Origin of the sequence: Kitasatospora sp. NPDC088264 (assembly GCF_040685715.1) — a bacterium.
Classification (GTDB): domain Bacteria; phylum Actinomycetota; class Actinomycetes; order Streptomycetales; family Streptomycetaceae; genus Kitasatospora.
In genome coordinates, this window is sequence record NZ_JBFBIR010000043.1 from 1 (window position 1) to 56,476 (window position 56,476).

Genomic DNA, 56,476 nt, shown 5'->3' on the forward strand with positions numbered 1-56,476 from the left:
CGATGGTACTGCAGGGGGGACCCTGTGGGAGAGTAGGACGCCGCCGAACAATCATTCACAGAGAACCCCCATCCGGGAAACCGGATGGGGGTTCTCTGCATTTCCGGTGACGTATCGTCGGGGCATGGACGATCAGACAGCGGTCATTGCGAACAGTGTGCTCCGCCCCGAGCAGCGCGACGGCGCCCTGCGCGTTCTGGCGGACGCCCAGGCGGTGGACGGCCGGGCTGCCGTGTCCGAGCAGGGCCGGCTTCGGCTGCGTTCCTCGGACACTCCGCGCCCCGGCGTGAGCCACTTCATCGAGAGCGAGCACGGCGCCGCCGTCGGTTACGGACAGCTCGAAGTCCCGGAGGGCCCCGGGGCCAACCCCGCCGCCGAGCTGGTGGTCGACCCGGCCGCCCGCGGCCGCGGCCTGGCCCGGCCGCTGGTGGACGCGGTGCTGGCACAGGCCCACCGGGCCGGCCGTGACGCGGTGGACTTCTGGGTGCACGGTGGTCACCCGGCGGCCCGGCACCTGGCCGGCCGGTACGGGGCCGAGCTGGTGCGCGAGCTGCGGCAGATGCGCCGCAGCGGGCCGCAGACCGAGGCCGTCGCCATCCCCGAGGGCGTCGAGCTCCGGACCTTCCGCCCCGGCGAGGACGACGCCGAGTGGCTGCGGTTGAACGCGCTGGCCTTCGCCCACCACCCGGAGCAGGGCTCCTGGACGGAGCGGGACCTGGCCGAGCGGCTGGCCGAGCCCTGGTTCGATCCGGCCGGCTTCTTCCTCGCCACCCGGGGCGGCAAGGTGGTCGGCTTCCACTGGACCAAGGTGCACCCGGCCACCGCCACCGAGCCTGCGCTCGGCGAGGTCTACGTGGTCGGGGTGGACCCGGCGGAGCAGGGCAGCGGTCTCGGCCGTGCCCTGACCGCTGCCGGTCTGCGTCACCTGACCGGTTCGGACGCCGGCGAGCGCGGACTGGAGACGGTCCTGCTCTACGTCGACGCCGACAATCCGGCCGCGGTGCGGGTATATGAACGACTGGGGTTCACCATCCACGAGGTGGACCTCATGTACCGCGTCCAGTACCGCGAGGACCAGGCGGCCTAGGACCCGGACAGGACCTACGGGACCGGGCAGGACCTAGCGGCTCCGGGCGGTCCGGGGCAAGGGGCCGGACGTCACCGGCCCTTGCCCCGACCGACTCAGCTTTCCTCCTGGCCATGCGGTGTTTACCGTGGATTCAATTGCTGCCGCGAAGATCACAGGATGAAGTCCGTAGTGTCTCGCTCGTGCAGAGTCGACCGCCACGCGCCGGCCGGCCCTGTACGGACCGCGCCCGGCGGGTGGGCGTTGGCCCTGGGCGAGGACGACGGCCCGCAGAGCCATTCGCGTCCGGACGACGTCCTGCTGCTGGAGGAGCTGGAGCCCATGAGCATCCCCCGCCCCGTCTCTGCCTCGCTGTCCCCGCCGGCCAGGATGTCCGGTGCGCTGGGGATACCGCCCGAGCTGCCGGCCGAGGACGAGCAGGAGTTCGACGCACTGCCGCAGGGCCGCTTCCTGGACCGCGAGCGCAGTTGGCTCGCGTTCAACGAGCGCGTCCTGGAGCTGGCCGAGGATCCTGGGATCCCGCTGCTGGAGCGGGCCAAGTTCCTCGCCATCTTCGCGAGCAACCTGGACGAGTTCTTCATGGTCAGGGTGGCCGGGCTGAAGCGCCGGATCGCGACGGGCGTCGCCCAGCGCAGCGCGTCCGGCCTCCAGCCGCGCGAGGTGCTGGACCTGATCTGGACCCGCTCGCGCGAGCTGATGGCGCGGCACGCCGCCGCCTTCCAGCAGGAGGTGCTGCCGGACCTCGCCACCGAGGGCATCGAGGTGGTCCGCTGGCCGGAGCTGGCCGAGAAGGAGCAGGCCCGGCTGCACACCCTGTTCCGGCAGAAAATCTTCCCGGTCCTCACCCCGCTGGCGGTCGACCCGGCGCACCCCTTCCCGTACATATCGGGGCTCTCGCTCAACCTGGCCGTGGTGGTGCGCAATCCGGTCTCGGGGCACAAGCACTTCGCCCGGGTGAAGGTGCCGCAGTCGCTGGCCCGCTTCCTGGAGGCCTCGCCGCAGCGTTACGTCCCGCTGGAGGACGTGATGGGCGCGCACCTGGAGGAGCTGTTCCCGGGCATGGAGGTGCTCGCCCACCACGCCTTCCGGGTGACCCGCAACGAGGACCTGGAGGTGGAGGAGGACGACACCGAGAACATCCTCAAGGCCCTGGAGAAGGAGCTGATGCGGCGGCGCTTCGGCCCGCCGGTGCGGCTGGAGGTCGAGGAGTCGATCGACCCCTACATCCTGGACCTGCTGGTGCGGGAGCTGAACATCACCGAGGCGGAGGTCTTCCCGCTGCCCGGTCCGCTCGACCTGACCGGTCTGTTCGGGATCGCCGAACTGGACCGCCCGGAGCTGAAGTACCCGAAGTTCGTGGCGGGCACCGCCCGCGGGCTGACGGACGTCGAGTCGGCGTCCCAGCCGGACATCTTCGCCGCGATGCGCGAGCGGGACGTCCTGCTGCACCACCCGTACGACAGCTTCTCCACCTCGGTGCAGGCCTTCCTGGAGCAGGCCGCCGCCGACCCGGACGTCCTGGCGATCAAGCAGACGCTGTACCGCACCTCCGGCGACTCGCCGATCGTGGACGCGCTGATAGACGCGGCGGAGTCGGGCAAGCAGGTGCTGGTCCTGGTCGAGATCAAGGCGCGCTTCGACGAGCAGGCCAACATCAAGTGGGCCCGCAAGCTGGAGGAGGCCGGCTGCCACGTCGTCTACGGCCTGGTCGGGCTGAAGACGCACTGCAAGCTGTCGCTGGTGGTCCGGCAGGAGGGTGACACCCTGCGCCGCTACTCGCACGTCGGCACCGGCAACTACCACCCGAAGACCGCCCGGCTGTACGAGGACCTGGGGCTGCTGACCTCGGACCCGCAGGTCGGCGCCGACCTCTCGGACCTCTTCAACCGGCTGTCCGGCTACTCGCGCCGGGAGTCCTACCGCCGCCTGCTGACCGCCCCGCGCGGCCTGCGCGACGGGCTGGTCTCCCGGATCCACAACGAGATCGCCCACCACCGGGCCGGCCGGCCGGCGTACGTGAAGATCAAGGTCAACTCGATCGTCGACGAGGCCGTGATCGACGCGCTGTACCGGGCCTCGCAGGCCGGCGTGCCGGTCGACGTCTGGGTACGCGGGATCTGCGCGATCCGGCCGGGCGTGCCGGGGCTGAGCGAGAACGTCCGGGTCCGCAGCATCCTGGGCCGCTTCCTGGAGCACTCCCGGGTCTTCGTGTTCGGCAACAACGGCGATCCGGAGGTCTGGATCGGCAGCGCCGACATGATGCACCGCAACCTGGACCGCCGGATCGAGGCACTGATGCGGATCACCGACCCGGCCCACCGGGCCGAGCTGTCCGGCCTGATCGACCTCGGGATGTCGGACGAGACCGAGTCCTGGCACCTGGGGCAGGACGGCGCGTGGACCCGCCACTCGCAGGACGCCGAGAGCCGGCCGCTGCGGCACGTCCAGGATCTGCTGATCGACTCGCGCCTGCGCCGCCGGGCCGCCGCCTCGCGCTGACGCGACCACTGATGCGAGCCGCTGGAACCGCAGGGGACCGGTTCCAGCGGTCGGCCACCAGCCCCGGGGGGACGAACCCGGGGGAACGGGGATCTACCACGCCATGACCGATGCGCCGATGACGGCCCAGGCGGCCGCCACCACGACCGCCGGGGACATCCTCTCCAGCCACCTCACCGCCCAGGCCGGCGCGTTCCTGCGCGCCCTGCCGCTGACGGTGGGCGAGGTCGGCGCCAGACCGGGGACGGCCGCGGTCGTCCCGGCGGCCGGCACCGCCGACCTGCTGCGGGCGGTCCGGCGGATCGGCGGGCTGCTGCACACCTTCGGCTCCGTCTTCGAGCAGGCCTGGGCCCAGGAATCGCGCACCGAGCTGCGCTGGCTGCTCAACCTGCTGGCGCTGGAGCCCGGTTACGTCCGCCGCTCGGCCCGGCTGCTGGGCGCGCTGGACTCGCTGAGCGGCAGCGATCCGGACGGGACGGGCATGCTGGCCGGGCACGTCGGGGCGCCCAAGGCGCGGGCGCTGCTGGACCGGCAGCTGACCCTGGCCCGGACCAGGGCGCACTCCTCGGTGCTCCAGGAGCTCCGGTCGGCCCGGCTGCACGCGCTGGCGGACCGGATGACGCTGCTGGTCGGCGACGCCCCGCTGCTGGAGTCGGCGGGCGGCCGGGCGCCCGCGGTGCTGCTGCCGCAGGCGGCCGCCGCGTTCACGGCGCTGTCGGCGAGCGCCCAGCAGCTGCCGCTGCACCGGGCGGCCACGCCGTACGGAGGTGACGGGCTGCGCCGGCTGGGCGCCGTCCCGGCGGCGCGCGGCGCGGTGGACGCGGACACGGCGCTGGCGGCCGACGACGCGCCGTGGGCACGGACGCGCATCCTGGTGAAGCGGGCCCGGTACGCGCTGGAGGTGTGCGGTCGCGGGTCCGCCGAACTGGACGAGTTGGACGGGGTGTTGGGCCGGCACCAGGAGGCGGCGGACGCCGCGGTCACCGCGGCCACCGCCGCGCGGACCCCGCGGATCACCCCGGCGACCGCCTACGTGCTGGGCGTGGTGCATGCTGATCAGCGACTGGAGGTGGAGGCGGCGCGGTACGCCTTCGGCCGCCGGTGGTCCGACCTCCCGCCCGGCCTGGACGGCTGGCCGGACCTCCCCCCTGCCGAGGGCTGGGGGCATTCCCCCGCACCACGGACGGCCTGAATTGCGCGATCGCCTGAGCACCGGGCCGGCAGCGGACGCACCCGCGACCGGGGCGGGGCACGCCCGGGTGATCCTGGCGGCGGGTGCGGTGCTGTGGCTGCCGGGACGGCCGAAGAAGAGCGGCCGGCTGGGGCGGCCGCGGATCGCGGTGATCCACCGGCCCAAGTACGACGACTGGAGTCTGCCGAAGGGCAAGCTCGACCCGGGGGAGGGAGTGGTCGCGGCGGCGCTGCGCGAGGTGCGCGAGGAGACCGGGTTCGCCTGCCTGCTCGGTCCGGAGCTGCCGGCCCAGCACTACCTGGCGCAGGGCCGGCCGAAGGAGGTGCGCTACTGGGCGGCGGTGCCGTCGAGCGGGGCGTTCCGGCCGAACCGCGAGGTGGACCGGCTGGAGTGGCTGCCCGCCGGAAAGGCCCGCGCCCGGTTGACGCACGACCGCGACCGGTTGCTGGTCGACGCCCTGCTGGCGATCCTGGGTGCGAAGCCCGTACGGGCGAGTGATCACCCTCGGTGACGGGACGGTGGAAGTGATCTCGTCGCGCCCTCGCCGTGACGCAACCGTGACTACCTGGCGTAGTTTCCTGTCATCCTTTCGAGGTTCACTCTCCGTTCACTTGTGACCGGCTGTCGTGTCACCTACCCGGCCTAACTTCGGGTTTACCGGAGGGCCGAACGGGCCCCGGACCACAGCAGAACCCGCGCCCGCCGTCCTCGCACGGCCCGCGCGACGGGCAATGCCACAGAAAGGGACACCCCTGTGAAGCTCCAGCGGAACGGCCGCTCCAAGGCCCTCGCCATCGGTGCCATGGCGCTCGTCAGCTCGCTGTCGCTCGCTGCCTGCGGCTCGGACGACAACGGTGCCAAGGCCGCCGGTGGCTCCAGCGGCTCCGCTTCGGCCGCCGCGGTCAACTGTGGCAAGGGCGGGACGCTGCTCGCTGCGGGCTCGACGGCTCAGGCCAACGCGATCGACGTGTGGAAGACCACCTACGGCGCGTCCTGCTCCGGCACCACCGTCAACTACAGCGGTGGCGGTTCCGGCGCCGGTGTGCAGCAGTTCAACCAGGGCAAGGTCGCCTTCGCCGGCACCGACTTCGCGCTCAAGCCCGCCGACGTCGACACCTCCAAGACGGTCTGCACCGGCGGCAAGGCGATCGACCTGCCGCTGGTCGCGGGTCTCGTCTCGCTGGTCTACAACGTCGACAACGTCGACAACCTGGTCCTGGACGGCCCGACCTCCGCCAAGATCTTCGACTCGCAGATCACCAAGTGGAACGACCCCGCGATCGCCGCCCTGAACCCGGGCGTGCAGCTGCCGGACGCCGAGATCCAGACCGTCCACCGCTCGGACGACTCCGGGACCTCGTACAACCTCACCTCCTACTTCGCCAAGACCTCCGGTGGCGCCTGGAGCGCCGCGCCGGACAAGGCGTGGAAGGGCAAGGGCGGCCAGTCCGCCCAGGGCAGCGCCGGCGTCTCCGCGCAGATCAAGCAGGTCAAGAACTCCATCGGCTACGCCGAGCTGTCCTACGCGCAGAGCAACAACCTCAAGAGCGCCAAGATCGCCACCGGTGCGGCCAAGCCCGTCGAGGCGACCGCGGCCAACGCCGCCCTCACCTTCGCCTCCTCCACCGTCGTGGGCACCGACGGCGACCTCGCCCTCTCCCTGGACTACGGGACCAAGGCCGACAACGCCTACCCGATCATCCTGGTGACCTACGAGATCGCCTGCGACAAGGGCAACAAGCCGGAGAACCTCGAGAACCTGAAGTCCTTCCTGACCTACGCCATCAGCGACGCCGCGCAGAAGGCGATCGGCGACAAGGGCTACGTCCCGCTCCCCGCCGCCATCAGCGACAAGGTCAAGGCCGCCGTCTCCTCCCTGGCCTGACCCGACAGGAGCACCGGTGGGACGGCCCCGTGAGCGAGGGGGGCCGGGGTCGTCCCACCGGAACGCACCGACCCAGCACCAACGTCCGGGGCACCGCCGCCATGGTGCCGTCCCCCTTCCGGGGCGGCACCACCAGACCGGAGTAGACAATGACTTCATCCTCCCCTGCCGCCCCGCGAGGCAGGGAACGCCGACCGCGCGACAGCCGCTTCGGCGACAAGATCTTCATGAACCTCGCCCGCGGTTCGGGCATCCTGCTGCTGGTCATCATGGCCGCGATCGCCGGCTTCCTGGCCTGGCGCGCGGGCCTGGCCCTCAGCACCAACGAGGGCAACTTCCTCACCACCTTCGAGTGGACGCCGGACGCCACGAAGCCGGTCTTCGGCATCGCCGTCCTGGCCTTCGGCACCCTCGTCAGCGCCGTCATCGCGATGACGATCGCCGTCCCGGTGGCCATCGGGATCGCGCTGTTCATCTCGCACTACGCGCCGCGGAAGATCGCCCAGCCGTTCGCCTACCTGGTCGACCTGCTCGCCGCCGTCCCCAGCATCGTCTACGGCCTGTGGGGCGCGCTCTTCCTGGTCCCGCACATGGACGGCCTGACCAGCTGGCTCAACCAGTACCTCGGCTGGACGTACCTCTTCGACCAGACCAAGACCGGCACCCCGCGCAACCTGTTCACCGTCGGCATCCTGCTGGCGATCATGGTCCTGCCGATCATCACGGCGGTCTCCCGCGAGGTGTTCCGCCAGGTGCCGCGGATGCAGGAGGAGGCGGCGCTCGCGCTCGGCGCGACCCGCTGGGAGATGATCCGCACCGCGGTGCTGCCGTTCGGCCGCCCCGGCATCATCTCGGCCTCGATGCTCGGCCTCGGGCGCGCGCTCGGCGAGACCATCGCCGTCGCTGTGGTGCTGTCCGCGAGCAACGTGCTCTCGCTGCACATCCTCGACGCGGGCGGCGGCACCTTCGCGCAGAACATCGCGCTGAAGTTCGCCGAGGCCGGCAACAACGGGCGCGACGCCCTGATGGCCTCCGGCCTCGTCCTGTTCGTCATCACCCTGCTGGTGAACGGTGCCGCGCGACTGATCATCGCCCGCCGCAAGGAGTACTCGGGGGCCAACGCATGACCGCGGCAACGACTTCCGTCACGGCCGACGCCCGGCCGCTCAGCCGGTCCCTGACCGCCAACCGGCTGCCCAAGTGGGCCCCGGCCGCCGTCGCGGTCGGCTCGATCGCGGTCGGCTGCGGGACCGGCGCCGCCGCGGGGCTGGAGAGCCACCTGCAGTGGGGCCTGATCTCGGCCCTGCTGTTCCTGCTGGTCAGCTACGGCGTCTCGGCCCAGGTCGAGGGCCGCCGCCAGGCCAAGGACCGGTTCGCCACCTCGGTGGTCTGGGTCGCCTTCATCCTGGCCGTCGTCCCGCTGATCTCCCTGACGGTCTACACGGTCCAGCAGGGCATCGGCGTGGTGAACGGGAACTTCCTGAGCCACTCGATGAAGGGCGTGATCGCCTCCGGCCCCGGCGGCGGCATCTACCACGCGCTGCTCGGCACCATGCAGCAGGTCGCCCTGGCCACCGCAATGGCCGCCCCGGTGGGTCTGCTGACCGCCGTCTACCTGGTCGAGTACGGCCGCGGCACGCTCGCCAAGACCGTCACCTTCTTCGTCGACGTCATGACGGGCATCCCGTCGATCGTCGCCGGTCTGTTCGTCCTCTCGCTCTGGAACATCGCCCTGGGCTTCAGCTACTCGGGCTTCTCGGGCAGCCTCGCACTGGCGATCCTGATGATGCCGGTCGTGGTCCGGTCCACCGAGGAGATGCTCAAGCTCGTCCCGAACGAGCTGCGCGAGGCCTCGTACGCGCTCGGCGTGCCGAAGTGGAAGACCATCCTGCGGATCGTCCTCCCCACCGCGATCGGCGGCATCACCACCGGCGTGATGCTGGCGGTCGCCCGCATCACGGGCGAGACCGCCCCGGTGCTGATGCTGGTCTTCGGCGCCGACGCCATCAACAGCAACCCGTTCGACGGACCGCAGCAGTCCCTGCCGATGTACATCTGGCAGCAGTACTCGGTGGTCAACAACGACTTCGGCTACGCCCGCGCCTGGGGCGCCGCGCTGGTGCTGATCGCCTTCGTGATGGGGCTCAACCTCATCGCCCGGGGCATCGCACGCTGGCGCTCGCCCAAGGGCGGACACTGAGCGACCGACTGACGTACGAAGACAGACGAGAGAAGCAACGATCATGGCCAAGCGCATCGACGTCAGCGGACTGTCCGCCTACTACGGCACCACCAAGGCCATCGAGGACATCTCGATGAGCATCGAACCCCGCTCGGTGACCGCCTTCATCGGCCCCTCCGGCTGCGGCAAGTCCACCTTCCTGCGCACCCTCAACCGGATGCACGAGGTGATCCCCGGCGCCCGGGTCGAGGGCAAGGTCCTCCTGGACGACGAGAACCTCTACGCCTCGAACGTCGACCCGGTCGCCGTCCGCCGTTCGGTCGGGATGGTCTTCCAGCGCCCGAACCCGTTCCCGACCATGTCGATCTACGACAACGTGATCGCCGGGCTCAAGCTCGCGGGCGTGCGCAAGAAGTCCGTCCTGGACGAGGTGGTCGAGCGCTCGCTGAAGGGCGCCAACCTCTGGAACGAGGTTCACACCCGGCTGAACAAGCCGGGGGCCGGCCTCTCCGGCGGCCAGCAGCAGCGGCTGTGCATCGCCCGCGCCATCGCGGTCGAGCCGCAGGTCCTGCTGATGGACGAGCCCTGCTCCGCGCTCGACCCGATCTCCACCCTCGCGATCGAGGACCTGATCGGCGAGCTCAAGTCGCAGTTCACCATCGTCATCGTGACCCACAACATGCAGCAGGCGGCCCGCGTCAGCGACCGCACCGCCTTCTTCAACCTGGCCGGCGTCGGCCAGCCGGGCAAGCTGGTCGAGCTGGACGACACCCAGCGGATCTTCTCCAACCCGTCGGTCCAGGCGACCGAGGACTACATCTCCGGCCGCTTCGGCTAGGCCGTACCCCCGCCACGAGCCGACGGACCGCGGTGTCCGGAGGCGAACGGCGAGCACACAGGCTGCTCCGCGGTGCTGCATGGCGGTGCCGCCGTGGAGCATGAAGAAGGGCCCGCCCCCGAGATGTGGGGGCGGGCCCTGTCACGTGCGGGGCCGGTCAGCCCCAGAACAGGTGGGCGAACCAGTACACCAGCGCTGCGACGATGGCGGCCGCCGGCATCGTGATGAACCAGCCGAGCACGATGTTCTTGGCGACGCCCCAGCGCACCGCGCGGATCCGCTTGGTGGCTCCCGCGCCCATGATCGCCGCGGTGATCACGTGGGTGGTGGAGATCGGAGCCTTGAAGACGAACGAGGTGACGTACATGACCGTCGCGGCGGTGGCCTCGGCGGCGAAGCCCTGCGGCGGATCCAGCTCGATGATCTTGCGGCCGAGCGTCCGCATGATCCGCCAGCCGCCCGCGTAGGTGCCCAGCGAGAGCATCGTGGCGCAGGAGATCTTCACCCACACCGGGATGCCCTCGCCGGAGTGGTGGCCGGAGATGGTGAGCGCCATCACCACGATGCCCATGGTCTTCTGCGCGTCCTGCAGACCGTGCGCCAGCGCCATCGCGGCGGCCGAGGCGGTCTGGGCGACCCGGAAGTTACGCTTGGCCTTGTGCGGGTTGGCCCGGCGGAAGATCCACAGGATCGCCAGCATCACCAGGAAGCCGCCGACCAGGCCGACCACCGGCGAGACGATCATCGGGATGACGATCTTGTCGAGGACGCCGCCCCAGATCACGTCGATGCCGCCGGCCATGGCCGCGCCCACCATGCCGCCGAACAGCGCGTGCGAGGAGGAGGACGGCAGGCCGAAGTACCAGGTGACCAGGTTCCAGGCGATCGCCCCGACCAGTGCGGCGAACAGGATCACCATGCCCCGGTCGCCGGTGGGGGTCTCGATGATCCCCTGGGAGACGGTGTGCGCCACGCCGCTGCCGAGGAAGGCGCCGGCCAGGTTCATCACCGCGGCCATCGCCAGCGCGGCCCTGGGGGTCAGCGCCCGGGTGGAGACCGAGGTGGCGATCGCGTTCGCGGAGTCGTGGAAGCCGTTGGTGTAGGTGAAGAAGAACGCAACGCCGACGACGGCGATGAGTGCTGCCATGTCCACGAGGGTCAGGACTCCTTGACGGCGATGGTCTCCACCGTGTTGGCGACGTGCTCGAACGCGTCCGCCGCCTCCTCAAGAACGTCCACGACCTGCTTGAGCTTGAGCACCTCGATGGCGTCGTACTGGCCGGAGAACAGGTGGGCGAGCAGCTTGCGGTGGATCTGGTCGGCCTGGTTCTCCAGCCGGTTGACCTCGATCCAGTACTCGGTGAGGTTCGACATGCTGCGCAGGTTCGGCATCGCCTCGGCGGTGAGCTCGGCGGCCCGGGCCAGCACCTCGATCTGCTGCTCGATCCCCTTCGGCAGCGTCTGGATGTCGTAGAGGACGACCAGGTCGACGGCCTCCTCCATGAAGTCCATGATGTCGTCCAGCGACGAGGCGAGGTTGTAGATGTCCTCGCGGTCGAAGGGCGTGATGAAGGACGAGTTCAGCTGGTGGAACACGGCATGGGTGGTGTCGTCCCCGGCGTGCTCGGCGGCGCGCATGCGCTCGACGATCTCCGCGCGGGCCGACACGTCTGATCCCAGCAGTTCCAGCAGGAGCTTCGAACCGACGACGAGGTTCTCCGCGGCGGCAGAGAACATGTCGTAGAAGCTCGTCTCCTTCGGGGTCAGGCTAAAACGCACGGAAATCTCCGATGTGCGGGGTAGGGACTGAACGATGCTAGGTGCAACCAAGCGCAATCGCGCAAACGGGGTGGTGATGGTGGAGGCGGAACCTCCTCTTCCGTTCGGCTGCCGCACCAGCTGACCCGGACCGCACACCCAGGTGCGGACGTGAGCCCCCAGTCTGACGGAACCTCGCCCGGATTGTCCCCGTGGTACGTACGGAAGACGGGGGCGCCGCTCAGACGGGTGAACCGCGCGGCGGCCCGCCCGCAGCCCGTTCGCAGACCATCCGGAACCCGTTCGCAAACCGTCCGGAACCCGTCCGGAACCCTTCGGCACATGCCGCGTCGGCCGTCGGAACACCACGGACGGCCCCGGTGTTGGACACTGGTGGCCGACGCAGCCACCAGGCATCCAGACGAAGGCGGGCCGATGACCACGACGCAAGCGCGCACCGAGCCGGACCACGGGCACGGCACCGACGCGCAGGCCGACGCACCCGCCGCCCCCGCGGCCGCCGCAGGACATCAGGGCGGGCACGGTCCGCACGGCTACAGCGCGCAGAAGGACGCCCACCTCAAGCGGCTGCGCCGGATCGAGGGCCAGATCCGGGGCCTCCAGCGCATGGTCGACGAGGACGTCTACTGCATCGACGTGCTCACCCAGGTCTCGGCCGGCACCAAAGCGCTGCAGTCCTTCGCGCTGTCCCTGCTGGAGGAGCACCTGCGGCACTGCGTCGCGGCCGCCGCCGAGGAGGGCGGTGCCGAACTCGACGCCAAGGTCGCGGAGGCCACGGCCGCGATCGGCCGGCTGCTGCGCAGCTGAGGCCGGGCCGGGCGAGCGGGTCCGGGCCGCGCACGCCCCCGGTCGCCGACACCCCCGAGCCGCGAACGCCCTACCCGTCGGCCTGCCGCCAGGCCTCGCCGTCGGTCCGCCCCGGCTCGGTCCGGTCGAGCAGCACCTCGTCGATCCGCTCGGTCGGCAGCCGGTCGCCGGTGCTGGCCGTCGCGGCGATCATCAGCTCGCCGGCCAGATCGATCTCGTCGAGGGCCGCGTCGTCGTGGCCGCCGCTGCGGCCGCCCGTGGACGACACCACCTGCACCACCCCTTCAGTGCCTCGCCAGCCCGGGCGGCAGCCACCCGACGTCCAGCCTAGGCACTTCGGAGCCCGTCCACATGGCACGGACGGGCCATCTCGACGCCGCCGAAACGGGTGACCGCCGCTCCCCGGGCGGCCACCCGCTCCGGCGGCGCCCCGGTTCGCCCCGGCGCCGGAGCCCTGCCCCGGCGGCCTACTTCGGACTTTCCGAGGGCTTCATCGCGTAGATGTCCGAGGCCGGCGGCTCGGCCGCCTCCACCGGCTTGCCGAAGTCCGTCACCGAGGTGGTCGACGTCACCTTCACCTGGTCCTTGGCCTCCTTCGAACCGGCCACCCCGGCGAAGGTGAACACCTCGACCACCTTGTGCAGCCGGCCCTGGTCGTCCAGCCAGGCGTCGTACGGGACCTCCTTCACGGTGAAGGTCTGGGCCCCCATCCGCAGGCCGTCCCCGCCGCGGCCGCCGGTCGCGTCGGCCGCCTTGGCCAGGTCCAGGGTGCCGCGGTAGTGGTGCAGCGCCACCCCGTCGACGGTCTCGGTGCCGACCGCGTCCGCCTTCTGCGCCCCGCGCAGGGCGCCCGCCGCCGAGGCCGGGTCGGTGGCGCCGCTGCTGACCAGGTTGCCGTCCGGCAGCTGGCGCACGTCCAGCTTGACCCACTTGCCCTCGGGCACCTTGGCGCCGCTGTTCTGCAGGTAGACGGTGCCCGGCAGGACCACCTCGACGATCTTCCCGGTGGTCGCCGCGCCCGGCGGCACCTGGACCTCCAGTCGGCCGATCCGCTTCACGTAGTCGTAGCCGCCCGTCCCGGTGAAGACGGCCTTCTTCTCGGACGACTCGGTGACCAACTCGGTGGCGGTGTGCGCGGAGCCGGTGCGGCCGGTGATGTCGGCGGTGTTGCGCACCGCCGTCAGCGGGTCCGCGGCGAGCTGGTCGGGGGCACCCGACTGCTGGTCGGAGGAGCCGCCACCGGAGCCGGCCGCGCAGCCGGCGGACAGGCCGGCCAGGGCGGCGGCGAGCAGGGCGGCCCTGGCCGCCGAACGCAGATGCGGCCGCGGACGGCGCCCCGGCCGTCCGCCACGCTGCTGGTCGGTCATCTTCATCCTCGCGACAACCCCCTCGGGCCCGACTGCCCTGCCGACACCACCAGGTGAACAGAGCTCTTTCCGGGCAAACGAGTTGAGCCGCGAAGGGTTACGCGGAAGAGGTCTTGTGGACGGCATCGCGCGCCCGGCGCCCGGCGCGTTACGGTGAACCACGTGCACAGTGAGCTGCCGGCCTCCCCCGGCACCGCCCGGATGCCCGAACACCGCGTCGCGGTCAGCGAGCGCGGTTCCTTCGCCTTCGCGACCTGCAGCTGCGGCTGGTTCTCACCGGCCCGCCGCTCGCGCGACCTGGTCCGGCGCGAGGGGGACGACCACCTCGCGCTCGCGGAGAGCGGCGGCGGACCGGGGTAGCCGGACCGGGCGGCTCACGCGGCCAGATCGGACTCCGGCGGCTGCTCCTCGGAGCGCACCGCCCCGCGCTCGCGCCCGCGCCGCCGGCCGCGCGGGCCGCCGCCGGCGCGCTCCGGCGCCCGGATCAGTGGGGCGAGGGCGGTCCGGCCCAGCGCGTGGCAGAGCGGGACGAGCACCGCCATCGCGATCGGCGCCAGCAGCAGCACCACCGCGGCGGCGAGCGCGAAGCCGCCGATCACGTCGGTCGGGTAGTGCACGCCCATGAACATCCGGCAGAAGCCCTGCAACAGGGCCAGGCCCCCGGCGATCCAGCCGAGCCGCCGGTTCACCAGGAACAGCGCCACCGCCACGCCCATCGTCATGGTCGAGTGGTCGCTGACGAAGGAGTGGGTGCCTGCCTTGCCGTCCACCAGCACCAGCAGCCCGCTGTGGTCGACGAACGGGCGCGGACGGTTCACGATCGCGGCGATCGGCAGGTTGGCCAGCTCGGCGATGGCGACGGAGAGCGGCACCCAGAGCAGCCCGGCGACGGCCACCGGCGCGTCCGGGCGGCGTCTCGCCTGCAGCCAGGCCACCAGGCCCAGCATCGCCAGGCCGATCAGGATGCCGTACTCACCGATCCACGAGACCAGGTGGTCCAGCCACTGCGGGGAGCGCTTGGCCAGTCCGTTGACGGCGTAGAGCAGGCCGAGGTCGGGGTTGGTCGTGTCGGCAAGCGGCGTCGACACGCCGCACCTCCTTCTGGTCCGCTGCAGCTGTTCGATCCGGTCGGGGCCCTTCCCGGCGCGGGAAGCTGACGGTGGGCCATCGGGACCAACGTCATCGCCGGGGCACAGCGTTCCACGGAAACGCGCGGTTATGGAAACTTGACTCAGCGTCCACAGGGCACTCACACCTCGGGGCCACGGGCGGCTCAGTTCTTCGCCGCCGGCGGCCCCGCCCCGGCGGGGTCCGGGCCGGTCGGGGCGGGCGGCGCGGCGGCCACGGGCGGTCCGGCGGCGGGCCGGGTGGCGGCGCTGCCGGGGCTCACCAGGGCTGCCGGGGCCACCGGGGCCACCGGGGCCGAAGGGGTGGTCGCCGCGGTCGGGCCGGTCGGGCCGGTCGGCGCCGTCGAGCCCGGGCGGCTCGGGGCGCTCACGGAGCCGTCCGCGTTGCGGGCCGGCAGCGCCTGGGCGCCGTCCGAGGTGACCCGGGTCGCGCCGATGTACTCCCTGGTGTCGATCTTGTCGTAGCGGATCACCGCGCCGGTGTGCGGCGCGTTGATCATGTAACCGCCGCCGACGTAGATCCCGACGTGGTGGATGCTCCGCGGATCGTTCAGGTCCGTCGCCCAGAACACCAGGTCGCCCGGCCGCAGCTGGTCGCGCGACGGGTGCGGCCCGGCGTACCACTGGTCGTTCGCCACCCGGGGCAGCGTGATGCCCACGCTGGCGTACGCCGCCTGGGTCAGGCCCGAGCAGTCGAACCGCCCGTTCTGCGAGGGCAGCCCCTCCCCGCCCCACAGGTACGGCGTCCCGAGCTTGCTCTGCGCGAAGTAGATCGCCCCGGCCGACTGCCCGGACACCTCCACCGGCGCCGTGGGCACCGAGAAGCTGCGGGCCATCGCCTGAATGTTCCTCACATAGCCCTGGGTCTCCTTGTACGGCGGCACCCCGTTGTACTTGGTCACCGCGTACGGGCCGGCGTTGTAGGCGGCCAGCAGGTTGGCCTGCCGGTCGCCCGGGACCTTGGCGACGTCCTTCGCGAGCGCGCAGTCGAAGGTGGCCGCCGAGGCGATCGCGTCCAGCGGGTCCCAGACGTCCTTCTTGCCGTCCCCATTGGCGTCCGTGCCGTACGCCGCCCAGGTATCGGGCATGAACTGCGCCATTCCCTGTGCCCCGACGCCCGATTGGGCCTTCGGATCGAAACCGCTTTCCTGGTAGAGCTGTGCCGCGAGCATCGGCGGCGAGATCTCCGGGCAGAGCGCGCCCCACTGCTGGATCGGCGCCTGGAACGCCGCCGGGACCGTCCCCGGCGAGAGTGCGGCGCGATTCGCCGACTGCTGCGGCGTCCCACTCGCCGCGAACGTCCCCACCGTCACCAAACCGAGCAACCCGAACGTCACAACTCCCGCAGCGGCGGCGGCCGTACCGGCCTTCCGGAGTACCATCAGCACCATCCCGACGAATCGTCAGTCGAAGTGTTCCGGAAGGCGTTGCTCACCGCAATCATCAGAGATACAAAGAGTGAGCGCTATCCTTCGTACGGTGGACATCCTCGCGTACGTGCCCGGTGCCTCACGACCAATCCGCGAGAAGTAGCCAAGTCGACATCAGATCTGGCCAAGAATAGGTACCGACCCTTCGCGCGGGCGGGGTCAGGGCCCTTGAATTTGCCTGATCGGGCGGTGAGATGGAAATGAACCTGAGCAGCGTGCACACGAACGCGATCGGCCACCTGGCCGAGGACCCTCCAAAGAAGCCGAATATCGACACCATCATCGGCGGGATCGCCCCGGACTGGGGCCCGTTCGCGACCCTCGGGTCGGAGGCCAGGGTGATGGTCGAGGTCATCATGGCCGTCGCCATCCTCATCTGCCTCGGCATCGCCGTCTGGGGGGCGGCCAAACAGCGGATCGGTGCGACCGCGATGCGCGACAGCTTCGGCGCCGAACAGGGCAAGGGGCTGATCGTCGCCGGTCTGACCGGCGTGTTCATCATTGGATCACTCGGCACTCTGTTCACCATTGTCTACGGCATGGCGATCTGACGATCGGACAGCAGTAGCCAGGCCCGCCCGCCCCGGGGCCAGGTCCCCGTCCGGACCGCCCCGAGCCCACCTGCCAGCAGTCCACCCCCCGTTCCCACCCTCCGTCCGCGCCCGCCCCCGGCGGAGGGCCCCCGGAGCCCCCCGGCTCCCCGCACCAGGAGGGCCGCCGTGCCGTTGTCCGACGACCAGCCGCACACCCGTACGCGGCTGCCGGTCGGCGAACAGCCCTCCTCCCAGCCGACCCCGCGTCAGGCCCGACCGCTCCGCACCCTGCTGACCGTCCTCGTCGTCGTCACCCTGCTCGTCGTGGCCATCGCCATCGCCAACCGCGACAAACCCGACCCCGGCAGCACCGGCCGCTCCGCCGACCACGCCGCCCCCACCGCGCCCGCCGGCGCCGGCCCCGCCCCCAGCGGCGACCAGCCCGTCGGCACCACCACCAACGGCATCGGATCCGGCTACCCGCACACCGACCAGGGCGCCCAGTCCGCCGCCGCCAACTACGCGGTGGCGATCGGCTCCGCCGACATGTTCCGCGCCGACAGCCGCCACGCCATCGTCGCCACCATCGCCGACCCGGGCGCGGTCTCCGGCCTGCAGAGCCGCCTGGACCAGGGGTTCTCTCCCGAGACGGCGGCCAGGTTCGGGGTCGATGCCCAGGGACAGCCGCCCAAGGGGATGGCGTTCGTCAGCCGGACCGTCCCGGTCGGGACCAAGAGCAGCAGTTACACCGCGGAGAGCGTCAAGGTCGACGTCTGGTGCACCGGGTTGTTCGGACTGGCCGGCGAGCGTTCCACCAGGCCGGTGTCCGAGGAGTGGTTCACCCTGACACTCAGCCTGCGGTGGACCGGGACGGACTGGAAACTCACCGACTTCAGCCGAGCAGCCGGTCCGGCGCCGGTTCCGCCGGACCAGCAGGCCGCAACCGCCGAGGAGATCACTGGTGCCGTCGAGCAGTTCGGAGGCTTCCGTTATGCCCGCTGACGGTTGTTCCGGTTTCGTACGGCGGGGCATGAGTCGCCTGGCCGGCGGGGCGCTGTTCGGCGTCCTCACGGTGGTCCTGACGGCCCACCGCGCCATGGCTGAGCCGTCGCCGACCCCGACCTCAGGGGCGACCAATACGAGTTGCCCGGGTGTTCCCCTGCCCGGTAACGACGTCTACTGCGCTCCGGGCGGATCCGGCTCGCTCCCGGGCAGTGGGACCGTCGGGAGTGTGACCGATCCGTTGGGGTCGTTGGCCAAGGGGTGTGCCCAGGCGGCGGCTTGGGTGGTGCGGAAGCTGTCGAGCGCGATCGACGGGACGACGCAGGTGGACTTCACCAATGCGTCGTTCCTGCAGCAGTACGCGGTGGTGTTCGCCGTGTCGACGGTGATCACGCTGGTGCTGTGGCTGCTGGCGGTGACGAAGCGGGCGGTGCGGGGGGCGCCGTTGGCGACGGCGTTCACGGAGGCGATCGGCTTCCTGTGGCTGACCGTCGTGGCGTCCGCGTTCACGCCGCTGATCCTCTACACCGTGGTGAGCGTGACGGACGGGCTGACCAAGGCGATCGCGGTGGGGACGAAGTCGGACACCGGGTCGTACCTGGGCGCGTTCGCCGACACCCTGGAGAAGGGTGACATGGGCGGTGGCCCGCTGATCCTGATCATCGTGTCGCTGGTGGCGGTGCTGGCGGCGGCGGTGCTCTGGATCGAGCTGCTGATCCGGGCGGCGATGCTGTACGTGGGCGCGCTGCTGGGTACGGCGGTGTACGCGGGGTTGGTGGACAAGCAGCTGTGGAAGCACGTGCGCCGGTGGGCGGGGGTGATGGTGGCGGTGGACCTGGCGAAGCCGATCATCGTGGTCATCCTGGGCCTGGCGGGTGCGGTGGCGACGGGTGCCGGGGCCAGCGACGACTTCGCGCGGGTGCTGTCGGGGCTGGCGATCCTGTTCCTGTCGATCTTCGCGAGTGCCGCGGTGTACCGCTTCGTGCCGGGCTTCGGCGACGAGATCATGAACATGCGCCATGCCCGGGCGAGCGCGGTGTCGGCCGGATCGGCGATGATCAACGGCACCGCGAACCTGATGAAGCAGGGCATCACCACCCACGGTGACCGCGGGCCGGTCGGCGCGGGTGGCGGCGGCGGGGGTGCGGGCGGCGGTTCCGTCGCGCCGGGCATCGCCGCGCACGCCGGGCGGACGCCGGCGCCACCACCGCAGGCCGGGCCGCCGCAGACCTCGGTTCCGATCCGCGACAGCAACTCAGCGAAGGGAGGGTGACGGGTAAGTGAGCAGTGAACCGCTCGGCCAGTACGGAGCCCAGTACGCCCAGCCGTACGTGCACCAGCGCCGCACCTACCTGATCGGCAAGGCCCGCCCGAACGCGCCGATCGGCCGCAACCGGGAGTCCGGCGAGATCGTCCTGATCATCTTCGGGGCGTTCCTCGGCATGCTCTGGGGCCTGCTGATGCCGATCCTGCCGCTGCGGATCGGCGGCCTGATCGGCCTGCCGATGGTGGCCATCGCGGCGGTGTACGTGCCGTACCGCAGGCGGACGTTCTACAAGTGGGCGGAGATCAACCGCACCTACCGCCGGACGGTGCGGAGCGGCCGGTCGGTGTGGCGCTCGGACGTGATGGACGCCGGGACCCGGATGGACGGCCGCGAGGTGGAGGTCGGCCCGCCGCCCGGGGTGGGGCGGCTGCGCTGGCTGACCGCGCCGTTCGGGCCGGACGAGGTCGGGGTGCTGATGCACCTGGAGCGGCGGACGGTGACGGCCGCGATCGAGATCGAGGGCCCGGGTGTAGGCCTGCGCGACTCGGAGGACCAGGAGGCGCTGGTCGACCGGTTCGGCACGCTGCTGAAGCACGTCGCCAACGGGGACGGCTTCGTGACCCGGTTGCAGATCCTGGCCCGGACGCTGCCGGCCGACCCGGACGCGCACGCCAAGGACGTCGAGCGGCGCGGGGACCACGACGCGCCGCGCTGGCTGCAGGACTCGTACGACCAGTTGCAGTCGATGGTGTCGACCTCCTCGGAGCAGCACCGGGCGTACCTGGTCGCGTGCATGCACTACACCCGCGACCTGGCGGCCGAGGCGCACGCGATGGGCCGTACGGCGACCGGCCGGCGGGCCCGGGACGACGAGGGGCTGGCGGCCGTGATGGCGCGCGAGCTCACCGACATCTGCGCCCGGCTGGCGGAGGCGGACATCCGGGTGCGCCAGCCGCTGGGGCAGGCCCGGCTCTCCTCGCTGCTGCACTCGATGTACGACCCGGACCACCCGATCGACCACATCCAGGCGATGTCCCGGCGCAACGCCTGGCCGGCCGAACTGGACGCGACCAACCCGCAGTACCTGGAGGCGAAGACCCGCGAGTCGGCGACCCGGGAGCCGTGGTGCCACGCCACCGCGTGGATCAAGGAGTGGCCGCTGACTCCGGTGGGGGTCAACTTCCTGGCGCCGCTGCTGGTGCACACCCCGGACGTGATCCGGACGGTCGCGGTGACGATGGACCTGGAGCCCACCGACGTCGCGATCGAGCGGATGCTGACCGAGAAGACCAACGACGAGGCGGAGGCCAGCCGCGCGGCCAAGATGAACCGGACGGTCGACCCGCGCGACCTGGCCCACACCGGCCGGGTGGACCAGCGCGGCGACGACCTGGCCTCCGGCGCGGCCGGCGTGAACCTGGTCGGCTACATCACGGTGTCCTCGCGCAACCCCGACGCGCTGGCCCGGGACAAGCGCACCATCCGGGCCTCGGCCGGCAAGAGCTACCTCAAGCTGGAGTGGTGCGACCGCGAGCACCACCGGGCCTTCGTCAACACCCTGCCGTTCGCGACCGGCATCCGCCGCTGACACCCGGTCCGCACCGCTCCACCACCGCCCGTCGACCAGACCAGGAGGCCGTACATGGCGCTCGGCAACCTCTCCGAGGCGTTCACCAGCCTGATGTTCGGCAAGGTGGAGACCACCCGGCTGCCGGTGCGCACCTCCACCGGCCAGGCGCAGGCGGTCTACCTGCCCACCGCCGCGCCGGGGCTGGGCGACTCGGGCGTGATCATCGGCCGTGAGGTGTACAGCGGCAAGGGGTACGTCTACGACCCCTTCCAGCTGTACGGGCAGCAGCTGCCGGCCCCGCACTGGCTGGTGCTCGGCGAGTCCGGCAACGGCAAGTCGGCGCTGGAGAAGACGTACGTGCTGCGGCAGTTGAGGTTCCGCGACCGGCAGGTCGTGGTGCTCGACGCGCAGGGCGAGGACGGCGTCGGCGAGTGGAACCTGATCGCCAACGCGCTGGGCATAAAGTCGATCCGGCTCGACCCGATGGCCGCCCGGGACGGCGGGGTGAAGCTCAACCCGCTGGACCCGGCGATCACCCAGACCGGCCAGCTGTCGCTGCTGCGCACCATCGTCGAGGTGGCGATGGGGCGGGGCCTGGAGGAGCGGGCCGGGTTCGCGCTGAAGGCCGCGCACGCCCATGTGGTGGCGACGGTGACGGACCGCCAGCCGGTGCTCGACGACATCATCGACACCCTGCGCAGCCCCGAGCTGTCCTCGGTGGAGTCGCTGGGCGTGGCGGTGGACGAGGTGCAGTCCTGGGGCCTGGACGTGGCGCTGGTGCTGGACCGGCTGGTCGACGGCGACCTGCGCGGCATGTTCGACGGGTCGACCACCGACGGCATCGACCTGGACGCGCCGCTGATCGTCTTCGACCTCTCGCACATCGACCGGAACTCGATCGCGATGCCGATCCTGATGGCGATCGTCGGCGTGTGGCTGGAGCACACCTGGATCCGGCCGGACCGGAAGAAGCGCATCTTCCTGGTCGAGGAGGCCTGGCACATCATCAACAGCCCCTTCGTGGCGCAGCTGTTCCAGCGGCTGCTGAAGTTCGGCCGCCGGCTCGGGCTCTCCTTCGTCGCGGTGGTGCACCACCTGTCGGACGTGGTGGACGGCGCGGCGGCCAAGGAGGCGTCGGCGATCCTGAAGATGGCCTCCACCCGGACGATCTACATGCAGAAGGCGGAGGAGGCGCGGGCCACCGGCCGGGTGCTGGGCCTGCCGCGCTGGGCGGTGGAGATCATCCCCACCCTGTCGCCGGGCATCGCGGTCTGGGACGTCAACGGCAACGTCCAGGTGGTCAAGCACATCATCACCGAGGCCGAGCGGCCGCTGGTGTACACCGACCGTGCGATGACCGAGGACGCGGTGGCCGAACGGGACCGGGCCGAGCGGCAGTTGGCGGCCGAGCCGGGAGTCTGAGCGGCCGGCGGGGGTCCGGGCGGCTCTGCAGGGCGGCGCCGGGAGGCTCGGACAGGCGGCGCCGGGAGGCTCGGACGGGGGCAGCGGCCCTGGTCGGACGGCGACGGTTCGTCAGGAGGTAATCCTCTCGTTACGTTCGACATCCTGACAGCTACGCGCGTTGACTCTAGGCTTCACAGGCGCAACACATCGCTCAGACGCCCGGTCCAGTCCACAGCGGGCGCTCCTCCAAGGTGCAGGGGACCCTCATGCTCACCGTCAGATCCCGACGCGCGGCGCTCGCCGTCGTCGCCGCCGCAGGTCTGTTCGGCACGGTGGCCGTGCCGACGGCCGCGCAGGCCGCCGACGCCAACGCCAAGCGTCACAAGACCGTCAACCTCCAACTGCTGGCGATCAACGACTTCCACGGCAACCTGGAGCCCCCGGCCGGCTCGTCCGGCACCATCCGGGAGATCGACCCGGCCACCGGCAAGGAGGTCTCGACCCCGGCCGGTGGCATCGAGTACCTGGCCACCGAGCTGCGCAAGGCGCGGATCCCGGCCGACGACTCGATCACCGTCGCGGCCGGCGACATCATCGGCGCCAGCCCGCTCACCTCGGCGCTCTTCCACGACGAGCCGACCATCGAGGCGATGGACAAGCTCGGCCTGGACGTCACCTCGGTCGGCAACCACGAGTTCGACGAGGGCGCGCAGGAACTGCGGCGCATGCAGGACGGCGGCTGCCACCCGGTCGACGGCTGCTACGAGCCCGGCCGCACGTTCAAGGGCGCCAACTTCAACTACCTGTCGGCCAACGTCACCGACGAGAAGACCGGCAAGCCGCTGCTGGCCCCCTACTGGGTGACCAAGTCCCAGGGCGTGAAGGTCGGCTTCATCGGCGTCACCCTGGAGGGCACGCCGAACATCGTGACCGCCGAGGGCGTCAAGGGCCTGAAGTTCGCCAACGAGGTCACCACGATCAACAAGTACGCCGCCGAGCTCAAGGCCAAGGGCGTCAACTCGATCGTCGCGCTGATCCACGAGGGCGGCTACCCGGCCAGCAGCGTCTACAACTACGACTGCGGCCCGGCCGGCCAGGGCATCTCCGGTCCGATCGTCGACATCTCCAAGAAGCTCGACCCGTCGATCGGCGCCATCGTCACCGGCCACACCCACAACGCGTACGCCTGCACCATCCCCGACCCCAACGGCGTCCCGCGCTCGGTCACCAGCGCCGCCTCCTTCGGCCGGCTGTACACCGAGATCGACATGAAGCTGGACAAGACCACCGGCGAGATCGTGCGCCCGACGGTCAAGGCCGAGAACCACGTGGTGCACCGCACCGTCGAGAAGGCGCCCGACATGACGGCGCTGGTCGACCACTACTCCAAGCTGGCCGCCCCGATCGCCAACCGGCCGATCGGCTACATCGCCTCGGACATCAACGGCCGCGGCAACAGCGACCTGGAGAAGCCGCTCGGCGACCTGATCGCCGACGCGCAGGTGGAGGGGCTCGCCCCGGCCGCCAAGGGCGGGGCGCAGATCGCCTTCATGAACCCCGGCGGCATCCGCGCCGACCTGGTCTACAAGGCCTCCGGCGCCGAGGGCGACGGCGTGGTGACCTACGGCGAGGCGTTCACCGTCCAGCCGTTCACCAACATGATGCAGGTCAAGACACTGACCGGCGCCCAGCTGGTGCAGCTGCTCCAGCAGCAGGTCAGCGGCTCCAACGAGGCCGCGCCGAAGATCCTCCAGGCGTCCTCGGGCCTGCGCTACACCCTGGACATGCGCAAGACCGGCGCGGACCGGGTGGTCGTCGACTCGATCCGGCTGAACGGCGCTCCGATCGACCCGGCCGCCAAGTACCGGGTCGCGGCCAACGAGTTCCTGGCCGGCGGCGGCGACGGCTTCCCGGCCTTCGCGGCCGGCACCGACAAGCTCGTCGGCGCCTCCGACCTGGACGTCTTCGCGGCCTACCTGGGCGCCCACAGCTCGGCGGCCTCGCCGCTGAAGGCCCCGGCGCAGGACCGGATCAAGGTCATCGGCCCGGGCGTCGACATCGACTGACCGTGAGCCGGTACGGGACGGGCGGGGCGCTGTCGGGGCGCCCCGCCCGTCCTGCGTTGTCCGCGGTCCCGCCCTATTCGGGGGTGGGGCCGCCGGGCAGCCGGACGGTTGCCAGCGCGCCCGGGCCGCCGTCCCCGGCCGGGCCCAGCGACACCTCGCCGCCCGCCTCCCGGACGCTCTGCGCGACGATCGACAGGCCCAGGCCGGAGCCGGGCAGCTGCCGCGAGGACGGCGAACGCCAGAACCGGTCGAACACGTACTGCAGTTCCTCCGGCGGAATGCCGGGGCCGTGGTCGCGGACGGTCAACACGCCCTGCTGGAGCCGGACTTCGATGGTGCCGCCGGGTGGGCTGTACTTGACCGCGTTGTCCAGCAGGTTGATCACCGCGCGTTCGAGCCCGGGGGCGTCGCCGTGCACGAACCAGGGGTCGGTCGCGGTCTCGAAGACCAGCCCCGGGCCGCGCAGCTTCGCCCGCTCGACCGCCCGTCCGGCGATCTCGTGCAGGGCCACCACGGTGGGGTTGTGGACCGGCTTGGGGGAGTCCGGGCGGGACAGCTGGAGCAGGTCCCCGATCAGGACGGTGAGCTCCTGCATCTGCGCCTTCATGTTGCCCAGCAGCTTGGTCTTGGTCGCGGCGGGCAGCGGGCGGCCCGTGTCGTTGCTGCGGATCAGCAGGTCGACGTTGGTGCGCAGCGAGGTGAGCGGGGTGCGCAGCTCGTGCCCGGCGTCGGCGATCAGCCGGGTCTGCCGCTCGCGGGAGTTGGCGAGGGCGGTGCTCATCGAGTTGAAGGAGGTGGAGAGCCGGGCGATCTCGTCGTCCCCCTGGACGGGGATGGTGGTGCCGACCTCCTCGGTGCGGGCGATGTGCTCGACGGCGTCGGTGAGTTGGTCGACGGGCTTGAGCGCGGACCGGGCGACCACGCGGCCGGCGATGGCGGCGAGGATGATCCCGCCGAGGGCCACGCCGCCGAGGATGAAGGCGAGTTGCCGGAGAGATTCCTCGGCGGCCTGCGTGGAGGTGGCGACCAGCACCAGTGCGGTCGGATAGCCGAGGACCTCCGAGGGGGCGCTGGTCACCAGGACCATGGCGGGCTTGCCGTTGGTGTAGTGGCCGTCCCGGATGATCGACTGGCCGGGCTTGAGGTTCAGGACCTTGCTGTCGTCCGTCTGGACCAGGATCGCCTTGCTGGCGCTCATCGGCAGGCAGACCAGCGGGGGCCGGGCCGGGCCGAGCAGGACGTACTGGGTGTCCCGGGGGACGGAGGCTCCGACCGGGGGCTGCCGGACGTTGCCCTGGAGGTTCCGGAGGGCGGCCTGGGGGGTCGCCGCGCAGTCGCTGATGTTGATCGGGGGGAGCTGGACCCGGATGTTCTGGAGGTCGCTGCGGATCAGCCCGTACATCCGCTGTTCCACGATGAACCAGCAGGCCAGCGCCGACAGGGCGATGGCCACCGCGACCGCGGCCGCGCTCAGGAAGGTGAGGCGGCTGCGGAGGGAGCGGGAGCGGAGCCAGTGGGTGAGGCGCCGGCGGCGGGGGGCGCCGGGTGGAGCCAGTGGCGGGGGCGGGTAGGGCGTGGGGGAGGTCACGTGGTGGCGCCGGCGGCCGGGCGCAGGGCGTAGCCGACGCCGCGTACGGTCTGGATGAGGCGGGGCATGCCGCCCTGCTCGGTCTTGCGGCGCAGGTACATCACGTAGACGTCCAGGGAGTTGGAGGAGGGTTCGAAGTCGAAGCCCCAGACGGCCTTGAGGATCTGTTCGCGGGTGAGGACCTGGCGGGGGTGGGAGAGGAACATCTCCAGCAGCATGAACTCGGTGCGGGTGAGTTCGACGGGCTTGCCGGCGCGGGTGACCTCGCGGGTGGCGGTGTTCATCCGCAGGTCGCCGAAGGCCAGCACCTCGCTCTCGTCCTCGGCGGCGGCGCGGGCGGCGGCCTCGGTGGCGAGGGCGTTGCGGCGCAGCAGGGCGCGGACGCGGGCGAGCAGTTCGTCGAGCTCGAAGGGCTTGGCGAGGTAGTCGTCGGCGCCGACGTCCAGGCCGGTGACGCGGTCGCCGACGGCGTCGCGGGCGGTGAGCATCAGGACGGGGACGGTGTCGCCGCGGGAGCGCATCCGGCGGACGGCGGTGAGGCCGTCCATCCGGGGCATCATGATGTCCAGCAGGACGAGGTCGGGCCGGTCGCGTTCGACGGATTCCAGGGCCTCGTAGCCGTCGGTGGCGGTGGCGACCTCGTAGCCCTCGAAGGCGAGGCTGCTCTCCAGGGCGTCCCGGAGGGCGGGTTCGTCGTCGACCACGAGGAGCCGGGCGGAGGGGTGGCCGGCCTCGGCGGGGGTGCGGTCGTCGGCGGACGGGGTCATGGGCTGCTGCCCTTTCTCGTCGGGTGGAGGGCCTGCTGGGAGTACCGGGGGTAATTGTCCGTCTTACAGGTTCTGGCCGGCCTCCAGTTTCGGCAGAACCTGCTTGATGTCGTTGATCGGGATGGCGAAGCCGAGGCCGACGCTGCCGGCGCTGCTGCTGCCGCCGCCGGCGGTGGAGCTGGCGCCGCTGGGGGCGTACATCGCCGAGTTGATGCCGATGACCTGGCCGTTGGCGTTGATGAGCGGGCCGCCGGAGTTGCCGGGGTTGAGGGCGGCGTCGGTCTGGAAGGCCTTGTAGGTGGTGGTGCTGCCGCTGTTCTGCTGCGGGAGGTTGCCGCGCGTTCCGGGCAGGTTGGGCAGGCCGGGCAGGCTGGGGAAGCCGAAGCCGCCGTTGCTGCTGGTGGTGCCCTCGTCGAGCTGGACGGTGACGTCGCGGTTCTCGGCGCTGATGATGCCGGAGGTGACGGTGCCGGTGAGGCCGTCGGGGTTGCCGATGGCGACGACGGGGTCGCCGACGGCCACGCCGGAGGAGTCGCCGAGGGTGGCGGGGGTGAGGTTCTTGCCGCTGCCGGCGGTGATCACGGCGACGTCGAGGGACTTGTCGGTGCCGGTGACGGTGGCCGCGGCGGTGGAGCCGTCCTTGAAGGTGACGGTGATCTGGCCGCCGTCGGCGGCGGTGTCGATCACGTGGTAGTTGGTGAGGATCCGTCCGCTGGTGTCGAGGATGACGCCGGTGCCGGTGGCGGTGCCGTTGCCGTTCTTGACGGTGATCTGGACGACGCTCGGCGAGACGGCGGCGGCGATGGCCGGCACGTCGGCTCCGCCGTCGGAGCGGGCGGAGACGGGGCTGGCGACGGTGCTGGTGCGGGTGGCGGAGCCGTGCTGCTCGGCGGCGACGAACCCGCCGGTGACGCCGCCGATGACGGCGGCGACCGCGGCGACGGCGGTGACCAGGGCGAGCCGCCCGCGCAGCAGGCCGCGCCGGGTGCGGTTGCCGTGGCCGCCGTGGCCGCCGTGGCCGCCGGGCCGGCCGGCGGTGGGCGGCTCGGGGGGCATGGGCGGGGGCGGGGAGTCGAAGCCGCCGGCCGAGTGGTCCTCGCGGTACCCGTAGGCGGTCGTGGCGGCGCTGCTGCCGAGGACGGTGCCCTCGACCACGCGGGGCTCGTACGGGCCGTACTGCTCGTCGTGGTGCTGCTGCTGTTCGCTCATGCAGACCAAAGTCCGCCTGGTGGATGAGGATGGCATGAGAACCGGCTCAGAAGGGTCCGAGAAGCCCGTTGGGTTCTCATAAAGCCTGGTCAGGCGGTGTGCGGCGGCGGGTGGAGCGGAGTGCGCTACTCCGCTTCCCCGGTCGGGACCGCCGCGGCGCCGCCGCAGCCGCAGGAGCGGCGGATCACCAGGCGGGACGGGAACTTGCGGACCCGCTCGGTGTCCGATCCGGGCACCATCAGCGAGTCGTCGAGCACCAGGTCCACGGCGGCCCGGGCCATCGCATCGCGGTCGGAGGCGACGGTGGTCAGCGGCGGGTCGGCGAGCGCGGCCTCGGGGACGTCGTCGAAGCCGGCCACCGCGAGGTCCTCCGGGACCTTCAGGCCGACCTCGCGGGCGGCCCGCAGCACGCCGATCGCCTGGTCGTCGGTGGAGCAGAAGATCGCCTGCGGCCGGTCCGGCGAGCGCAGTACCCCGAGCGCGACCTCGTACGCGCCGTAGCGGTGGAACGGCGCGTCGATCAGGTGGGGCTCGGTGGGCAGGCCGTGCGCGTCCATGGCGCGCTGCCAGCCCTCGACGTGGTCGATGACCGGGTCGCCGGGGGCGGGGGACTCGACCGGGCCGCCGAAGCAGGCCACGTACGGGTGCCCGTGCACCTCCAGCAGGTGGCGGACGACGGCCTCGGCGCCGCCCACGTCGTCGGTGACCACCGCGACGTCGTCGATCGCCTCGGGGCGGCGGTGCAGCAGCACGACCTTGGCGCCCTCCATCGCGGCGAACTCCTCGGCGGCGCGCTGCGAGGGGCCCTGGCTGACCAGGATCAGGCCGGAGACGCGCATGCCGAGGAAGGCCCGGACGTAGTGCACCTCGCGGTCGTCCACGTAGTCGGAGTTGCCGATCAGCACGAGCTTGCCGCGCTCGGAGGCGGCCCGTTCCACGGCGTGCGCCATCTCGGCGAAGAAGGGCTGGCGGGCGTCCGGGACGACCATGCCGATCAGGTTGGTCCGGCGGGAGGCCATCGCCTGGGCGACGCTGTTCGGCCGGTAGCCGAGCTGCTCGATCGCGGCGAGGACCTTCTCCCGGGTCGCGGGCGCGACCGGGCGCGGCCCGTTGTTGATGACGTAGCTGACGACCGCGGTCGAGGTACCAGCCAGCCGGGCTACATCGTCGCGCGTCACTTTGGCCACGGGGGGAGTCTACGCGTGTGGCGTGCGCGTCGGCAGTGGGACCTGGGGCTTTCCGGCAGGGCTTTCGGCAGGTGCCGGGGGAGCGAACCGGACAAGCCGGGCGGGGTCGGCCCGCCCGGCCGCCGGTCAGGCCTCCAGCGGCGCCGAGGGGCGCTGGGCGAGCTCCGGGCGCTCGCCCTTCTCCGGCTTCTCCGGGACGACGAAGCGGTAGCCGACGTTGCGCACGGTGCCGATCAGCTGCTCGTGCTCGACGCCGAGCTTGGCGCGCAGCCGTCGGACGTGCACGTCCACCGTCCGGGTACCGCCGAAGTAGTCGTAGCCCCAGACCTCCTGCAGCAGCTGGGCCCGGGTGAAGACCCGGCCGGGGTGCTGGGCGAGGTACTTGATCAGCTCGAACTCCTTGAAGGTGAGGTCGAGCGCCCGGCCCTTGAGCTTGGCGGAGTAGGTGGCCTCGTCGACCGAGAGGTCGCCGTTGCGGATCTCCATCGGGCTGTCGTCGGTACTGATGTGGAGCCGGCCGAGTGCGAGCCGCAGCCGGGCCTCGACCTCGGCCGGGCCGGCGGTGTCCAGCAGGACGTCGTCGATGCCCCACTCGGCGGTGACGGCGGCGAGGCCGCCCTCGGTCACCACCAGGATCAGCGGGCAGCCGATGCCGGTGGAGCGCAGCAGCTGGCAGAGGCTGCGGATCTGCGGCAGGTCGCGCCGGCCGTCGACCAGGATGACGTCCGCACTGGGGGTGTCCACCAGGGCGGATCCCTCGGCGGGGGCCACCCGGACGTTGTGCAGCAGCAGGCCGAGGGCCGGCAGCACCTCCGCGGAGGGTTGCAGAGCGTTGGTGAGGAGGAGGAGAGAACTCATACCCGGTAGTCCCCTTTCCGGGTCGTCGCGGTCGCGTTACGGCTGCCGCCACAGCCGGATGGCGCACGTGCTGAGGGCGGGGGGAGGAGGACGGACGCCCGAGGAGCGCCGGAGGACCGGCCGGTGCGCAGGACGCGACGGCGCACGCGCCGAGGGTCCCGCAACCCCTGGCGCACCGTTTCTGCCCTGTTCATCCCGCGAACCCTCCGGTTTGTTCCGGTCCCGGGCGGCGGCCCGGGTGCCGGGTGGACACCCCGGCCGGCCGGGGCACGTCGTCGTGCCGCGTGGGGCGGGGCGGTTCCCGCGACGCGCCGGGGGTGGGCCGACGAATCGCAAGAATGTCCGTACTGGCGTCCTGAAAGCACAAAAGGACCCGGGGGCGACTCTGCCCGGATCCCTCTTGGACGTCGAGAATAGCCGACGGCCCTCCGCGCCGGGAGGGCTCGAATCCGGCGGTTCGCCCAATCCGGGCGCGCGCCGGGTGAGCCTGGACACAGCTTCGAGCCGTCCTCCGGGCCCCCTCGGCCAGGGCGATTGCCCCTCGTGGCGGCGGACACGCCATCATGGGACGCACATCGGCGGCGCCGTGCGAGTCCATCTTTCGGGTGGTCGGGCGGCCCGGTGGCGAGCCGGACCGGGGCACCGGGGCCGGGCGAGGACGACGAGAAGGGGTGGCCCGATGGGTGCGACCACGGAGCCCGCGAGCGGCGCCCGGGTGCGCGGGACGATCCGCTACTGGGCGGCCGCGAAGTCCGAGGCCGGGCTGGCCGAGGAGCCGTACGAGGCGGTGACCCTGGCGGAGGCGCTGGCACAGGCCAGGCGGCGGCACGCGGACCGGCCGAAGCTCGTCCAGTTGCTCGGGCACTGCTCCTACCTGGTCGACGGCTCCCAGGTCGGCGGCCGGGACCACACGGCCGTGCCCCTCACCGAGGGCGGCACGGTCGAGGTGCTGCCCCCGTTCGCGGGAGGCTGAGCGGCGTGACGGACATGAACAACGCGAACCAGGGCGGCTACGGCGAGTGGCCGCAGCAGCCCCCGCCGCCCCAGCCGCCCTACCGGCATCCGCAGCAGCAGCCCCACCCCCCGTACCCGCAGCCGCCGTACCCGCAGGCCCAGGCGCCGCAGCCGGGGCAGCAGCCGCCGTACGGCTACCCGGGGTACGGGCAGCCGCCGATGGATGACGCGGCGACCACGCTGCTGCCGCCCGTCCCCGCGCTGGACGACGCCACGGCGACCACGCTGCTGCCGCCCGTGCCGCCGATGGACGACGCGGCCACCACGCTGCTGCCGCCCGTGCCCCCGATGGACGACGCGGCCGCGACGACGCTGCTGCCGCCGGTGGTCGTGTCCGGCGCGATGCCGACCGCTCCGCCGGCCTGGACGCCCGCCCCGCCGCCGCCGGCGGCACGGCATGCCGCGCCGCCGCAGGCCCGGCACGCCGCTCCGGCACCGGTCCCGCGGCAGGCGGCCCCGCCGACGGCGCCCCCGCAGCAGGGGCAGGGAGCGCCCGCCCTCGACTCGCCGACCATGACGCTCAAGCGCCCGGTCGCCCCCGGCGGCCCGGCGGGCGCCCCGGCCGCGCCGCCGTACGCGGCCGTCCCGGCGCGGCCCGCGCCGGTGGCACCGCCCGCCGGCCCGCGCGGCCGGACCGGTTCGCCGATCATCGATCCGGGCCTTCAGCCCGCGCTGATCACCGCCGGCGTGGCCGCGCTGCTGGCCGGCGGCGCCGCGCTCGGGCAGGTGGCGCTGGCACTGGTGGTGGCGCTGCTCCAGGTGCTGACGGCGGCCGGCTGGTTCCGGCTGAACGGGATGTGGCCGGCCCGCCAGGGCATCGCGCTCGCCGCGCTGGCCGGGCTGACCGCGGACGCGGCGGTGCTGCTGGCGGACTCCGAGGGCAGCGTGGCGGCGGTGGTCGGCACGCTGGGCGGGTTCTTCCTGCTGGTCCTGGTGCTGCAGACGTTCCGTCCCTCGGACCCGAAGGAGCGGTTCTACGCGCTGACGGTGCTCGGCTCGGCCACGGTGGTGACGGCGCTGTGCACCTCGCTGCTGGTGGCCGACTGGGTGCCGGCCGGGGTGGGCGCGGTCGCGCTGGCCACCGTGCTGGCGGCGGCGCCGTTGCCCGGCCCGAAGCTGCTGGGCCCGGTGCTGGGCCTGGCGGCGGCGGTGCTGCTGGGTCTGCTGGTGGGCGCGCCGCCGGCGCTGGGGGTGCTGGCGGGGCTGGGTGCGCTGGTCGGCCGACGGGTCGCGGCGTACGACTTCCCGTCCCGGTTCGTGCACATGACGGCGGGCGTGGCGCTGCCGCTGGCGGTGGCCTCGCCGCTGATCTGGATCGCCACGGACCTGCTGGCCGGCTGACACCCGGCCGACGACGGCGAGTCCCGCTCCGGAACCATGCTCCGGGGCGGGACGTCGTACGGTCGGGCGGGAACGGCCTTGGCCGGGGCCGCCATGGAACGCCGGGCAGGGAACGCCGGGCGAGGAACACCGGACGAGGACAGCGAACGACGACGGCGACCGGCGACGACGGGGAGTGCGATGCGCGGATGGCTGAAGGCGACGATCGGCCTGGTGGTGCTCTCCGGCCTGCTGGTCGGTGCCGACCGGATCGCGGTCGGGGTGGCCGAGGACCAGGCCGCCGACCGGATGGTGAGCAGCGGCCGGATGAGCCAGCGGCCGGACATCTCGATCGAGGGCTTCCCGTTCCTCACCCAGGCGCTGTCGATGAAGCTGGACGACGTCCGGATCTCCTCCGACGGCCTGACCGTCGGTGACGGCGGCCGCCAGGTGGCGCTGCGCTCCTTCAAGGCCCGGCTGTCCGGCGTCACGGTGAGCGACAGCCTGAGGAGCGCCACGGTGGACAGCGGCACCGGCAGCGGCCTGATCTCGTACGCGGACCTCGCGCAGCTGCTGCCGCCGGCCTCCCAGCTGATGTCGGGGGCGGGCAAGCTGCCGGTGGGCGGCAACACCCGGCTGGCCCTGTCGTACGGCGGGCCGGGCAAGATCAAGGCCGCGCTGGGGCCGGTCGCGGTCGGCGAGGGCTCGGTGCACAGCAGCGGGAGCACCGTCACCGCGGACGGCTTCCAGCTCAGCGCGCTGGCCGGGATGTTCGCCGGGGTCACCGACCAGCGGCTGAAGCCGATGAGCTTCACCCTCGACTCGCTCCCGGCCGGGCTGAAACTGGCCGACAAGGACGGGGCGACGCCGCTGCCGGAGGGCCTGCAGCTGACCTTCGAGGGCAAGGGCGTCAACCTGCTGGGCTGACCGGCCGGTCACTTCCGCTCCCGTGCCGTTCCCTCCCCCCGTTCCCTCCCCCCCGCTCCCTCCCTCCGTTCCTTCCATTTCTTCCGTCTCCTGCGTTCCGCTCCGCGAGACGCGCCGTCCGGTGCCTCTCGCGGAGCGGTGTCGTTTCCGCCCGTTGTGGGCCGCCCGGGGCCGCCGGCCTCGGGCGGGACGGCGGCCCCGCAGGCCATGAAAGGGTCAAATCTCGGTATTCGGGCTATTCAGTCTCGACATTCGGTACGCTGATGACAGCGGGCCTCCGGTGTCCCTAGCATCGTCGACATGAAGCGACAGACGGATCTCACGAAGCGGCGGGCGGTCGACCTGTGCCGCGTGGCCGCCTGTCTGTGTCGAATGCGCTAACTCGGCGTTTTGGCTGGGCAGTTGAAGCCCGCCGCCGATTTTCCCGGTGACCTTGCCCGGCCACCCCGGCCGGCCGTCGCCGCCGCACCCCGCAGCTCCCCGCCGGTCGGCCCGGACCGCCACCCCCGTCCCAGTATTCGGACAGGAATTCGGACCGCAGTCGCCCGGGCACCCAGCAGCACCTCCCGAGCAGAACCTTCCGCACACCGCCCTCGGATGGAGAACACCACCATGAGCCGCAGCGACGTCCTGGTCGACGCCGACTGGGTCCAGGCCCACCTGGACGACCCGAAGGTCGTCATCGTCGAGGTCGACGAGGACACCTCCGCGTACGACAAGAACCACATCCGCAACGCCGTCCGGATCGACTGGAAGCAGGACCTCCAGGACCCGGTCCGCCGCGACTTCATCGACCAGGCCGGCTTCGACGCGCTGCTCAGCGCCAAGGGCATCGCCAACGACGACACCGTCGTGCTCTACGGCGGCAACAACAACTGGTTCGCCTCGTACGCCTACTGGTACTTCAAGCTGTACGGCCACGGTGACGTCCGCCTGCTGGACGGCGGCCGCAAGAAGTGGGAGCTGGACTCCCGCGACCTGGTCGCCGAGGTGCCGGCCCGCGAGGCCACCGAGTACCGGGCGCAGGCCGCCGATTCCTCGATCCGCGCCTTCCGCGACGACGTGCTCGCGGCCATCGGCCAGCTCAACCTGGTCGACGTCCGTTCGCCCGACGAGTTCTCCGGCAAGCTGCTCGCCCCGGCGCACCTCCCGCAGGAGCAGTCGCAGCGCCCCGGCCACGTGCCGAGCGCCCGCAACATCCCGTGGGCCAAGAACGCCAACGACGACGGCACCTTCAAGAGCGACGACGAGCTCAAGGCGCTGTACGAGGCCGAGGGCATCGACCTGGCGAAGGACACCATCGCCTACTGCCGCATCGGCGAGCGCTCCGCGCTCACCTGGTTCGTCCTGCACGAGCTGCTCGGCCAGGAGAACGTCAAGAACTACGACGGTTCGTGGACCGAGTACGGCAGCCTCGTCGGCGTGCCGATCGAGCTCGGCAGCAACTGAGCCCGCGGCTCGACCGTCGTCAGAAGGGAAGACAAGACATGTGCGGTGCGAAGGCCGGCGGCCCGGACCTGGCAGGAGTTGACGTGGCGAACGAGACGATCATCCAGGGTTCGGTGACCCGCGACGGTGAGCCGGTCAACGGCTACGTCCGGCTGCTCGACGAGGGGGGCGAGTTCACGGCCGAGGTGCCCACCTCGGCGACCGGCCAGTTCCGGTTCTTCGCCCGCCCGGGCAAGTGGACCCTGCGCGCGCTGGTGCCGGGCCAGACCGTGGACCGTCAGGTGGTGGCCTCCCAGGGCGCCGCCGTCGAGGTCGCGATCGCGGTCTGATCGGTACCCGATCCGCCCGTTCCACCTGAGCCACCCGAACCACCCGATCCGCCTGGTCCACGGGCGGAGTACACCGAGGGCCCTGCCGCGGCAGGGCCCTCGGTCGTACCGTGGAGACGTGCAGACAAGGCGGCGGCGGCATTACTACTTCGCCCTGATGGGCGTCTGCCTGGGCCTGTTCGTGCTGGCCTGGGGCGTGGTGAGGTTCTTCTCCGTGCCCGCCGCCATCGGCATGTGCGTGGTCGCGATGGTGATCCCGCCGGTCGCCGCCGTGTTCGCCAACAAGCGGGACCCGGACGACGACTGGTGGAACGACCCGCGCTGGGACGACCCGAAGTGGGACGAGCCCGGCCACGACCGGGACCGCCCCGACCACGAGGAGCACCCGTAGCCGTCAGTAGACGAGTGCCTGGACGTTGTCCGCCATGATCTCGCTGACGAAGACCTGCGCGCCCGCGATCCGGACGCCCTCGACGGTGTCCTGCTGCACGATCCCCCGGCGGGCCGCACACTGGGTGCACAGCGTCACCGAGCCGCTCGCGAGGATCGCCTCCAGCAGGTCCGGAAGCGGTGCCGCGTGCGGCAGTTCGAACTCCGCCGCCCGCCCCGGCAGGGCGAACCAGGAGGACTCCCCGGTCAGCCAGAGCGAGACCTCGATCCCGCTGGCGACGGCCACCGCCGCGACGGTGAACGCCTGCGAACACCGCTCCGGCGCATCGGCCCCGGCGGTGACCTTGATGACGAGTTTCTTCGACATGGCGCCACCTTAGAGGGCTCGCGGCCCCCGCTCGCCGTCATCCCGGGATCCCTTGGGGAAACCTTGGACGGCGGAGGAGAATCGGCGCGAACGATGACGTGGTGGGGCTCACCGCGACCGGTCGATGACCGGCGGATAGAGTGAGCGGCAGCAAAATCCACCACACTGTCGCCGCCTGGGAGCCACCCGTGTCCGGTCTGGAAATCTTCTTCGACGGTCTGCTGGCCCTCATGGCCGTGCTGATCACCTGGTTCGCCATCTTCTCGGTGATGAAGCTCTACCAGGGCCAGCGCTGATCCTGCCGTACGGTTGAGGCAGCCCACACCGACGACGACAGCGACCAGGAACATGATCGAGATCCCCTCTGACCTCCACAAGGACGTCGTCCCGCTCGCCTTCCTCCTCGGCACCTGGGAGGGCGCGGGCGTCTATGCCCCGTTGCCAGATGAAGAGGGCCCTGGCACCGAGAAGTGCAACTTCGGCCAGGAGATCGTGATCCGGCACGACGGCCGGCCCTTCCTGGAGTTCCGCTCCCGCACCTGGGTGCTGGACAACGAGGGCGAGAAGGTCCGCCCGCTGGAGAACGAGCACGCGTTCTGGCGCATCACCAGCAACCACGACGGCACCAGCGGCGTCCGCGGGATCGAGATCTCGTCCGTCCGCGACGACGGCACCGTGGAGATCTGGTACGGCGAGCTGGCCGACGGCAAGCCGCAGATCGACGTCTCCACGGACGCGGTCGCCCGGATCGAGGGCTCGCCGGAGTACTCGGGCGGCAAGCGGCTGTACGGTTTCGTCAACGAGGAGCTGCTCTGGGTCGGCGAGAAGGCCGCCCCGAACGTGCCGCTGCGCCCGTACATGTCGGCCCAGCTGAAGAAGGTGCTCAGCCCGGCCCAGCTGATCAAGGACATCAACGACCTGCCGGACGACGGCATCGCGTTCTTCAAGTGAGCCCGGCGCTCCGCTGAGCGGTACGGCTTTCGCGTGAGGTAGGGACCGGCCGCCGGCCGGTCCCTACACTTGCCTCAGGACCCCCGACCTTGGCAGGGACAGCACCGTGGCGGACACCGGCACCACCGACTGGCAGCTCTCCGGCGACTGGAAGGCCGACCTGCGCGAACGCGGCTACCGGCTGACCCCGCAGCGGCAGCTCGTACTCGAAGCCGTCGACCGCCTCGACCACGCCACCCCCGACGAGATCCTCTGCCACGTCCGGCAGACCGCCAGTGGCGTCAACATCTCCACCGTCTACCGGACCCTGGAGCTGCTGGAGGAACTCGGCCTGGTCTCGCACGCCCACCTCGGCCACGGCGCCCCGACCTACCACCTGGCCGGCCGCCACCACCACCTGCACCTGGTCTGCCGGGACTGCGACAAGGTCTCCGAGACCGGCACCGAGATCGCCGAGCCGCTGATCCGCAGCCTGCGCGAACAGCACGGCTTCGACACCGACCTCAAGCACTTCGCCATCTTCGGCCGCTGCGCCGACTGCACCGCCAAGCTCGCGGACGGCCGGTCGTAAGCTGGCCGGTATGAAGAGCCCGCTGCTGAGCCTGCCCGGAGCCGTCCCCGCCGAAGGCGCCGACGAGGGCGTCGCCGCCCACTACGGCGACATCTTCCGCGAGCAACGCAACCTCGCGCGGGGCACGGGCTTCGTGGACCTCTCGCACCGCGGCGTGCTCACCGTCACCGGCCAGGACCGCCTGGCCTGGCTGCACCTGCTGCTCACCCAGCACGTCAGCGCGCTGGCGCCGCAGGAGGCCACCGAGGCGCTGGTGCTCTCCCCGAACGGGCACGTCGAGCACGCGCTCTACCTGGTCGACGACGGCACCACCACCTGGGCGCACGTCGAGCCGGGCACCCAGGAGGCGCTGCTGGGCTACCTGGAGAGCATGAAGTTCTTCTACCGGGTGGAGGTCGCCGACGCGACCGCCGAGTACGCCGTGGTGCACCTGCCGGCGGGCTCCACCGCCTCCGTCGAGGGCGCCGCGGCGGTGCGCGAACTCCCGTACGGGCGCGACCTGTTCGTGCCGCGCGCCGAGCTGGCGAAGCTGACCGCCGGGTACGGCCCGGCGGCGGGGGTCTGGGCGTACGAGGCGCTGCGGATCGAGGGCCACCGGCCGCGGCTGGGCTTCGAGACCGACCACCGGACCATCCCGCACGAGGTGGACTGGCTGCGCACCGCCGTCCACCTGCAGAAGGGCTGCTACCGCGGACAGGAGACCGTCGCCCGGGTGCACAACCTGGGCCGGCCGCCGCGCCGCCTGGTCTTCCTGCACCTGGACGGCACCGAGGAGACGCTGCCCCCGCACGGGACGCAGGTGCGGCTGGCCGCGGAGCCGGACGGGCGCCCGCTCGGCTTCGTCACCTCCTCGGCCCGCCACCACGAGCTGGGGCCGATCGCGCTGGCGATCGTCAAGCGGAACGTCCCGGTGGACGCGGTGCTGCTGGCCGGGACGGTGCCGGGCACCCAGGACGTGATCGTCCCGCAGTAGCCCGTGCGCCCGGCAGCGGTCAGACCTCCACGAGGACGGTGAACGGGCCGTCGTTCACCAGAGCCACCTGCATGTCGGCGCCGAACCGGCCCGTCTCCACCTTGGCGCCGAGCGCGCGCAGTCGGGCGACCACCTCGTCCACCAGGGGCTCGGCGACCGGGCCGGGGGCGGCGGCGTTCCAGGTCGGGCGGCGGCCCTTGCGGGCGTCGCCGTAGAGGGTGAACTGGCTGATCACCAGCAGCGGGGCCCCGAGGTCGGAGCAGGACTGCTCGACGCCCTCGTCGTCGGCGGGCAGCAGCCGCAGCGTCCACAGCTTGCGGGCCAGCTGGGCGGCCTTGGCCGGGGTGTCCTCGTGGGTGACGCCGACCAGGACGCAGAGTCCGGGCCCCTCGATCGCGCCGACGGTCTCTCCGGCCACGGTCACCCTGGCCTCGGTCACTCGCTGCACCACTGCTCGCATGCCGCCATTGTGCCGGAGGCCCGGAGCGTGCCCGACGGGCACCCGGCGCCGTGCCCGACGGGCACCCGGGGCGTGCGGGAGGGGCGCGTGTACAGGTGGTGCACGCTGGGTGGTGCGCGCCTGCGCGGGGTCGGGCGCCGCTCTTCCTGCGGAAAGGTCCGGTCATATCAGCCACCCCCGTTCGCCAGGGGGCCGTTCGGGTGCACGGGCGGTGCGCCCGCGCCGGGCGGGGTGGCACGCTGGTGGACCGTACGGAGGGCCCGGCGCGCCATATGGTCCGCCGCACCGGGCCGGGCTCGGCCGGGCGGTCGAGCCCGTAGGTCAGGCGTTCTGGCGGCATCGCCCCGGTGGGTGGTTCCGGCCGGGAACCGGAACCTTCGGGGGCGGCCGGGCGTGCCAACGGACGGGACGCGTGAGCCCGTCGGGGGACGGGCCGGACCGGCGGCAGGGACGCAGTGCCGCGAGCGGGCGGGATCGGACGACGGCAGGTGGGTTGGTTGATGGACGCGAGCAGCGCGGCGTGGGACCGGTCCGGGCACGTGGCGGAGGTCGCCGGGGGCGCCGGGGCCCTGGGCACGGCGATAGAGCCCGATCTGGAGCGGCTGGGCCTGGACCAGCTGCGGATCCTGCGCCGGGAGACCCTGGAGCAGGAGGCCGACCTCTCCTACCTGCGGCGGCTGCTGCACGGGCGGATGGACATCCTGCGCGCCGAACTCGACCGCCGGCCCGGCGGTCCGGTCCGGGCGGCCGGGCCGGCCGGGGCGGGCGGGCCGGCCGGGGCGGGCGGCGCCGACGGGCCCCCCGGCGACCTGCTGGACCGCCTCCCGGCCATCCTGACCGACGCGCCCTCCACCGTGCGGCGCTCGGCCCGGCACGTCACGCTCGGGCCGCCGCGCGGCCACGAGTCCCAGCTGGAGGCGGCCGAACTGATGGGGGACGTCCAGCTCGCCGACCTGGCCGCGCACCCGGCGGAGGAGCTGCTGGCCGCGCTGGAGCGGCTGCGCGCGCACGAGCGCGAGGTGTCCGGGCGGCGGCAGCGGCTGCTGCGGACGGCCGACGGTTGCAGCGCGGAGATCACCCGCAGGTACCGTGATGGGGAAGCACGGGTCGAGGACCTGCTCGCAGGGGGGCCGCTCTGACCGGGTGAGGTACCACGGGCGGGCGGGGCCCGGCTCGCCCCCCGGTCCACCCTCACCCCCGGAAGGCTCCCGCCATGTCCCAGTCCGCCACCCCGCCCGTCGTCCTCGCCGAGGTCATACGCTCGGGCTTCACCGAGGGCCGCCACCACGGCTCCCTGGTGCTGCTCGCCGCCGACGGCTCGGTGGAGTTCGCGCTCGGCGACCCCGACGCGCCGGTCTTCCCCCGGTCGACCGCCAAGCCGTTCCAGGCGGTGGCCACGCTGCGGGCCGGGCTGGCGATCGAGGGCGAACTGCTGGCGCTGGCCGCCTCCAGCCACTCCGCGGAATCGTTTCACCTCGACGGTGTCCGGACCATCCTGAGCTCCGCGGGGCTCGACGAGTCCGCCCTGCGCACCCCGGCCGACCTCCCGCTCGACGAGACCGAGGCGGAACTGCTGCTCGGTTCCGGCGGCCGCCGCGCCCCCGTCCTGATGGACTGCTCCGGCAAGCACGCCGGCTGGCTGGCCGCCTGCGTCGCCAACGGCTGGGACACCGCGAGCTACCTCGACCCCGGGCACCCGATCCAGCGGCTGGCCCGTGAGGCCCTGGAGGAGGGCACCGGCGAGACCGCCACGCACGCCGGGGTGGACGGCTGCGGCGCGCCGCTGCTGGCCGTCACGCTGACCGGCCTGGCACGCGGCTACCGCGGCCTGGTGCTGGCCGCCGAGGGCACGGCGCCCCGCCGGGTGGCCGACGCGATGCGCGCCCACCCCGAGTACGTGGCCGGCACCCGCCGGGCCGACACCTGGCTGATGCGGGCCGTCCCCGGCGCGCTGTCCAAGATGGGCGCCGAGGCCGTCCAGGTGGTGGCGCTGCCGGACGGGCGGGCGCTCGCCTTCAAGATCGACGACGGCGGCGAGCGGGCCCGCGGCCCGGTGCTGGCGGCCGCGCTGCGCCGGCTCGGGGTGACCGGCGCGGACGAGACCGTCGAGCGGATCGGGGCGGCCCCGCTGCTGGGCGGCGGTGCCCCGGTCGGGCAGGTGCGGGCGGCCTTCTAGCGGCCTCCGCGGCCTCCCTCGGCCGCCCCGGGGTGCGCCGGCGGCCTCCCCGGGGCCTGCCAGGGGCCTGCCGGCGGCCTTCCAGGGGATGCGGGGAGGCCGGAGGCGGCCGTCGGCGTGCGGGCGGAGCGGTGGCGGTGCACGGTGGACCGGGGGCCGTCGCACAGCTGAGGGAGTCCGCCATGACTGACCACGTGTACCGGGTGACCGAGATCGTCGGATCCTCGACCGAGAGCGTCGACGCCGCGATCCGCAACGGGGTGGAGCGGGCCTCCCGGACGCTGCGCAACCTCGACTGGTTCGAGGTGACGCAGGTCCGGGGCCACCTGGAGGACGGCGGGGTGAAGCACTACCAGGTCGGGCTGAAGCTCGGCTTCCGGCTGGAGGACTGAGCCCGCTTCCGCGGCCCGCCCAGGCCCGTCCGCAGCCCCGCCGCGCCGGCCCCGCGCCCGGTCAGCGTTCGGGCAGCACCAGCGGCACCCCGGTGCGCGGGTGCGCCAGCACCTCGACCGGGTGGCCGTACACCTCGCTGAGCAGCGGGGCGCGCAGCACCTCGGCGACCGGCCCGTCCGCGACCGTCGCCCCGGCGTTCAGCAGTACCACCCGGTCCGCGTAGGCCGCCGCCAGGGACAGGTCGTGCAGCACCACGACCACGCCGTCCCCGGCGGCGGCGCGCTCCCTGGCGACCCGCAGCACCAGCTCCTGGTGGCGCAGGTCCAGGGCGGCGGTCGGCTCGTCCAGGAGCAGCAGCGACGCGCGCTGGGCCAGCACCCGGGCCAGTGCCACCCGGGCCCGCTCGCCGCCGGACAGCGCGGTGAACGGGCGCCCGGCGAAGGCGGCGGACTCGGTGGCGGCCATCGCCTCGGCGACCACGGCCTCGTCCTCGGCGGCGGACGCCGTGCCGGTCCAGGGGGCGCGGCCCATCCGGACCACCTCGTCGGCGGGGAACGGGAAGGACAGCGCGGCGGACTGCGGCAGCAGCGCGCGGTGCAGGGCGAGCTCGGCGGCGCCGTAGCCGGCCAGCGGGCGGCCGCGCAGCCGGACCTCGCCGCCGTCCGGCCGGACGTCGCCGGCCAGGACGGACAGCAGGGTGGACTTGCCGGCGCCGTTCGGCCCGAGCAGCGCGACCACCTCTCCGGCGGCGACCCGCACCGACGCGCCGTCCAGCAGGGCGCGCCCGCCGATGGTCAGCCGGACGGTCTCGGCGGTCAGCAACTCGGTTCCGGGCAGGGGCCGTTCGGGCACCTGCCGGGGGGTTCGCAATCTCATGCCCAGCCTCCCTGCCGACTCCTGGTCCGGCGCAGCAGCCAGAAGAAGAACGGACTGCCGATCAGTGCGGTGAGCACCCCGAGCGGCAGCTCGGCCGGCTCGGCGACGGTGCGGGCGGCGAGGTCGGCGGCCACCAGGACCAGCGCGCCGCCGAGCGCCGAGGCGGGCAGCAGGAAGCGGTGGCCGGGCCCGGCCAGCATCCGCAGCAGGTGCGGGACGACCAGCCCGACGAAGCCGATGATGCCGCTGACCGCGACGGCCGCGGCGGTGAGCAGCGCGACGACGGTGATCAGCACCAGCCGCATCCGCTCGACGTCCACCCCGAGGTGGCGGGCCGGGCGTTCGCCGAGGGCCAGCAGGTCCAGCTTGCGGGCGTACAGCGGGGCGACGGCCAGGCCGACGGCGGCGAACGGCAGGACGGCGAGCACCTTGCCCCAGGTGGCCTGGGAGAGCGAGCCGAGTTGCCAGAAGGTGACCTGGCTGATCGCGGCGGAGTCGGCGGTGAACAGGAAGATCCCGATCAGCGCGCCGCAGAAGGCGTTCACGGCGACCCCGGTGAGGATCAGCGTGACCACCTCGGTGCGGCCGCCGGAGCGGGCCATCAGGTACACCGCGAAGACGGTCAGCAGGCCGCTGGCGAAGGCGAAGGCGGTGATCGTCCAGCTGCCGAGGGCGTCCAGGCCGAGCACGATGCAGGCCACCGCGCCGACCGCGCCGCCCGAGGAGACGCCGATCACGGCGGGCTCGGCCAGCGGGTTGCCGAACACGCCCTGCATCAGCGCCCCGGCGCAGCCGAGCGAGCCGCCGACGAGCAGGGCGAGCACCACCCGGGGGAGCCGGACGTTCCACAGCACCGACTCGGGCACCCGGTCCAGGGCGTGCCCGCCGAGGCCGAGCCGGTGGGCGGCGGAGGCCAGGATGTCGCCGAGCGGGATGCGGTAGGCGCCGATGCCGGCGGCGAGCAGGGCGCAGAGCACCAGGGCGGCGGCGAGCCCGGCGGTGATCAGGGTGGTCCTGCTGACGGCGGGCGCGGTCTTCGCCCGTACGGCGGTGGTCACTTGGCGTCCGCCGGGTAGAGCTGGGCGGCGATCTCGCGGAGCACCTGGGGGGTGCGCGGGCCGTAGCTGAGCAGTTGGCCGTCCTCGATCGAGACGATCCGGCGGTCGAGGCCGGCCGGGGTCTGGGCGACGCCGGGCAGCTTGAGCAGGCCGTCGACGCCGCCGACCGAGTCCAGGCCCTTGCTCATCACGAGGATGGCGTCGGGCGCGGCCTTGACCAGGGCCTCGCTGGTGAGCGGGGTGAAGTCGCCGGTGAGGCCGGCGGCGGTGCCGGCGTCCTGGCCGCCGACCGCCTCGATCAGCGAGCCGGCGCCGGAGGCGGGCCCGCCGAGCAGGTAGACGGAGGCGCTGCCGCGCAGGTAGAGGAAGGCGACCTTGGGGTGGCGGGCGGCGGCCGGGGCGGCGGCCCTGGCCTCGTCGATCCGCTGTTCGGTGCGTTCCTTCAACTGCCGTCCGGCGTCCGGGACTCCGAGGGCGGCGGCGACGGTGTCGATGCGCGGGCCGACGTCGGCGAGCCGCTTGGCGTCGTCCAGGACGAGCAGCGGGACGCCGGCCGCGCGGATCTGCGCGATGGCCTCGGCCGGGCCGGTGGAGCGGTCGGCGAGGACGACGGTGGGGTGCAGCGACAGCACGCCCTCGGCGGACACGTCGTGGGCCTGGGTGATCACCGGCAGGGCGGCGGCCTGCTGGAAGGTGGTGGAGACGTCCCGGGCGACCACCTTGGGGCCGAGGCCGAGGCTGAACACCAGCTCGGAGAGGCTGCCGTTGAGCGGGATGATCCGCTCGGCGCTGGTGACGGTGACCTGGCGGCCGTCGGCGGAGGCGGTGGTGGCCGGGAGCTGCGGGACGGGTTCGACGGGCAGCGGTTCGACCGCGTCGGGGGCCCGGGAGGAGCTCGCCGCGTCTGCTCCGCCGGCGGTGCCGGACGGGCCGCAGGCGGTGAGGGCGAGCAGCAGGCCGAGGGCGAGCAGCAGGCCGAGGGCGAGCAGCAGGAGGGCGGGCCCGCGGGCCGCCCCGGTTCGGATCGTACTGCTGCTCAACGTGCTTCCCTTCACTGGGAGTTGTCGCCGCTCCGGTCCTGGTGGAGGGGTCGCGGCGGGACTCTTGACTCATATATTAGGTTAGCCTTACCTGAGTTCCGCAAGGGGGTCGGCGCCACGCCCGACCCCTCCCTTGCCGCGTCCTTCACCGCCACTGACCGCACCCCGCCGAGGAGTGATCCGCCGTGCCCCTGTCCAGCCGGCTCCGCCGTCTGGCCGCCACCCTGGTGGCCGCCCTCGCCGCCCTGCTGGCGGTGGGCCTGTCGCCCGGCCCGGCGCACGCGGCGGAGGGCAAGGTCGCCGGCGGACGGCTGGACTGGGGCATCAAGCAGTCCTTCCTGACATACATCACCGGGCCCATCGCCAAGGGGAGTTGGACGCTCAACGGCGGCGCGGCCACGGTCGGCGGCAGCACCTTCCGGTTCCACTCCGCGACCGGCGGCTACGACCCGGCGACCGGTGCGCTGACCGCCGCCTTCTCCGGCGGGGTCCGGTTCACCGGGCACCAGGAGAACGGCGCCAACGCGCTCGACCTGAGCCTCGGCCGGCTCACCGTCCGGGCCGTCCAGGGCGGCGCGGCCGGGCTGTACGCCGACGTCAGCAGCAAGTCCAAGGACACCGGGCAGGTCAGCAGCGCGAGCCAGGCCAAACTGGCCGAGCTCTCACTGGCCGGCGTCGACCTGCGCGGCGCGGCCGGCACCCTGACGCTCAGCAACGTGCCGGGCACCCTCACCGACGCCGGGGCCAAGGCCTTCGGCAACTTCTACCCCGCCGGGACGGCCCTGGACCCGCTCACCCTCTCGGTCAACCTGCCCGCCGCGCAGCCGACTTCGTCGACCCCGTCGCCGACCGCCGCGGCCACCCCCTCGGCGGCCGCCGTGCCGACGCCGTCGGCGACCGCGGAGACCCCGACCGCGGAGACCCCGACCGCCCCGCCCGTCGCCCAGGCCCCCGCCCGGACCGAGTTCGCGAACGGCGCCCTCGACTGGGGCGTGCGCCGCACCTTCCGCGACTACGTCACCGGCGCGATCGCCCAGGGCCGCTGGGAACTCGGCGCCGGCGCGGCGGACGGCGGCGCCTACTTCCGCTGGACCCCGGCCAAGGGCGGCTACGACCCCGCCAACGGCGACCTCACCGCTGCCTTCACCGGCACCGTGCGCTTCACCGGCCTGCGCAGCGGCGACACCTACGGCCTGGACCTCACCCTCGCCAACCCGGGCGTCACCGTGGCCGGAGGCCAGGGCCGACTGGTCGCGGACGTCTCCGGCCGGACCCCGGACGGCGCCACCCAGCAGCTCACCGGCGTCGAGCTGGCCGCCTTCGACCCGGCCGGCCTCAAGCCCGAGGGCGGCCTGCTGAAGGCCGTCGAGGTGCCGCTGAAGCTCACCGAGGGCGGCGCCAAGGCCTTCGGCGGCCTCTACCCGGCCGGCACCGAGATGGACCCGCTGAGCTTCGCCGTCGCGCTCGACCCGGCCGCCGCGCTGCCCCCGCTGCCCGACCTCGGCAGCGCCCCGGCCACCGCGCCGAGCGCCACCGCGACCCCCGCCACCGGCCCCTCCGCCGCGCCCGTCGCCGCCGCCTCCTCCCCGGGCGGCTTCCCGGTGGCGGCCGTGGCCGGCGGCGCCGTGCTGGTGGCCGCGCTCGCCGTGACCGGCGGCCTGCTCGTCCGGCGCCGCCGCGCGGCCGCCGCGTCGGGCGCGGGCGCCGACGGCGGCCCCGGTGCCGCGCCGGGCCCCGGCGACGCGGCCTGACACCCCGGAGCGTCCCCCCGCTCCCTCCCCCCGCCCCATCCGAACGGAGTACCCACCATGTCCCGCAACCGCACCCGGCTGGCCGCCCTCGCGGCCGCCACCGCCGGCCTCGGCCTGACCGCCCTCGGCGCCCCCGCACTGGCCTTCGGCGCGGGTGGTCCCGGCAGCGTCACGTACGACACCGGCTCGCTGGACTGGGGCGTGAAGGCCAGCTTCCGCAGCTACGTCAGCGGCCCGGCCTCCCAGGGCGGCGCCATCGAACTGACCGGCGGCGCCACCACCAACGCCGACGGCACCTTCCACTTCGGCCTGGCGAACGCCACGTACGACCTCGCCACCCACGCGCTGAGCTCCTCCTTCACCGGCGGGGTCCGCTTCACCGCCCACCACGGCGCGCTGGACGTCGCCCTCAGCGACCTCAAGGTCACCACCGCCGGGACGACCGGCACGCTCACCGCCGACACCGCTTCCAAGGAGTCGATGGGCGCCACCGAGGTCACCCGACGGGACGACGTGCCGCTGGTGACGTTCACCGTCGGGCGGGACACCACCACCGGGGTGCCGACGGCGGCGAAGCTGACCGAGCAGGGCGCCAAGGCCTTCGCGGGCTTCTACGCGGCCGGGGCGGACATGGACCCGCTGTCGCTGCTGCTGAAGCAGAGCCCGGCGACGCCGTCGCCGACCGCCACGGCGACCGCCACCGCTTCGCCGACGGCCCCGACCCCGACGTCGACGCCGTCCGCCACGGGCACGCCGACCGCCTCGCCGTCCGCCACCGGCACGCCGACGGCCACGCCCTCCGCCACGCCGTCGGCCACCTCGACGCCGTCCGCGACGCAGTCGCCGAGTGCCACCGCCTCGCCGTCCACGAGCGCCACCCCGTCCGCGACCGGGACCCCGGCGCCCACCGGCGCCCCCGGTCGGCTGCCCGTGCTGAACGGGACCCTCGACTGGACGGTCAAGGAGAGCTTCCGCGCGTACCTGGCCACCCCGATGGCGAGCGGCAAGGTCGAGTTCGGCGGCGGCGCGGCCGACTACCGCTTCGGCGGCGCCACCGGCGGCTACAACACCGCCGACCACTCGCTGACCGCCGCCTTCGACGGCTCGGTCCGCTTCCTCGGCCACCCCGGCAAGGACGGCTGGGCGCTCGACACCACGCTCTCCAAGCTGGGCCTGACGATCGACCAGGGCGGCGCCTTCCTGACCGCCGACGTGAACGGCAAGTCCCCCGACGGCAAGGCGACGTCGCTGAGCGGCGCGCGGATCGCCAAGCTGGACGTGCCCGCCTCCGCCCTGAAGCCGGTCAACGGCGTGGTGACGCTCTCCGGCGTCCCGGCCACGCTCACCGCCGAGGGTGTCCCGGTGTTCTCCAACTACCCGGCGGGCACGGCCCTGGACCCGGTCAGCGCCACCCTGGCGTTCGACAAGGACGCCAAGCTGCCGGCCACCCCGCCGACCGCCGGGTCCGGTGCCGGTGCCGGTGCCGGTGGCGCCAACCAGCCTGCCGGAGGCCAGGGTTCGGGCACCGGCACGGTCGGCGGCGCCTCGCTGACCACCGGCGGCGGCCTGGCCGGTGCGGGCGGTGCGGGCGGCGTGCTGGCCGCCACCGGTTCGGAGACCCCGGTGGTCCCGCTGCTGGCCACCGCGGCCGGTCTGCTGCTGGTCGGCGGCAGCGCCACCGTGCTGGTGCGCAACCGGCGCGGCGCGCGCTCCTGACGCACCCCCGGGACGCGCGGCGGCCCCGGCGAGCAACCGCTCGCCGGGGCCGATCCGTTGGCGCACCCGGGCGGGTGCGCCTCAGGAGAAACGTTCAGGCGCTCAGGGGGTAGCGCGCGTCCAGGTCCCGGAAGACCGCGCCGTTGAGCACGAAGGCCCGCTTGCACTCCTCGACCACCCGGCGCCGCTCCACCTCGTCCATCGCCAGCCCGGCGGCGTCCAGCCGGGCCCGGTACTCGCGCTTGAAGGCGGCCGGATTGTCGACCTCCTCGAAGACGTAGAACCGCACGCCGTCGCCCTTGCGCTCGAAGCCCCAGGTCTTCTCGGCGATGCCGCGGATGATCTGACCGCCGGACAGGTCGCCCAGGTAGCGGGTGTAGTGGTGCGCGATGTACCCGGCCGGCCACGTCTCGGCCAGCTCCTCCACCCGCGCGACGTACGCGGCGGTGGCGGGCAGCGGCGCCAGGCCGTCCCGCCAGTCCGGCCCGCGCAGGTGCGCCAGGTCGCGCTCGATGGCAGCGGTGCGCAGCAGCGCCCGGTCGATGAAGGGCCCGGCGAGCGGGTGCTCGGCCAGGTGTCCGGCGCGGTTCTCCAGGGCCCGGTAGACGTACCAGAGCTGGCCGGTGAGGTCGGCGTAGGCCTCGACCCCGAGCCGTCCGCCCAGCAGGTGGCTCATGAACGAGGACTGCTCCGCAGCCTCGTGCTCCTCGCTGCTGGCGGTGCGGAGCGCGGTGGAGAACGGGACGGGCTCGGGCGTGGGCATGCGGCCTCCAGGATCGGATTCGGCCCCGACTGTTTTGGTTAGCCTAACCTAACAAGCCGTCTTGCCGACAGGCTGTCGGCAAGACGGCCGCGCCCGGCCCCGGACACGGCGAAGGCCGGGGCCCGCGGACGAATCCGCGAACCCCGGCCTCCGGCTGCCCCGACCTACCTCGAACTGCTCAGAACTATCTGATCGAACGAGATCGGAACGACGGCTCAGTGACCGCCCTGCTCCGCCAGACGCTTGATCGAAGCGGTGACCTCGGCCTCGGCCTCGGCGCGGCCGACCCAGTTGGCGCCCTCGACGGACTTGCCGGGCTCCAGGTCCTTGTAGACCTCGAAGAAGTGCTGGATCTCCAGGCGGTCGAACTCCGACACGTGGTGGATGTCCCGCAGGTGCTCCCAGCGCGGGTCGGTGGCCGGAACGCACAGCAGCTTGTCGTCGCCGCCGGCCTCGTCGGTCATCTGGAACATGCCGATGGCACGGCACTTGATGAGGCAACCCGGGAAGGTCGGCTCGTCCAGGATCACCAGCGCGTCCAGCGGGTCGCCGTCCTCGCCGAGCGTGCCCTCCACGTAGCCGTAGTCGGCCGGGTAGCGGGTCGAGGTGAAGAGCATCCGGTCGAGCCGCAGCCGGCCGCTCTCGTGGTCGACCTCGTACTTGTTACGAGAGCCCTTCGGGATTTCGATAAGGACGTCGAATTCCAACGGTTCCTCCAAGGTAGGGACTGACAGAATCCAAGTGTCTCCTACGGGAGTGAGTGCTCAGGAAAGGGGCCGGTCGGTGGGAACAGGGGTCGGGGCGGCGCGCCGCCGCAGGGGGACAGCCGCGGGACTGTTCGGAGCGGCCCTGCTGGTCGCCGGAACGGTCCTGACCTCGGGCGGAGCGTACGCGCAGCCCTCCCCGGGCCCCGGCGGCCACAGCACCGAGCACGGCGAGGGCGACGGCCGGGACGGCCGCGACGGCGGGAAGGGCGGCCGGGGGAGGGGCGACGGCAAGCCCAGGCCGGGCGACACCCCGGCCACCCGCCCGGGCGAACAGCCCACCGCCCCCGGCACCACCGGCGGCTCCACGCCCACCGGCACCGGCTCCACGGGCCCCACCGGCTCGGCCCCCGCCCCGGGCGGCGGCGCCCGCCCGGCCCCCGCCCCCGGCGCGGTCCTGGCCACCGTCGAGGCCGGCGGCCCCGCCGCCGCACCCACCGCCCAGGGCCTCCAGCAGGCGCTCGCCGCCGCCGTCGCCGACAAGAGCCTCGGCACCGTCACCTTCGCCGTCGCGGACGCCGCCGACGGCCAACTCCTGTACGGCTCCGGCGAGAACACCCCGGCCACCCCCGCCTCCACCACCAAGCTGGCCGCCGCGATCGCGGCCCTGTCGCTGATCCCCGGCGACACCCGGCTGACCACCCGGGTGGTCCGGGGCGCGGACCCCGGCACGATCACCCTGGTCGGCGGCGGCGACCCGACGCTCACCGCACTGCCCGCCGACCAGGTCCAGATCGGCGGCCGGGCGGCCGACGCCGACACCGCCCCCGCCTCGCTCGACGCCCTGGCCCGGCAGACCGCCGCCGCCCTCAAGGCCGCCGGCACCACCACCGTCAAGCTCGACTACGACCTGTCGATGTACGCGGGCAACCCGCAGCACAAGAACCACGACGGGCAGAACATCGCCCTGGTCGTCCCGTTGATGGTCGACGAGGCCAAGGTGGACCCCAAGAGCCGTGACGATGCGCCGGCCCGGGTCGCCGACCCGGCCGGGAAGGCCGCCGAGATCTTCGCCGCTTTGCTCAAGGCCCAGGGCGTCACCGTCGACGGCACGGCCAGGCCCGCCGCCGCCCCGGCCGCTTCCGCCGCCCCCGTCCTCGGCCGGGTGGACTCGCCGACCGTCGCCCGGCTGGTCGAGCGCATGCTCACCACCTCCGACAACCAGATCGGCGAGGCGATGGCCCGTCAGGCGGCCCTCGCCGCGGGCCAACCGGCCAGCTTCGAGGGCGCCGCCACCGCCGTCACCCGGGAACTCGCCAAGCTCGGCGTGCCGATGGCGGGCGTGTCCCTGAACGACGGCAGCGGACTGCACCCGGGCAACGCCGTCCCGCCGGCCGTCCTCGTCCGACTCCTCGCCCTGGCCGCCTCCGACCAGCACCCGACCCTGCGCCCGGTCCTCACCGGCCTGCCCATCGCCGGCTTCACCGGCACCCTCGGCAAGCGCTACGGCACCGGCTCGGGCGCCGCCGACGCGGCCGGCCTGATCCGTGCCAAGACCGGGACCCTCAGCGGCGTCAACACCCTCGCCGGCACCGTCGTCGACGCCGACGGCCGCCTCCTCGCCTTCGCCGTCATGACCCGCACCACCGCCCCCGCCGACACCGCGCGCGCCGCCATGGACCGCATCGCCGCCCGCCTCGCCGCCTGCGGCTGCCACTGACCCGCCCCCGCCCGCCCGCGGCCCCCGCCCCGCCGGGGGCGGGGTGAGGGTGTTCGTGGCGGGTGGCTGCCGCTGGTGGGTGGGAGCACGTACGGTGAGGGCATGACGAGCGCGAGTGGCGGTGCTGGCATGGTCGACTGGAATCTCGCGGTCGCAACCGCGACCAGGTTGGTGCGGCCGGGGCCGGAGGTGAGTCGGGCGGAGGCGGCGGCCGTGGTCGCCGAACTGCGCCGGCACGCGCTGGAGGCCGAGGAGCACGTCCGGGCGTTCACGGGGATGCGGTCGAGCAGTCTGACGGCGGCCACCGCGACGCCGGTGCTGGTGGTGGACCGCCCGGGCTGGGTGCGGGCGAACGTGGCCGGCTTCCGCACGGTGGTCCAGCCGCTGGTGGAGAAGCTCCAGGCGCGCCGGGCGAGCAGCCCGACGGCCGGGGTGTTCGGCGCGGTGGGGGAGAAGGCCACCGGGATCGAGGTGGGCGCGCTGCTGGCGTTCCTGTCCGGGAAGGTGCTCGGCCAGTACGAGACCTTCGCCCCGGCGGAGCCTTCGCTGGAGGCCCCGGACAGCCCGGCGGCGCTGTTCGACAAGCCCCGGCTGGGGCCGGAGGGCCCGGGGCCGGGCCGGCTGCTGCTGGTGGCGCCGAACATCGTGCACGTCGAGCGGGAGCTGGACGTCGACCCGTCCGACTTCCGGCTCTGGGTCTGCCTGCACGAGGAGACGCACCGGACGCAGTTCACCGCGGTGCCGTGGCTGCGCGACCACATCCAGTCCGAGGTGCAGTCCTTCCTGGCGGAGACCGACGTGGACCCCGGCGCCCTGCTGGAGCGGCTGCGGGACGCGGCGGGTTCGCTCGGCGGCGGGCTGCCGGGTGCCGGGGGCCGGGACGGCATGCCGTCGGCGGGGCTGATGGAGGTCGTCCAGTCGCCGGCGCAGCGCGAGATCCTGGGCCGGCTGACGGCGGTGATGTCGCTGCTGGAGGGCCACGCGGACGTGGTGATGGACGGGGTCGGCCCGGCGGTGGTGCCGACCGTGGCGGAGATCCGGGAGAAGTTCCAGCAGCGCCGGGACCGCGGGGCGAACCGGCTCGACCTGCTGTTGCGCCGGCTGCTCGGGATGGACGCGAAGCTGCGCCAGTACCAGGACGGCGCGGTGTTCGTGCGCGGGGTGGTGGAGCAGGTCGGCATGGAGGGCTTCAACCGGGTCTGGACCTCTCCGAACACGCTGCCGACCAAGGAGGAGATCCACGATCCGGCCGCCTGGGTCGCCCGCGTCGCCCGCTGAGGCGGGCACGGACGAGGCTCGGACGGGGCTCGGACGGGGCTCGGACGGGGCTCGGACCCCAAGCGCCGGGCGGTGGTCGGTGGTGGTCAAACCCGCTCGTACGAGTGGTCCAATCGGGCAGACGGAGGGTGAAGATACGTTTCTCCATTCACCCGAACGTGGGACGGTGGTCGTACCGGTGGCGCGGGTGGCGTAGCGGGGTGCTCCTTTCTGCCACCATCTGTGAGCGCCCGGTAACAGGGCGCTCATGAAGCTGCGCGGCCCCGCCGCGCGAGCCGCCGTCCTGTCCCCTCCGTCGAGGAGTCGTCCGCCGTGGGTCCACACCCCGCAGTCGCAGCGATACGCCTGGCCGTCCGCCGCACGCTCACCGACCTCGCCGCCGAGGCCGGTACCACCTTCACCGCGCCCGTGCGTGAGCCCCGCCAGCGTCCGGCCGGGGCGCCCCTGGTGGGCGCCGCCGTCGGCACCACCCTGATCGGCAACGCCGCCCGGCACCCGTCCGGACTGCCCCGGACCCCGGCCGCCCCCGGCTCGCCGCTGGTGCTGGTCGCCGTCAGCGGCGGCGCCGACTCGATGGCGTTGGCCATCGCCGCCGCCTTCGAAGCCCCCAAGATCGGCCTGCGGGTCGGCGCCGTCACCGTGGACCACGGCCTGCAGCCCGGCTCCGCCGACCGGGCCGCCCAGGTGGCCGAACGGCTGCGCTCGCTCGGCCTGGACCCGGTCGAGGCGATCCCGGTGCGCGTCGGCCGGTCCGGCGGCCCGGAGGCCGCCGCCCGGGACGCCCGCTACGCGGCCCTGGACGCGGCCGCCGAGCGGCTCGGCGCGCTCGCGGTGCTGCTCGGCCACACCCGGGACGACCAGGCCGAGACGGTGCTGCTGGGCCTGGCGCGCGGTTCGGGCTCCCGCTCGCTGGCCGGGATGCCGGCGCAGAAGGGCCGCTACCGCCGCCCGCTGCTGGAGCTGGACCGGGCGGCCACCCGGCAGGCCTGCTCCGCCCAGGCGATCCCGGTCTGGGACGACCCGCACAACTGTGATCCCGCCTACACCCGCTCCCGGGTCCGGCACGAGGTGCTGCCGGTGCTGGAGAAGCACCTGGGCGGCGGGGTGGTCGAGGCGCTGGCCCGCACCGCCCGGCTGTTCCGCGACGACGCGGACGCCCTCGACCAGTGGGCCTCCCTGGCCGAACGCGACCTCCGGACGGGTGAGGGCGCCCTGGACGCGGTGAAACTCGCCGAGCTCCCGCCCGCGGTCCGCCGCCGGGTGCTGCGCCGGGCCGCGCTGCGGGCGGGCTGCCCGGCCGGGGACCTGTTCGCGCGGCACCTGGAGACGATCGACCTGCTGGTCACCGGATGGCGCGGCCAGGGGCCGCTGCACCTACCCGGGGGCGTCGAGGCCACCCGCAGGTGTGGCACGCTGGTCTTTCGGCGGCAGGGCGACTGACGGGCGGGCATGTCCCGGGGTAGTCGGCCGCCGGCCACACAGACCCCGAACGTTTGAGGACGTATCCCCGGTGGACCAGAACGACATGGGCGCTGACCTCGCGAAGGTGCTCATCAGCAAGGACGAGATCGACGCCAAGCTCCTGGAGCTGGCCGAGCGCATCGACCGGGACTATGCAGGCAAGGATCTGCTGATCGTCGGCGTCCTCAAGGGGGCTGTGATGGTCATGGCCGACCTCGCCCGGGCCCTGCACTCGCAGGTCACCATGGACTGGATGGCGGTGTCCTCCTACGGCATGGGCACCAAGTCCTCCGGCGTGGTCCGCATCCTGAAGGACCTGGACACCGACATCGCCGGCCGGGACGTCCTGATCGTCGAGGACATCATCGACTCCGGTCTGACCCTGTCCTGGCTGCTGGGCAACCTGAGCTCGCGCGGCCCGGCCTCGCTGGAGGTCTGTGCCCTGCTGCGCAAGCCGGACGCGGCCAAGGTCGAGATCGACGTGAAGTACGTCGGTTTCGACATTCCGAACGAGTTCGTGGTCGGCTACGGCCTGGACTACGCGGAGAAGCTGCGTAACCTGCCCTTCATCGGGACGCTCGCCCCGCACGTCTACGGGGGCTGAGGGCTCCGTTCGGGCTACGGGTGGGAACAGGAGCCGGTTCCCGCCCGTTGGACCGGGGGGACCAAGAACGACGGCCGTGTCGCTGCGCTCCCGCCATGGGCGGGTGCGACTGCGGTACGGTCCATTAAAACCGCTCTTCACATGAGCACCGACCAGGATGCGCCGGCGGCACCCAGCCCGCGGCGCCGCTGAGTGGCAGGAGGGACGGGGCGGCAACGCCCCGCATGGATGGACGTCAAGCGATACTTCCGTGCGCCGATCATGTGGATCGTGCTGGCCGTCCTCGCCGTCATCGTTTTGATGCAGGTCGTTTCGGATTCGAACGGCTACAAGACGGTGGACACCGGTCAGGTCGTCGCGGCGATCGACGCGAAGCAGGTCAAGTCGGCGCAGATCACCACTGGTGACTCGAACACGATCAAGATCCAGCTGAAGGACGGCGCCACGCTGTCCAACGCCGGTACCGGCAAGACGCCGTCCGGCAGCAAGTTCCAGGCCTCGTACATCGGCGACCAGGGTGTTGCGATCGCCGACAAGCTCCAGGCCCAGATCAACGACAACGACCAGAGCACGCTCGCCGAGGGCTACACCATCAGCCCCGAGAAGCAGAGCACCTTCGTCAGCCTGCTGCTGTCGATGCTCCCGATCGTCATCATCGTCCTGGTCTTCCTGTTCCTGATGAATCAGATGCAGGGCGGCGGCTCCCGGGTCATGCAGTTCGGCAAGTCCAAGGCCAAGCTGCTCACCAAGGACACCCCGAAGACGACCTTCGCGGACGTCGCGGGCGCCGACGAGGCGGTCGAGGAGCTCCACGAGATCAAGGAGTTCCTCCAGGAGCCGGCCAAGTTCCAGGCCGTCGGCGCCAAGATCCCCAAGGGTGTGCTGCTCTACGGCCCGCCCGGTACCGGCAAGACCCTGCTGGCGCGTGCCGTCGCGGGCGAGGCCGGGGTGCCGTTCTACTCGATCTCCGGCTCGGACTTCGTCGAGATGTTCGTGGGTGTCGGCGCCAGCCGCGTCCGCGACCTCTTCGAGCAGGCCAAGGCGAACGCCCCGGCGATCGTCTTCGTCGACGAGATCGACGCCGTTGGCCGGCACCGCGGTGCGGGTCTGGGCGGTGGTCACGACGAGCGCGAGCAGACCCTCAACCAGCTGCTGGTCGAGATGGACGGCTTCGACGTCAAGGGTGGCGTGATCCTGATCGCGGCCACCAACCGCCCCGACATCCTGGACCCGGCGCTGCTGCGCCCGGGCCGCTTCGACCGCCAGATCGCGGTCGAGCGCCCCGACCTCCAGGGCCGGCTGGACATCCTCAAGGTGCACCAGAAGGGCAAGCCGATCGCGCCCGACGTCGACCTCTCGGCCGTCGCCAAGCGCACCCCCGGCTTCACCGGCGCGGACCTGTCGAACGTCCTCAACGAGGCCGCTCTGCTGACGGCCCGTTCGGACAAGAAGCTGATCGACAACGGCATCCTGGACGAGGCGATCGACCGCGTCGTGGCCGGTCCGCAGAAGCGCACTCGGATCATGTCCGAGAGGGAGAAGAAGATCACCGCGTACCACGAGGGCGGCCACGCCCTGGTGGCGGCGGCGTGCCCCAACAGCGACCCGGTGCACAAGATCACGATCCTCTCGCGCGGCCGGGCCCTCGGCTACACCATGGTGCTGCCGGACGAGGACAAGTACTCCACCACCCGCAACGAGATGCTCGACCAGCTGGCCTACATGCTGGGCGGGCGCGCGGCGGAGGAGCTGGTCTTCCACGACCCGACCACCGGCGCGTCGAACGACATCGAGAAGGCCACCGCCACCGCCCGGGCCATGGTGACCCAGTACGGCATGACCGAGCGGCTCGGTGCCATCAAGTTCGGCTCGGACAACGCGGAGCCGTTCCTGGGCCGTGAGATGGGCCACCAGCGCGACTACTCGGAAGAGGTCGCCGGGCTGGTGGACGAAGAGGTCAAGAAGCTCATCGAGAACGCGCACAACGAGGCCTGGGAGATCCTGGTCGAGAACCGCGACGTGCTCGACAACCTGGTTCTGGAGCTCCTGGAGAAGGAGACCCTGAACAAGGAGCAGATCGCGGAGATCTTCGCCACGATCGTGAAGCGCCCGGCCCGGCCGGCCTGGACGGGCTCGTCCCGTCGCACGCCGTCCACCCGGCCTCCGGTGCAGTCCCCGAAGGAGCTGGCGCTCACCAACGGCGCCGCCGCGATCGACACCGCCCCGGTGGACATCGTGAAGCTCCCGCCGCTGCCGACGTCGGAGCCGCCCGCCGAGGGCTGATCCCGCGCACCGTACGGAATGGATGCCGCGTCACCGGGGTTTGTACCCTGGAGACGCGGCATCCGTGCTGTTCAGCAAAGTCGTCCCAAGTAAGCGAGGCCCGCATGATCGACCCGGTGACGCTCGACGGTCCACCCACCGTCGGGACCTTCGACCAGAAGCGGGCCGAGAACGCCATCCGCGAGCTGTTGCTCGCCGTGGGTGAGGACCCGGACCGCGAGGGGCTGCTGGAGACCCCGGCCCGGGTCGCGCGCGCCT

At 72.7% G+C, this 56,476-nt stretch carries 55 protein-coding genes (1 of these 55 cut by a window edge); 37 read left to right on the forward strand and 18 right to left on the reverse strand.

From position 1 onward, the window contains the following. Positions 1–124 precede the first annotated feature (124 nt). From mshD to pstB, 8 genes are all read left to right on the forward strand, one after another. On the forward strand, positions 125–1,087 hold the full coding sequence (gene mshD / locus AB0O82_RS27090; protein WP_363586540.1) for a mycothiol synthase: 963 nt from the start codon (positions 125–127) through the stop codon (positions 1,085–1,087). 321 nt (positions 1,088–1,408) lie between these two features. Next, positions 1,409–3,586: an RNA degradosome polyphosphate kinase gene (locus AB0O82_RS27095; protein ID WP_363586586.1), complete on the forward strand. Its 2,178-nt coding sequence runs from the start codon at positions 1,409–1,411 to the stop codon at positions 3,584–3,586. A gap of 103 nt (positions 3,587–3,689) precedes the next feature. Then, on the forward strand, positions 3,690–4,778 hold the full coding sequence (locus tag AB0O82_RS27100; protein ID WP_363586541.1) for a CHAD domain-containing protein: 1,089 nt from the start codon (positions 3,690–3,692) through the stop codon (positions 4,776–4,778). 88 nt (positions 4,779–4,866) lie between these two features. After that, positions 4,867–5,289 (forward strand): NUDIX hydrolase, encoded by a 423-nt coding sequence (locus AB0O82_RS27105; protein WP_363586587.1) that lies wholly within the window; start codon positions 4,867–4,869, stop codon positions 5,287–5,289. Between the two features lie 243 nt (positions 5,290–5,532). Continuing rightward, the gene (gene pstS / locus AB0O82_RS27110; protein WP_363586542.1) at positions 5,533–6,663 is read left to right on the forward strand and encodes a phosphate ABC transporter substrate-binding protein PstS; all 1,131 of its coding nucleotides are present in this window, start codon (positions 5,533–5,535) and stop codon (positions 6,661–6,663) included. A 149-nt stretch (positions 6,664–6,812) separates the two neighbouring features. Next, complete coding sequence (gene pstC, locus AB0O82_RS27115) at positions 6,813–7,790, forward strand: phosphate ABC transporter permease subunit PstC (RefSeq protein ID WP_363586543.1); 978 nt, start codon at positions 6,813–6,815, stop codon at positions 7,788–7,790. Further along, complete coding sequence (pstA, locus tag AB0O82_RS27120; protein WP_363586544.1) at positions 7,787–8,863, forward strand: phosphate ABC transporter permease PstA; 1,077 nt, start codon at positions 7,787–7,789, stop codon at positions 8,861–8,863. Before pstC ends, pstA begins: the two co-directional genes overlap by 4 nt. Before the next feature lie 43 nt (positions 8,864–8,906). Then, the gene (gene pstB / locus AB0O82_RS27125) at positions 8,907–9,683 is read left to right on the forward strand and encodes a phosphate ABC transporter ATP-binding protein PstB (RefSeq protein WP_063348284.1); all 777 of its coding nucleotides are present in this window, start codon (positions 8,907–8,909) and stop codon (positions 9,681–9,683) included. 157 nt (positions 9,684–9,840) lie between these two features. Here pstB and AB0O82_RS27130 read toward each other — a convergent pair whose 3' ends face one another. Further along, positions 9,841–10,836, reverse strand: a complete 996-nt coding sequence (locus AB0O82_RS27130) for an inorganic phosphate transporter (protein WP_063348283.1) — start codon at positions 10,834–10,836, stop codon at positions 9,841–9,843. 5 nt (positions 10,837–10,841) lie between these two features. Continuing rightward, a complete protein-coding gene (locus AB0O82_RS27135) occupies positions 10,842–11,462 on the reverse strand; it encodes a DUF47 family protein (protein WP_063348282.1) in 621 nt (206 codons plus the stop codon). A 414-nt stretch (positions 11,463–11,876) separates the two neighbouring features. Between AB0O82_RS27135 and AB0O82_RS27140 the strand changes: the two genes are divergently transcribed. Beyond that, a complete protein-coding gene (locus AB0O82_RS27140) occupies positions 11,877–12,269 on the forward strand; it encodes a metal-sensitive transcriptional regulator (protein ID WP_363586545.1) in 393 nt (130 codons plus the stop codon). A gap of 70 nt (positions 12,270–12,339) precedes the next feature. Here the strand turns inward: AB0O82_RS27140 and AB0O82_RS27145 are convergent, their stop codons facing one another. Next, the gene (locus AB0O82_RS27145; protein ID WP_363586546.1) at positions 12,340–12,540 is read right to left on the reverse strand and encodes a hypothetical protein; all 201 of its coding nucleotides are present in this window, start codon (positions 12,538–12,540) and stop codon (positions 12,340–12,342) included. A 196-nt stretch (positions 12,541–12,736) separates the two neighbouring features. Further along, the gene (locus AB0O82_RS27150; RefSeq protein WP_363586547.1) at positions 12,737–13,636 is read right to left on the reverse strand and encodes a hypothetical protein; all 900 of its coding nucleotides are present in this window, start codon (positions 13,634–13,636) and stop codon (positions 12,737–12,739) included. A gap of 162 nt (positions 13,637–13,798) precedes the next feature. Here AB0O82_RS27150 and AB0O82_RS27155 point away from each other — a divergent pair, with 162 nt between their 5' ends. Further along, positions 13,799–13,996, forward strand: a complete 198-nt coding sequence (locus tag AB0O82_RS27155; protein ID WP_363586548.1) for a hypothetical protein — start codon at positions 13,799–13,801, stop codon at positions 13,994–13,996. Between the two features lie 14 nt (positions 13,997–14,010). Here AB0O82_RS27155 and AB0O82_RS27160 read toward each other — a convergent pair whose 3' ends face one another. Together AB0O82_RS27160 and AB0O82_RS27165 are read right to left on the reverse strand one after the other, a co-directional pair. Further along, complete coding sequence (locus AB0O82_RS27160; protein WP_363586549.1) at positions 14,011–14,724, reverse strand: phosphatase PAP2 family protein; 714 nt, start codon at positions 14,722–14,724, stop codon at positions 14,011–14,013. Between the two features lie 185 nt (positions 14,725–14,909). Beyond that, entirely contained in the window at positions 14,910–16,145 is a 1,236-nt protein-coding gene (locus AB0O82_RS27165) for a bifunctional lytic transglycosylase/C40 family peptidase (RefSeq protein WP_363586588.1), read from the reverse strand. A 248-nt stretch (positions 16,146–16,393) separates the two neighbouring features. Here AB0O82_RS27165 and AB0O82_RS27170 point away from each other — a divergent pair, with 248 nt between their 5' ends. The 6 genes from AB0O82_RS27170 to AB0O82_RS27195 all read left to right on the forward strand — a co-directional run bounded on the left by AB0O82_RS27170 (position 16,394) and on the right by AB0O82_RS27195 (position 24,035). Beyond that, positions 16,394–16,744 carry a hypothetical protein gene (locus AB0O82_RS27170; RefSeq protein WP_350885142.1) on the forward strand — a complete coding sequence of 117 codons (351 nt, stop codon included), beginning with the start codon at positions 16,394–16,396 and terminating at the stop codon, positions 16,742–16,744. A gap of 168 nt (positions 16,745–16,912) precedes the next feature. Continuing rightward, the gene (locus AB0O82_RS27175; RefSeq protein ID WP_363586550.1) at positions 16,913–17,728 is read left to right on the forward strand and encodes a hypothetical protein; all 816 of its coding nucleotides are present in this window, start codon (positions 16,913–16,915) and stop codon (positions 17,726–17,728) included. Positions 17,729–17,822: 94 nt separating this feature from the next. Beyond that, entirely contained in the window at positions 17,823–19,001 is a 1,179-nt protein-coding gene (locus AB0O82_RS27180; protein ID WP_363586589.1) for a hypothetical protein, read from the forward strand. A gap of 7 nt (positions 19,002–19,008) precedes the next feature. Continuing rightward, on the forward strand, positions 19,009–20,583 hold the full coding sequence (locus tag AB0O82_RS27185) for an SCO6880 family protein (protein ID WP_350885148.1): 1,575 nt from the start codon (positions 19,009–19,011) through the stop codon (positions 20,581–20,583). A 54-nt stretch (positions 20,584–20,637) separates the two neighbouring features. Continuing rightward, the gene (locus AB0O82_RS27190) at positions 20,638–21,987 is read left to right on the forward strand and encodes an ATP-binding protein (RefSeq protein WP_363586551.1); all 1,350 of its coding nucleotides are present in this window, start codon (positions 20,638–20,640) and stop codon (positions 21,985–21,987) included. A 248-nt stretch (positions 21,988–22,235) separates the two neighbouring features. After that, positions 22,236–24,035: a bifunctional metallophosphatase/5'-nucleotidase gene (locus AB0O82_RS27195; RefSeq protein ID WP_363586552.1), complete on the forward strand. Its 1,800-nt coding sequence runs from the start codon at positions 22,236–22,238 to the stop codon at positions 24,033–24,035. Positions 24,036–24,108: 73 nt separating this feature from the next. Here the strand turns inward: AB0O82_RS27195 and AB0O82_RS27200 are convergent, their stop codons facing one another. The 5 genes from AB0O82_RS27200 to AB0O82_RS27220 all read right to left on the reverse strand — a co-directional run bounded on the left by AB0O82_RS27200 (position 24,109) and on the right by AB0O82_RS27220 (position 29,644). Further along, positions 24,109–25,623, reverse strand: coding sequence for a HAMP domain-containing sensor histidine kinase (locus tag AB0O82_RS27200; protein WP_363586553.1), 1,515 nt, complete (start codon positions 25,621–25,623; stop codon positions 24,109–24,111). Next, positions 25,620–26,390, reverse strand: coding sequence for a response regulator transcription factor (locus AB0O82_RS27205; RefSeq protein WP_363586554.1), 771 nt, complete (start codon positions 26,388–26,390; stop codon positions 25,620–25,622). Before AB0O82_RS27205 ends, AB0O82_RS27200 begins: the two co-directional genes overlap by 4 nt. Before the next feature lie 63 nt (positions 26,391–26,453). Then, positions 26,454–27,599 carry a trypsin-like peptidase domain-containing protein gene (locus AB0O82_RS27210; RefSeq protein WP_363586555.1) on the reverse strand — a complete coding sequence of 382 codons (1,146 nt, stop codon included), beginning with the start codon at positions 27,597–27,599 and terminating at the stop codon, positions 26,454–26,456. A 125-nt stretch (positions 27,600–27,724) separates the two neighbouring features. Further along, positions 27,725–28,786, reverse strand: coding sequence for a LacI family DNA-binding transcriptional regulator (locus AB0O82_RS27215; protein WP_363586556.1), 1,062 nt, complete (start codon positions 28,784–28,786; stop codon positions 27,725–27,727). A gap of 126 nt (positions 28,787–28,912) precedes the next feature. Next, on the reverse strand, positions 28,913–29,644 hold the full coding sequence (locus AB0O82_RS27220) for a response regulator transcription factor (protein WP_350885162.1): 732 nt from the start codon (positions 29,642–29,644) through the stop codon (positions 28,913–28,915). A gap of 679 nt (positions 29,645–30,323) precedes the next feature. On the opposite strand from AB0O82_RS27220, the gene AB0O82_RS27225 reads away from it, so the two are divergent. The 7 genes from AB0O82_RS27225 to AB0O82_RS27255 all read left to right on the forward strand — a co-directional run bounded on the left by AB0O82_RS27225 (position 30,324) and on the right by AB0O82_RS27255 (position 35,074). Further along, positions 30,324–30,617, forward strand: a complete 294-nt coding sequence (locus tag AB0O82_RS27225; protein ID WP_363586557.1) for a MoaD/ThiS family protein — start codon at positions 30,324–30,326, stop codon at positions 30,615–30,617. 5 nt (positions 30,618–30,622) lie between these two features. Further along, complete coding sequence (locus AB0O82_RS27230; RefSeq protein WP_363586558.1) at positions 30,623–31,999, forward strand: hypothetical protein; 1,377 nt, start codon at positions 30,623–30,625, stop codon at positions 31,997–31,999. Positions 32,000–32,179: 180 nt separating this feature from the next. After that, positions 32,180–32,905, forward strand: a complete 726-nt coding sequence (locus AB0O82_RS27235) for a DUF2993 domain-containing protein (protein ID WP_363586559.1) — start codon at positions 32,180–32,182, stop codon at positions 32,903–32,905. Between the two features lie 300 nt (positions 32,906–33,205). Further along, complete coding sequence (locus AB0O82_RS27240; protein ID WP_350517234.1) at positions 33,206–33,286, forward strand: Ms5788A family Cys-rich leader peptide; 81 nt, start codon at positions 33,206–33,208, stop codon at positions 33,284–33,286. Between the two features lie 231 nt (positions 33,287–33,517). After that, positions 33,518–34,354 (forward strand): sulfurtransferase, encoded by an 837-nt coding sequence (locus tag AB0O82_RS27245; protein WP_063351213.1) that lies wholly within the window; start codon positions 33,518–33,520, stop codon positions 34,352–34,354. A gap of 38 nt (positions 34,355–34,392) precedes the next feature. Next, positions 34,393–34,683, forward strand: coding sequence for a DUF1416 domain-containing protein (locus tag AB0O82_RS27250; RefSeq protein ID WP_030244525.1), 291 nt, complete (start codon positions 34,393–34,395; stop codon positions 34,681–34,683). Between the two features lie 118 nt (positions 34,684–34,801). After that, complete coding sequence (locus AB0O82_RS27255; protein ID WP_363586560.1) at positions 34,802–35,074, forward strand: DUF3099 domain-containing protein; 273 nt, start codon at positions 34,802–34,804, stop codon at positions 35,072–35,074. 3 nt (positions 35,075–35,077) lie between these two features. Here the strand turns inward: AB0O82_RS27255 and AB0O82_RS27260 are convergent, their stop codons facing one another. Further along, positions 35,078–35,440, reverse strand: coding sequence for a DsrE family protein (locus tag AB0O82_RS27260; protein WP_063348267.1), 363 nt, complete (start codon positions 35,438–35,440; stop codon positions 35,078–35,080). Positions 35,441–35,788: 348 nt separating this feature from the next. Here AB0O82_RS27260 and AB0O82_RS27265 point away from each other — a divergent pair, with 348 nt between their 5' ends. From AB0O82_RS27265 to AB0O82_RS27275, 3 genes are all read left to right on the forward strand, one after another. Continuing rightward, positions 35,789–36,391, forward strand: coding sequence for an FABP family protein (locus tag AB0O82_RS27265; protein ID WP_350885173.1), 603 nt, complete (start codon positions 35,789–35,791; stop codon positions 36,389–36,391). A gap of 106 nt (positions 36,392–36,497) precedes the next feature. Beyond that, positions 36,498–36,962 carry a transcriptional repressor gene (locus tag AB0O82_RS27270; RefSeq protein WP_363586561.1) on the forward strand — a complete coding sequence of 155 codons (465 nt, stop codon included), beginning with the start codon at positions 36,498–36,500 and terminating at the stop codon, positions 36,960–36,962. A 10-nt stretch (positions 36,963–36,972) separates the two neighbouring features. Then, a complete protein-coding gene (locus tag AB0O82_RS27275) occupies positions 36,973–37,935 on the forward strand; it encodes a glycine cleavage T C-terminal barrel domain-containing protein (RefSeq protein WP_363586562.1) in 963 nt (320 codons plus the stop codon). A 19-nt stretch (positions 37,936–37,954) separates the two neighbouring features. Here the strand turns inward: AB0O82_RS27275 and dtd are convergent, their stop codons facing one another. Further along, on the reverse strand, positions 37,955–38,395 hold the full coding sequence (gene dtd / locus AB0O82_RS27280) for a D-aminoacyl-tRNA deacylase (RefSeq protein WP_363586563.1): 441 nt from the start codon (positions 38,393–38,395) through the stop codon (positions 37,955–37,957). A gap of 500 nt (positions 38,396–38,895) precedes the next feature. Between dtd and AB0O82_RS27285 the strand changes: the two genes are divergently transcribed. The 3 genes from AB0O82_RS27285 (at position 38,896) to AB0O82_RS27295 (ending at position 40,963) form a co-directional block, all read left to right on the forward strand. After that, a complete protein-coding gene (locus AB0O82_RS27285; protein ID WP_363586564.1) occupies positions 38,896–39,534 on the forward strand; it encodes an ABC transporter substrate-binding protein in 639 nt (212 codons plus the stop codon). A gap of 74 nt (positions 39,535–39,608) precedes the next feature. Further along, a complete protein-coding gene (locus AB0O82_RS27290) occupies positions 39,609–40,571 on the forward strand; it encodes an asparaginase (protein WP_363586565.1) in 963 nt (320 codons plus the stop codon). A gap of 182 nt (positions 40,572–40,753) precedes the next feature. Then, positions 40,754–40,963: a dodecin gene (locus AB0O82_RS27295; protein WP_063348261.1), complete on the forward strand. Its 210-nt coding sequence runs from the start codon at positions 40,754–40,756 to the stop codon at positions 40,961–40,963. A 61-nt stretch (positions 40,964–41,024) separates the two neighbouring features. Here AB0O82_RS27295 and AB0O82_RS27300 read toward each other — a convergent pair whose 3' ends face one another. From AB0O82_RS27300 to AB0O82_RS27310, 3 genes are read right to left on the reverse strand one after another with little or no spacing between them, the layout of a single operon-like run. Then, positions 41,025–41,840, reverse strand: a complete 816-nt coding sequence (locus tag AB0O82_RS27300; protein WP_363586566.1) for a heme ABC transporter ATP-binding protein — start codon at positions 41,838–41,840, stop codon at positions 41,025–41,027. Further along, on the reverse strand, positions 41,837–42,898 hold the full coding sequence (locus AB0O82_RS27305) for an iron ABC transporter permease (RefSeq protein WP_363586567.1): 1,062 nt from the start codon (positions 42,896–42,898) through the stop codon (positions 41,837–41,839). The genes AB0O82_RS27300 and AB0O82_RS27305 overlap by 4 nt, the downstream gene beginning before the upstream one ends. Continuing rightward, positions 42,895–43,854, reverse strand: a complete 960-nt coding sequence (locus tag AB0O82_RS27310) for an ABC transporter substrate-binding protein (protein WP_363586590.1) — start codon at positions 43,852–43,854, stop codon at positions 42,895–42,897. The genes AB0O82_RS27305 and AB0O82_RS27310 overlap by 4 nt, the downstream gene beginning before the upstream one ends. A gap of 269 nt (positions 43,855–44,123) precedes the next feature. Here AB0O82_RS27310 and AB0O82_RS27315 point away from each other — a divergent pair, with 269 nt between their 5' ends. Both AB0O82_RS27315 and AB0O82_RS27320 read left to right on the forward strand, forming a co-directional pair. After that, positions 44,124–45,689 carry an HtaA domain-containing protein gene (locus AB0O82_RS27315; protein WP_363586569.1) on the forward strand — a complete coding sequence of 522 codons (1,566 nt, stop codon included), beginning with the start codon at positions 44,124–44,126 and terminating at the stop codon, positions 45,687–45,689. A gap of 57 nt (positions 45,690–45,746) precedes the next feature. Further along, the gene (locus AB0O82_RS27320) at positions 45,747–47,405 is read left to right on the forward strand and encodes an HtaA domain-containing protein (RefSeq protein WP_363586571.1); all 1,659 of its coding nucleotides are present in this window, start codon (positions 45,747–45,749) and stop codon (positions 47,403–47,405) included. 94 nt (positions 47,406–47,499) lie between these two features. On the opposite strand, the gene AB0O82_RS27325 is transcribed toward AB0O82_RS27320, so the two are convergent. Both AB0O82_RS27325 and AB0O82_RS27330 read right to left on the reverse strand, forming a co-directional pair. After that, positions 47,500–48,168: a biliverdin-producing heme oxygenase gene (locus AB0O82_RS27325; protein WP_363586572.1), complete on the reverse strand. Its 669-nt coding sequence runs from the start codon at positions 48,166–48,168 to the stop codon at positions 47,500–47,502. A 215-nt stretch (positions 48,169–48,383) separates the two neighbouring features. Beyond that, positions 48,384–48,875, reverse strand: coding sequence for an inorganic diphosphatase (locus AB0O82_RS27330; protein ID WP_063348256.1), 492 nt, complete (start codon positions 48,873–48,875; stop codon positions 48,384–48,386). Between the two features lie 76 nt (positions 48,876–48,951). On the opposite strand from AB0O82_RS27330, the gene dacB reads away from it, so the two are divergent. From dacB to folE, 6 genes are all read left to right on the forward strand, one after another. Further along, positions 48,952–50,592: a D-alanyl-D-alanine carboxypeptidase/D-alanyl-D-alanine-endopeptidase gene (gene dacB, locus AB0O82_RS27335; protein ID WP_363586573.1), complete on the forward strand. Its 1,641-nt coding sequence runs from the start codon at positions 48,952–48,954 to the stop codon at positions 50,590–50,592. Between the two features lie 102 nt (positions 50,593–50,694). Beyond that, positions 50,695–51,870 (forward strand): zinc-dependent metalloprotease, encoded by a 1,176-nt coding sequence (locus tag AB0O82_RS27340; protein ID WP_363586574.1) that lies wholly within the window; start codon positions 50,695–50,697, stop codon positions 51,868–51,870. A gap of 312 nt (positions 51,871–52,182) precedes the next feature. Then, a complete protein-coding gene (gene tilS / locus AB0O82_RS27345; protein WP_363586575.1) occupies positions 52,183–53,310 on the forward strand; it encodes a tRNA lysidine(34) synthetase TilS in 1,128 nt (375 codons plus the stop codon). Positions 53,311–53,380: 70 nt separating this feature from the next. Further along, the gene (gene hpt, locus AB0O82_RS27350) at positions 53,381–53,935 is read left to right on the forward strand and encodes a hypoxanthine phosphoribosyltransferase (RefSeq protein WP_063348252.1); all 555 of its coding nucleotides are present in this window, start codon (positions 53,381–53,383) and stop codon (positions 53,933–53,935) included. Positions 53,936–54,163: 228 nt separating this feature from the next. Beyond that, a complete protein-coding gene (gene ftsH, locus AB0O82_RS27355; protein ID WP_363586576.1) occupies positions 54,164–56,218 on the forward strand; it encodes an ATP-dependent zinc metalloprotease FtsH in 2,055 nt (684 codons plus the stop codon). 104 nt (positions 56,219–56,322) lie between these two features. Beyond that, positions 56,323–56,476: the 5' end (the start) of a GTP cyclohydrolase I FolE gene (gene folE, locus AB0O82_RS27360; protein WP_063348250.1), read on the forward strand. 452 nt of this gene lie beyond the right edge of the window; 154 of the gene's 606 nt are visible here — the first part of the coding sequence; the start codon lies at positions 56,323–56,325; its stop codon lies beyond the right edge, outside the window.

Coding starts and splice junctions, on each gene's coding strand:
- mshD (WP_363586540.1), top strand. CDS start 125: ATGGACGATCAGACAGCGGTCATTGCGAACAGTGTGCTCCGCCCCGAG.
- AB0O82_RS27095 (WP_363586586.1), top strand. CDS start 1,409: ATGAGCATCCCCCGCCCCGTCTCTGCCTCGCTGTCCCCGCCGGCCAGG.
- AB0O82_RS27100 (WP_363586541.1), top strand. CDS start 3,690: ATGACCGATGCGCCGATGACGGCCCAGGCGGCCGCCACCACGACCGCC.
- pstC (WP_363586543.1), top strand. CDS start 6,813: ATGACTTCATCCTCCCCTGCCGCCCCGCGAGGCAGGGAACGCCGACCG.
- pstA (WP_363586544.1), top strand. CDS start 7,787: ATGACCGCGGCAACGACTTCCGTCACGGCCGACGCCCGGCCGCTCAGC.
- pstB (WP_063348284.1), top strand. CDS start 8,907: ATGGCCAAGCGCATCGACGTCAGCGGACTGTCCGCCTACTACGGCACC.
- AB0O82_RS27140 (WP_363586545.1), top strand. CDS start 11,877: ATGACCACGACGCAAGCGCGCACCGAGCCGGACCACGGGCACGGCACC.
- AB0O82_RS27150 (WP_363586547.1), bottom strand. CDS start 13,636: ATGACCGACCAGCAGCGTGGCGGACGGCCGGGGCGCCGTCCGCGGCCG.
- AB0O82_RS27165 (WP_363586588.1), bottom strand. CDS start 16,145: ATGGTACTCCGGAAGGCCGGTACGGCCGCCGCCGCTGCGGGAGTTGTG.
- AB0O82_RS27170 (WP_350885142.1), top strand. CDS start 16,394: ATGAACCTGAGCAGCGTGCACACGAACGCGATCGGCCACCTGGCCGAG.
- AB0O82_RS27180 (WP_363586589.1), top strand. CDS start 17,823: ATGGCTGAGCCGTCGCCGACCCCGACCTCAGGGGCGACCAATACGAGT.
- AB0O82_RS27190 (WP_363586551.1), top strand. CDS start 20,638: ATGGCGCTCGGCAACCTCTCCGAGGCGTTCACCAGCCTGATGTTCGGC.
- AB0O82_RS27195 (WP_363586552.1), top strand. CDS start 22,236: ATGCTCACCGTCAGATCCCGACGCGCGGCGCTCGCCGTCGTCGCCGCC.
- AB0O82_RS27205 (WP_363586554.1), bottom strand. CDS start 26,390: ATGACCCCGTCCGCCGACGACCGCACCCCCGCCGAGGCCGGCCACCCC.
- AB0O82_RS27210 (WP_363586555.1), bottom strand. CDS start 27,599: ATGAGCGAACAGCAGCAGCACCACGACGAGCAGTACGGCCCGTACGAG.
- AB0O82_RS27220 (WP_350885162.1), bottom strand. CDS start 29,644: ATGAGTTCTCTCCTCCTCCTCACCAACGCTCTGCAACCCTCCGCGGAG.
- AB0O82_RS27225 (WP_363586557.1), top strand. CDS start 30,324: ATGGGTGCGACCACGGAGCCCGCGAGCGGCGCCCGGGTGCGCGGGACG.
- AB0O82_RS27235 (WP_363586559.1), top strand. CDS start 32,180: ATGCGCGGATGGCTGAAGGCGACGATCGGCCTGGTGGTGCTCTCCGGC.
- AB0O82_RS27240 (WP_350517234.1), top strand. CDS start 33,206: ATGAAGCGACAGACGGATCTCACGAAGCGGCGGGCGGTCGACCTGTGC.
- AB0O82_RS27245 (WP_063351213.1), top strand. CDS start 33,518: ATGAGCCGCAGCGACGTCCTGGTCGACGCCGACTGGGTCCAGGCCCAC.
- AB0O82_RS27250 (WP_030244525.1), top strand. CDS start 34,393: ATGTGCGGTGCGAAGGCCGGCGGCCCGGACCTGGCAGGAGTTGACGTG.
- AB0O82_RS27260 (WP_063348267.1), bottom strand. CDS start 35,440: ATGTCGAAGAAACTCGTCATCAAGGTCACCGCCGGGGCCGATGCGCCG.
- AB0O82_RS27265 (WP_350885173.1), top strand. CDS start 35,789: ATGATCGAGATCCCCTCTGACCTCCACAAGGACGTCGTCCCGCTCGCC.
- AB0O82_RS27275 (WP_363586562.1), top strand. CDS start 36,973: ATGAAGAGCCCGCTGCTGAGCCTGCCCGGAGCCGTCCCCGCCGAAGGC.
- dtd (WP_363586563.1), bottom strand. CDS start 38,395: ATGCGAGCAGTGGTGCAGCGAGTGACCGAGGCCAGGGTGACCGTGGCC.
- AB0O82_RS27285 (WP_363586564.1), top strand. CDS start 38,896: ATGGACGCGAGCAGCGCGGCGTGGGACCGGTCCGGGCACGTGGCGGAG.
- AB0O82_RS27290 (WP_363586565.1), top strand. CDS start 39,609: ATGTCCCAGTCCGCCACCCCGCCCGTCGTCCTCGCCGAGGTCATACGC.
- AB0O82_RS27295 (WP_063348261.1), top strand. CDS start 40,754: ATGACTGACCACGTGTACCGGGTGACCGAGATCGTCGGATCCTCGACC.
- AB0O82_RS27300 (WP_363586566.1), bottom strand. CDS start 41,840: ATGAGATTGCGAACCCCCCGGCAGGTGCCCGAACGGCCCCTGCCCGGA.
- AB0O82_RS27320 (WP_363586571.1), top strand. CDS start 45,747: ATGTCCCGCAACCGCACCCGGCTGGCCGCCCTCGCGGCCGCCACCGCC.
- AB0O82_RS27325 (WP_363586572.1), bottom strand. CDS start 48,168: ATGCCCACGCCCGAGCCCGTCCCGTTCTCCACCGCGCTCCGCACCGCC.
- AB0O82_RS27340 (WP_363586574.1), top strand. CDS start 50,695: ATGACGAGCGCGAGTGGCGGTGCTGGCATGGTCGACTGGAATCTCGCG.
- ftsH (WP_363586576.1), top strand. CDS start 54,164: ATGGACGTCAAGCGATACTTCCGTGCGCCGATCATGTGGATCGTGCTG.